This window comes from uncultured Parabacteroides sp. (assembly GCF_947855115.1).
GTDB lineage: Bacteria > Bacteroidota > Bacteroidia > Bacteroidales > Tannerellaceae > Parabacteroides.
In genome coordinates, this window is the sequence record NZ_CANTZW010000034.1 from 1 (window position 1) to 44,309 (window position 44,309).

At 40.3% G+C, this 44,309-nt stretch carries 26 protein-coding genes and 1 pseudogene; 5 read left to right on the top strand and 22 right to left on the bottom strand.

Translation table 11 applies throughout. The features are described 5' to 3' along the window. Nucleotides 1–118 precede the first annotated feature (118 nt). Complete coding sequence (locus Q0110_RS16040) at nt 119–289, bottom strand: hypothetical protein (RefSeq protein WP_297908717.1); 171 nt, start codon at nt 287–289, stop codon at nt 119–121. A gap of 268 nt (nt 290–557) precedes the next feature. Here Q0110_RS16040 and Q0110_RS16045 point away from each other — a divergent pair, with 268 nt between their 5' ends. Together Q0110_RS16045 and Q0110_RS16050 are read left to right on the top strand one after the other, a co-directional pair. Next, nucleotides 558–1,850: a DUF1080 domain-containing protein gene (locus Q0110_RS16045; RefSeq protein ID WP_297908720.1), complete on the top strand. Its 1,293-nt coding sequence runs from the start codon at nt 558–560 to the stop codon at nt 1,848–1,850. 102 nt (nt 1,851–1,952) lie between these two features. Next, complete coding sequence (locus Q0110_RS16050) at nt 1,953–4,769, top strand: NPCBM/NEW2 domain-containing protein (protein ID WP_297908722.1); 2,817 nt, start codon at nt 1,953–1,955, stop codon at nt 4,767–4,769. A gap of 60 nt (nt 4,770–4,829) precedes the next feature. Here Q0110_RS16050 and Q0110_RS16055 read toward each other — a convergent pair whose 3' ends face one another. The 19 genes from Q0110_RS16055 to Q0110_RS16145 all read right to left on the bottom strand — a co-directional run bounded on the left by Q0110_RS16055 (nt 4,830) and on the right by Q0110_RS16145 (nt 36,736). After that, a complete protein-coding gene (locus Q0110_RS16055) occupies nt 4,830–5,213 on the bottom strand; it encodes a hypothetical protein (protein WP_297908725.1) in 384 nt (127 codons plus the stop codon). A 121-nt stretch (nt 5,214–5,334) separates the two neighbouring features. Continuing rightward, entirely contained in the window at nt 5,335–6,513 is a 1,179-nt protein-coding gene (locus Q0110_RS16060) for a glycoside hydrolase family 172 protein (RefSeq protein WP_297908729.1), read from the bottom strand. A gap of 283 nt (nt 6,514–6,796) precedes the next feature. Next, nucleotides 6,797–7,507 carry a LytTR family DNA-binding domain-containing protein gene (locus tag Q0110_RS16065; RefSeq protein ID WP_297908732.1) on the bottom strand — a complete coding sequence of 237 codons (711 nt, stop codon included), beginning with the start codon at nt 7,505–7,507 and terminating at the stop codon, nt 6,797–6,799. Beyond that, nucleotides 7,504–8,574: a histidine kinase gene (locus tag Q0110_RS16070; protein ID WP_297908735.1), complete on the bottom strand. Its 1,071-nt coding sequence runs from the start codon at nt 8,572–8,574 to the stop codon at nt 7,504–7,506. Before Q0110_RS16070 ends, Q0110_RS16065 begins: the two co-directional genes overlap by 4 nt. Next, complete coding sequence (locus Q0110_RS16075; RefSeq protein ID WP_297908739.1) at nt 8,574–9,599, bottom strand: histidine kinase; 1,026 nt, start codon at nt 9,597–9,599, stop codon at nt 8,574–8,576. Before Q0110_RS16075 ends, Q0110_RS16070 begins: the two co-directional genes overlap by 1 nt. A 171-nt stretch (nt 9,600–9,770) precedes the next feature. Beyond that, on the bottom strand, nt 9,771–10,376 hold the full coding sequence (locus Q0110_RS16080) for a porin family protein (RefSeq protein ID WP_297908744.1): 606 nt from the start codon (nt 10,374–10,376) through the stop codon (nt 9,771–9,773). A gap of 43 nt (nt 10,377–10,419) precedes the next feature. Continuing rightward, on the bottom strand, nt 10,420–11,286 hold the full coding sequence (locus tag Q0110_RS16085) for a CPBP family intramembrane glutamic endopeptidase (protein ID WP_297908747.1): 867 nt from the start codon (nt 11,284–11,286) through the stop codon (nt 10,420–10,422). Nucleotides 11,287–11,655: 369 nt separating this feature from the next. After that, entirely contained in the window at nt 11,656–13,071 is a 1,416-nt protein-coding gene (locus Q0110_RS16090) for a glycoside hydrolase family 140 protein (RefSeq protein WP_297908750.1), read from the bottom strand. Between the two features lie 14 nt (nt 13,072–13,085). Further along, nucleotides 13,086–14,429 carry a glycosyl hydrolase family 28-related protein gene (locus Q0110_RS16095; RefSeq protein WP_297908753.1) on the bottom strand — a complete coding sequence of 448 codons (1,344 nt, stop codon included), beginning with the start codon at nt 14,427–14,429 and terminating at the stop codon, nt 13,086–13,088. A 112-nt stretch (nt 14,430–14,541) separates the two neighbouring features. Further along, the gene (locus tag Q0110_RS16100) at nt 14,542–16,131 is read right to left on the bottom strand and encodes a RagB/SusD family nutrient uptake outer membrane protein (RefSeq protein ID WP_297908757.1); all 1,590 of its coding nucleotides are present in this window, start codon (nt 16,129–16,131) and stop codon (nt 14,542–14,544) included. A gap of 12 nt (nt 16,132–16,143) precedes the next feature. Beyond that, nucleotides 16,144–19,320, bottom strand: a complete 3,177-nt coding sequence (locus Q0110_RS16105; RefSeq protein WP_297908760.1) for a TonB-dependent receptor — start codon at nt 19,318–19,320, stop codon at nt 16,144–16,146. A 283-nt stretch (nt 19,321–19,603) separates the two neighbouring features. Continuing rightward, nucleotides 19,604–20,587 carry a FecR domain-containing protein gene (locus tag Q0110_RS16110; RefSeq protein ID WP_297908763.1) on the bottom strand — a complete coding sequence of 328 codons (984 nt, stop codon included), beginning with the start codon at nt 20,585–20,587 and terminating at the stop codon, nt 19,604–19,606. Nucleotides 20,588–20,678: 91 nt separating this feature from the next. Next, nucleotides 20,679–21,251 carry a sigma-70 family RNA polymerase sigma factor gene (locus Q0110_RS16115; protein WP_297908766.1) on the bottom strand — a complete coding sequence of 191 codons (573 nt, stop codon included), beginning with the start codon at nt 21,249–21,251 and terminating at the stop codon, nt 20,679–20,681. Between the two features lie 120 nt (nt 21,252–21,371). After that, complete coding sequence (locus Q0110_RS16120) at nt 21,372–24,506, bottom strand: glycosyl hydrolase (protein ID WP_297908769.1); 3,135 nt, start codon at nt 24,504–24,506, stop codon at nt 21,372–21,374. Next, nucleotides 24,503–26,875 carry an alpha-L-rhamnosidase gene (locus Q0110_RS16125; protein WP_297908771.1) on the bottom strand — a complete coding sequence of 791 codons (2,373 nt, stop codon included), beginning with the start codon at nt 26,873–26,875 and terminating at the stop codon, nt 24,503–24,505. The genes Q0110_RS16120 and Q0110_RS16125 overlap by 4 nt, the downstream gene beginning before the upstream one ends. Nucleotides 26,876–26,892: 17 nt before the next feature. Then, the gene (locus Q0110_RS16130; RefSeq protein WP_297908773.1) at nt 26,893–30,465 is read right to left on the bottom strand and encodes a glycosyl hydrolase; all 3,573 of its coding nucleotides are present in this window, start codon (nt 30,463–30,465) and stop codon (nt 26,893–26,895) included. 118 nt (nt 30,466–30,583) lie between these two features. Beyond that, entirely contained in the window at nt 30,584–32,104 is a 1,521-nt protein-coding gene (locus tag Q0110_RS16135) for a RagB/SusD family nutrient uptake outer membrane protein (RefSeq protein ID WP_297908775.1), read from the bottom strand. A 24-nt stretch (nt 32,105–32,128) separates the two neighbouring features. Then, entirely contained in the window at nt 32,129–35,494 is a 3,366-nt protein-coding gene (locus Q0110_RS16140) for a TonB-dependent receptor (protein ID WP_297908777.1), read from the bottom strand. Nucleotides 35,495–35,671: 177 nt separating this feature from the next. Further along, a complete protein-coding gene (locus tag Q0110_RS16145; RefSeq protein ID WP_297908780.1) occupies nt 35,672–36,736 on the bottom strand; it encodes a FecR domain-containing protein in 1,065 nt (354 codons plus the stop codon). Nucleotides 36,737–36,882: 146 nt separating this feature from the next. Here Q0110_RS16145 and Q0110_RS16150 point away from each other — a divergent pair, with 146 nt between their 5' ends. Beyond that, on the top strand, nt 36,883–37,437 hold the full coding sequence (locus Q0110_RS16150; protein WP_297908782.1) for an RNA polymerase sigma-70 factor: 555 nt from the start codon (nt 36,883–36,885) through the stop codon (nt 37,435–37,437). Nucleotides 37,438–37,568: 131 nt separating this feature from the next. On the opposite strand, the gene Q0110_RS16155 is transcribed toward Q0110_RS16150, so the two are convergent. Beyond that, nucleotides 37,569–39,038, bottom strand: coding sequence for a glycoside hydrolase family 30 protein (locus tag Q0110_RS16155; RefSeq protein ID WP_297908783.1), 1,470 nt, complete (start codon nt 39,036–39,038; stop codon nt 37,569–37,571). 27 nt (nt 39,039–39,065) lie between these two features. After that, a pseudogene (locus tag Q0110_RS16160) lies at nt 39,066–39,173 on the bottom strand (RagB/SusD family nutrient uptake outer membrane protein); the annotation flags it as partial. 456 nt (nt 39,174–39,629) lie between these two features. Between Q0110_RS16160 and Q0110_RS16165 the strand changes: the two are divergent. Together Q0110_RS16165 and Q0110_RS16170 are read left to right on the top strand one after the other, a co-directional pair. Next, on the top strand, nt 39,630–42,446 hold the full coding sequence (locus tag Q0110_RS16165; RefSeq protein ID WP_297908786.1) for an outer membrane beta-barrel protein: 2,817 nt from the start codon (nt 39,630–39,632) through the stop codon (nt 42,444–42,446). A 263-nt stretch (nt 42,447–42,709) separates the two neighbouring features. Beyond that, nucleotides 42,710–44,269 (top strand): HAMP domain-containing sensor histidine kinase, encoded by a 1,560-nt coding sequence (locus Q0110_RS16170; RefSeq protein ID WP_297908789.1) that lies wholly within the window; start codon nt 42,710–42,712, stop codon nt 44,267–44,269. Nucleotides 44,270–44,309: the final 40 nt, after the last annotated feature.

The window sequence follows — 44,309 nt, forward strand, 5'->3', positions numbered from 1 at the left end:
GTTCTCTCTCGAATGCGGGTGCAAAAGTAGTGCTATAAAACATAAACTCCAAACATTTCCGGATTTATTTTTCAAGTTTTTTTTTCGGGACTTGACTGGTTATATTAATGTACGTGAGTCAAGTCATACCGCCCGATCCCCGTTCCGCCGGAGATACCGGGTATAGGAACATGGCGTACCGTACCCCTACATGAGGGTAGAGGCAATTTACCGGGAGACGGTTCGACGGCTTTCCCGGCAATGCGAACACGAATGGCACGACACGAATAAACACTTGAATATAAGCCATTTGTAAACAGCGTCACGTTTTACGGGAAACACGTACGTGTTTTTATCGAAAGACGTACGTGTTTTCCCAAAAAGTCGTACGTGTTTTTTCCCAGTCACGAGGAAGAAAACAAGGGCGAATTCCATTACACCATATGGCAGGTTGTCCTCCGAAGAGGTTTTTCCCGCTGAGAGACGCGTTTTTCCCACGACGACGGATAGAGATATCGAAGATATTTACGTAAATTTGCCATTCAGTTACAATTTATCAATCTAAATTCTTTATTTACATGGAATCTGTAATGAAAAAAACAGCCGCCACAAGCTTGTTAGCCTCTTGTGCGGTATCGCTGGCTTTATTTTCCTCTTGCGCCAGCCAAGAACAAAACACACTTACTCCAGAGGAAATCGCTGACGGATGGGTTCTTCTTTTTGATGGAAAGACATTAGACGGTTGGAAAGATTACAACGGAACTACATTGACACAGCCTTGGCACGTAGTGGATGGTTGTATCCAAGCCAAAGGAGACGGCAGCGACGCAAGTGGCTATATCGTAACCGATAAAGAGTATGAGAACTTCGAGCTTTCCTGGGACTGGAAATTGTCCAAGGGGGGTAACAGTGGTATGTTATACCATGTGGTAGAACGTCCTCAATTCGCCGTACCTTACGTAACCGGTCCGGAGTATCAACTGATCGACGAGCCGAACTTCCCGGAGCCATTGGAAGAGTGGCAGAAATTAGGCGTGGATTACGCCATGCATTTGCCGGATAAATCCAAGATGAAGGTGAATCCCCAGGGCGAATGGAACAACTCTAAGATCGTATTCGATAACGGACATGTGGAACATTGGTTGAACGGACAAAAGATATTAGAGTTCGAGGCATGGACAGACGATTGGCACGCAAAGAAAAATAGCGGCAAATGGGCCAACGCACCGGAATACGGATTGGCGAAAAAAGGTGTGCTTTGCTTGCAAGATCATGGTTATCCCGCATCATTCCGCAACATAAAGATCAAGGAGCTTCCCCGCAAGGCCGGTAAGGAAGTGAATTTGTTCAACGGCGTGGATTTGACCGGATGGGAACCTTACGGAACGGAGAAGTGGTACGTGAAGGACGGTTTATTGGTTTGCGAAAGTGGTCCCGACAAACAATACGGCTATCTCGCTACCCGTGATTATTACGATGATTTCGACCTGACCGTAGAGTTTAAGCAAGAGGCTGACGGAAACTCCGGTGTATTCATCCGCTCTTTCGTAGAGGAAGGCGTGAAAGTAAACGGCTGGCAGGTAGAAGTGGCTCCGAAGGGTCACGATACAGGTGGTATCTATGAGTCGTACGGACGCGGCTGGTTGGTTCAGATCCCGGACGAGAAAGAGAATATCTTGAAAGAAGGCGATTGGAACACGATGCGTATCAAGGTCCAAGGAGATAACGTACAGACTTGGTTGAACGGACAGGAAATGGTAAACTTGAATGATGAGAAGATCGGAGCGGGCAAAGGCCGTATCGCCCTTCAGATTCATGATGGTGGTGGCATCAAGGTTCTTTGGCGTAATCTAAAACTTACGACATTATAATTAAGACGAAGTTATAAACCCAGAGTAAGGTGTTTCAAAAGAAGTCTCTTTGAAACACCTTATTTTTATCATTGATAACACGCTCTTTTATCACTGTATCTTATGAATAAACTTATCTTCACAGTTATCCTCTCAGGATTTACCAATCTCTATGCCATGGCCCAAAAAGAGATCCGGCTTATGGACATGGACCTAAGTAAATCCTATCAAACTTACGGGGGTGCCGTCAAAGGGAAATCAGTAACCAACGAGCCCGCCTCCATACAAGGAAACATATATGATGACGCAATCGGCGTACAAGCCAAGAGTCATATCAAGATCGATTTGCACAAGAATGCGTCACGCTTTTATGCACAGGTCGGGATCGCCGACTCACATATCGATTATACGGATAAAAGCCTTACGGTCATTCCTTTTGTCGACGGCACAAAAATGTATTTCGATACCCGGAAAAACGCCAAGACTTTCGTTGGTTTAGAAGGTAAAGACGGAAAAGTACATCCTGGCTCGGTCCTATTTATCTTGAAAGGGGACGACAAGGAGCTTTATAACAGTGGTATCGTCAAGCTTGGCGATGCCCCGAAGACAATCGACATCCCCCTAAACGGCATAAAAATATTGGATCTTATCGTAGAGCCAACCGATGATGGTCCCAGCGGAGATCATGCCTTATGGATCACGCCTCAAATTGAGTATATGGAGATCATCCCCTCGACCATCTCCACGAACTATCAAGGGGAAGGCCCGAAAGTATCATCCGGTACGGAGAAAAAATTACTCGAAAAAATCAAGCAATTACCTCAACAAGGGCTTCCTTTGGAAAACACCTCTTTCGACTGGCTTTTACAACCTTCACGATCAAAAGCCGGCATATACGCGACTCCCGATGGCAAAGGTATCTTACTGGCAAACGGGATGGTAGCACGTATGTTCCGTGTCTTACCCAATCTTTCCACCCTCGATATCTTTAACCGGATGACCGGGGAAAGCATGCTTCGCGCCGTAAGTAGCGAAGGTAGTTTGACTATTGACGGGAAACGTTGGGAACTTGGCGGTTTGGCCGGCCAACCCGAACGCGGATACTTCCAAATGGAATGGGTCGACCAGATGACCACCCGCCCCGGCTCCTTCCTCGTTGAAGATTTTCGTATAGAGGAGTTGCAGGAGGATATCAAATGGGCCAGAAGCAGATGGGCGCTGAATAAAGAGGTGCCCACAGGGAAAAGACTGACTTTCGTATTGAGAGGAGAGAATGAGACGGAAGGTATCACCGTAGAACTTCATTACGATTTATACGACCACATCCCGGTTATCCGGAAAAGCATGGAAGTTATCAACAATACCCCACAGTCCATAGATATCGATGCCTTTCAACTGGAATACCTGGCATTCGCCGAACCGGAGTCTCCCGGCGGTGAAGATCCCTCCAAATTCAGGCTTCCGAACATACATATAGAAAGCGATTACGCTTGTGGCGGGGAGTTCACCGAGCGGGAAACCGATATCACGGAAAAATGGGTAGCCGATCCGGAATACACCTCCCAACGCAATTATCCTTTGCTCACGCCTTGCCTATTAGATGTATCACCCAAGCTAGGCCCCGATTATACCTTGGCGACAGGTCAGAAGTTCAAATCTTTCAGTGTATACGAGATGCCGTTCGACAGCGATGATCGGGAACGAAAAGGTCTGTTTAAACGACGTTTGCATTATACGGTAGCTCCATGGGCTACGGAGAATCCGATCTTCATGCACCTTACCTCTTCCGATCCGGATGTTATCCGTACCGCTATCGATCAATGCGCTACCGTGGGATACGAGATGGTTATCATCAGTTTCGGGTCCGGATTGAACGCCGAAGATATCTCTGAAGAAAATATCGCCAAATACAAATCCTTGGTGGATTACGCCTGCGTCAAAGGTATCGAGTTAGGATGCTACTCTCTCCTATCAAGCCGTTGGATCAGCGACGAGGTGGATGTCATCAATCCCAAGACGGGCAAACGAGGAGGCATGCGCTTCGGTAGCGCCCCTTGTCTGTGCAGCGACTGGGGATATGAGTATTTCCATCATATACGAACCTTTTTCGAGCGTACAGGCATGCGTTGCTTTGAGCACGACGGTTCCTATCCCGGCGACGTATGCGCATCCACCCGCCATACCTATCATAAAGGGCTGGAAGATTCTCAATGGAACCAGTTCCATAAGATAACCGATCTCTATCGTTGGATGTGCGAGAATGGTATTTATATCAATGTACCCGATTTCTATTTCTTGAACGGGTCTACCAAGACAGGCATTGGCTACCGTGAAGCCAACTGGTCGCTTCCCCGGGACCGGCAAATCATCCATGCCCGCCAATTGAATTATGATGGTACATGGGAGCGAATGGCTTCGGCTTGCTGGAGCTTTGTTCCTCTCGTGGAATACCAAGGAGGAGGAGAAGCCGCTACCTTGGAGCCCCTACACGAGCACTTGTTCGAATACAAAACGCATATGGTACAAAACTACGGAGCAGGTGTACAAGCTTGCTATCGAGGACCACGTCTGTACGATACCCCGGAAACCCAAGCTGCCGTAACCGAGGTTATTCAATGGTATAAGAAATACCGCGATATACTCAATAGCGATATTATTCATCTACGCCGGCCGGACGCACGAGATTGGGACGGGTTCATACACGTCAATCCCCACAAAAAGGAAAAAGGTTTGGCCATGTTCTTCAATCCGACCCATCAAGAGATCACCCGTACGATCCGTGTTCCACTCTATTATACCGGATTAACGCAAACGGCCCGTATCCGGGAAAAAGAGCGAAAGCCCGTCACCTACAAATTGAATCGTGACTATACGGTGGAGCTTACGGTTAAAATCCCTGCCAACGGATATACTTGGTATGTGGTTGAAGCAGCCGATTAAAACTAAAATGGCCGGGATAATCGCTACCCCGGCCATTTTATCTATTTTATAGACTTCTCTTTATCTACGTCCGCTCCCTTGATGTTTTCTGCCGTGTTTATTCCCTTTAGGCTGCTGTTTCTCCAGATATTGTTTGTATTGCTCCTCTGTCAATATCTTTTTCATCTGGGCATTCTTATCCTCACGCATAGCCAACATCTTTTTCCGTTGCTTCTCACGCTCAGCCTTCATCGCCTCACGTTCTTTCCGAGCCTTTTCCATATACTCTTTTTGAAGCTTACGGAACTCCACCGCTTGTTTTTCGTCTAACTTCAAGTCGGCGATCATCTTCTCGCAACGTGCGGACGGATCCATCTTACGCTTGTCCATACGCCTGTTCTCACGAGCGAACACAGAAGTTGAACTCAACAATACAACCAAACACAATCCTATTACCTTTTTCATAAACTACTACTTATTACTTTTATTATAAATTACCTGTTTATGAAGCGCTTCGAAAGAATAGACACCGATAAATAGGAAAGGTTTAACCGGGAATAGCATTTAACATTTTACCACAGGCCATTTACCATCTCGGAATCTCCAGATCATCCTTACTGGGCAAAGCCGGGAATTTGGCGTGCGGCTCCGTTTGATACCAGAAAGTAGTCGATGAGATATCCGACTTCTGGTTATTATACCTACCGTCGTGCCTCCAACCTAAATCCTGAATCGTAACCTTCAGATCCTTTTCAAAACGAACCGGATCCAAGATATGCCAGCGATACAGGCCGAACGCCGTAACAGCCCGGTATAGGCCATCCGGACGGATCACTTGGTGCATTCCCGCATAAGGAGTGGTGAATTCTTGATATTGATGTGTTTTCTGATTCTCGAAGTTATACGAACCGCAGAAATAATCCTCCGTACCCGTTCCACAGATTGTCGGGTATTCCTTATCGCCATCCATATAGAACTTGATCTCTCCTTCACCCCACCAGCAGTTATCATTGACACGCCAAGCCAAATATGTTCCGACATATTGTCCTTTTCCCTTGATTCCATCCACCAGTGTATGAAGAGAACCTTGGGTGGGGTTGGAGCGCCGGAACTGCGCATGGAAATATCCCTCATCCTCCGGCACTTCCGTCAAGGTATAATTAATCTGGTAATACAAACGCATCTCTTCCACATTATTGATATTCTCCAACGTTATGCGTGCCTTCTTACGGAACGGCATCTTCCAGTAGCAGTTGAAAGCGCTCCCGGGATTTACACAAACCGCTAACGAGGAAAGTTGGGCATACTCATTAAACGCGCTGGCGAAAAAATCGCCTACCGGACATTCTACCGAAGGCTCTTTCTCGTCGTCCCAATACATACGGAGTATCGAGAACCGCCAATTGCCGGTCGGAGTCATCCATATCTGCTGGATAGCCCCCGGGCCTTCGATCTCCGCGATGGTAACGGTCTCGCCCGGCTTCACGATAATGAAAGGATTTACTTTCCATCCTTTTCCCAAATCTTTCGCTGGGCCGGCCGCATTCGCCTTATTCCGGATATCCTTATCTCTCACGGGATCAGCCATCGCTCCCTTCCCTTTCTCGCCCGTAAAATTCTCCGGGCTGATCGAACGGGTCCGCGCATTCGACAAACGAGAAAGATTTCCCATATTCATATCCAACCCATTAAAAGGATACTGCTGGGCATTCGCCCAGAAACTTAACACCAAAAAGGCTAACAACAAAACATTGATCTTCTTCATAACGACTTTTAATAAATATAAAATTCACAAAAGGAAATAACCTCTTCAATAAATATAAATAAGTATTTTCTGCCATAGAGGTAACGATTTGGCCATAGTGCTTATTCCTGCATTTTATGTTACATCCCCCCCTAAATAACCCACTGCGAAAATACAGAAATTCCACCATATTCACAACACCTATTTTTTCTCTAATCGTGAATATCGATAGTCCGGCATCGCTCTTGTGCTATGCCGAATAAGCTATATATGAATTGCCGGAGGATAGGCCGGTAAAAAAATATTACTTTCCTTTTCCCATAAGTATTTGGAAAAACTCATCACGATACATATTCCCGATCGCGATTTCGTGTCTGCCGATAAACACATCATTATTATCGAACGAATCAATCTTATTCCTATTGATAATATAAGATCGGTTTATTCGCAAAAAGGTACTTTGAGGAAGTATCTCATGGATGTTCTTTACCGTCATACGGGTAATAATACGCTGATTTTCCAATTGGATAACCACATAATCTTTCAAACCTTCGATAAACAGTATGTCCTTCAGGCCGACTTTGAAGAAACGCCTGTCGGATTTGACAAAGATGAATTCGTCCTCTACATGCTCCACTTTCTTTTCTTCCACATCCGTCAGGAGCGAATGGTAAGTAATGGCTTTATCCACCGCTTTACGGAATTTCGCGACATCGATCGGCTTTACCAGATAATCAATCGCATCTACCTCATAGCTGTCCAACGCATACTCGGAATAAGCGGTAGTGAAGATAATCAGTGTATGCTTAGGTATGTTCCGGGCAAATTCGATACCGTTAATGCCAGACATCTGAATATCTAGAAAGACCAAGTCAACAACCGTTGTACTAATAAATTCGGATGCGGCTTCCGCGCTATTGAAGGTATCCAAAAGTTCTAGTCGTGAAATCTGACCCACTAATTTTTTTATTCCTTTGCGAGCGATAGGCTCATCATCTACTATAATACACTTCATAACTTCAGTTGTAATGCAACAGTATATACACTGTCCGTTTTTGTTTGTTCTAAACTATAATTCACGCCGAATAACAAGTCGAGTCGCCGCTTGATATTCGCCAATCCCAAACCGCCCTTTTCTTCCCGTCCAACCATGTTTTCCGAAACGGAATTTCTACAAATAAAAGTAAGTTTATCCGCTTGCGGGCAAAAGGAAATATCTACAAAAGAACCGGTTTTGCTATTCGCATTATGCTTCACGGCATTTTCAACAAAGGGGATAAACAGCAGCGGGGCCACTTCTATCTTGTCCGTATCCCCCTTGGTGGCTATGGTATATTCAAACTGATCTCGTCTTGTTTTCTCAAGTTCAAGAAAATGCCGCAAAAAACGAATATCGTCATTCAACCAGACTTTTTCCCGTAGGCTGCCACCCAGTTGGTATTGGAGCAGTTCATCGAGATTTAGCAATATCCCGGTTGCCATTTCCGGTTCATCCTCGATCAAGATATTCGCATTGTTGAGCATATTAAAGAGAAAATGAGGGTTAATCTGGCTTTTCAGGTATTTCAGTTCCGACACAGATGTCGCCGCTTTCAAGTCTCTTATGCGACGGTTATTCGCCATCCATTGTTTCAGCAACAAAAGAGCCGCAATCCCCCCTATAAAAAGAAACATAGCCAATAAAGAAGATGTGATACTCAGGATGATTGCCGCTACCGATGGCTCATGATGGATAACGGCTATATCATAGAATTGGTATTGTAGCCATATCATGACGAATCCCATACTTACTGTAAAAGTAATAACCGACAGGATATATAAGCCGACCTTATTCTTTGCCAAAAAGTGAGGAAACAGCACATAAGCATTGAAGTAAACAAGTACATTGAGAAAAAGATAATACCCGAGCCAACCATAAGTACGATTTGCCGAAAGGTTTACTTTATCCGGCGCATCGAAGAAATTTCCCATGGATATAACCAGAATAAAGACTTGCATAAGAAGATGCCTGTAAATACGGTATTTATCATCAATGAGAAAGGATGACAGCCTATCTTTTGTTACGGGAATTTCCTCTCTCATCACAGGTTGATTTTAAGTTCGGCGATTCCCGCTCCGGAAACAAGCTCATACCTCCCGGGAAATTGTAAATCCAGCCGTCTTTTGAACGAAGTAGTTTTATCGTCGGAAAGGCTATTTTCTCCGTTACACTCACATCTGAAAGACAGAGAACTATTTTCATATACAACATTTATTTTCAAAAATGTACTGGTTTCTGTCATATCCTGAATAAGAGAGATAAACAGTAAAGGTGGAATAAACAGATTACCCAGATTCCCGGAGGTTTGTATTTCGTATCTGAATCCGTCTTTATTCAGGTGCTCGATATGAAGAAAGTTGTTCAAGTGGGCCATCTCCGAGGTCAGTAAAACATCATTGCGATTACAATCATATAGCTGATAACGGAGCATCTTTCCAAGTTCCATCAATACCTCATTTGCTTTTCTCGCATCAGTCAGTATGAACGCAGACGCTTTCCTTAATGTTTTAGACAAGAACGAAGGCGTAGCCTGTCCTTTCAGCTTGTTTATCTCCGATTGAAGATACTCGTATTCCATCAAGCTCAATTGTTCTTCCTGATTTTTCCATTGGCGAAACAACATAATGGCTGATACCCCCCAAAAACAAATCAGCAAGAGCATACACGAGGAAAGGTTATCGACTAATATCAACGGACTAGTATAAGAGCTAATCCTGTGTGGCAATCCCCATGCGTTACGCACAAAGTACTCTTGCACAATGGACAGAGTCGGTAATAAATAAGCAGTTGTGAATATCAGGGTGGAATAGAGCGCATATCTCCCTTTCAGCAAAAAACTCGGAATCAGATAATGATAATTCACGAGCATAGCTATCGCGTAACAGATACAGGAAGAAAGGCAAAGCAGGTAAATACGGTTTCCTAACTGGGTAGCGCAATCCGTATAGGCAACAAACACGATATTGGAGATAATTACCACCCCGATGACTACAAAAAATACATATCTCCCAAAACGGTATTTCCCGTCAATCAAGAAACCGGACAAGATGGAATTTTTATCTGCCATTTCTACTTTGTTTCCGCAAAACTACATTAAAAAATCAAGCTTGTACACTATATTGAAGATAGAATTCTTCAATCCTTATTGATTTATATCACAGATGTATAAATTATACTCGCAAAAAGCCTTTGATTGACTCTCAAAGGCTTTCTTACTAATAAATGGAATAAGGGTAAATTAGAATCGGTATCCTACTCCTAAGCTGATTGTTTGAGTATCGACCCCTTCGGTTTTATTTTTGGAGCTTAAATCAAATCCTAATTTATAACTCGCATTGATGCTCAATCCGTTGCGAAACTCATAACCGGCAATCGTACCACCCCCTATATACCAATGGCTTAATTCCAATTTGTTGGCATTTACATCCCAATCCGGCAGTTTTTCCGTCTCGGTGTCGATGCTGAATCCATAACCGATGTTCGGTCCCACTCCGATAAACACTTTACCTTTACCGACATTGAACTGTCCGAGAGCATACACCGGGATTTCCATCGAAGCATATTTGAACTTTGTCTTCTCGCCTGCCGCAGTAACCTTGCTTTCGGTATAGCTGAATAACAGTTCCGGTTGTAAGGCAAAATACTCTCCGAACCCGATTTTTACGAAGCCGCCAACCGAAGCGCCAGGCTTAAAGGAAGAGTTTCCGTTTTGCATGTTCGACACTTCCACATTGGTCAGGTTACCGTTGAGTTTTATTCCGAAAGAGGTATTTGTCTGTGCATCAACAGTGAATGCGAAAGTTAAACCGAAAATAATGATTGCCGTTAAAATAATTCTTTTCATGATTTTGAAATTTTAATTGATTGGTGGATATTCTGTTTGTTTTTTAATGACTTATCGTTTTTGAGAAAAAAAGTCTCTTTTCTTTCAGCACCACGATTGTTGCCAAGATGAGCAGGATTCCTGTTTGGATAATCTTCGTGTCGGGATGCGGGGCGAACAGTTCATTAAATAGCCCGGATGTGATATGGAATACAATGGCTACGATGATGTTTCGTCCGGTTTTATAGTATAGCCAATTCATAAGTATCACAAAAGGAATAATGCTGATTAAGAAATTCAAACCATATATCCAGCCTTCGCATACCAGATTACTTTGATAATAATCACGGATGAATGACAGCGGTATATGCCATACTCCCCAGATAATTCCGAATATAATTGAGGTATTGAATAGGTTAAATTTACCGCACAGGCTATCTGTCCCGTAAGTATGCCAAGCCAGTTCTTCTATCAGGGGCGCAAGTATCAATAAGAACCATACCGGAAATATTCCCGATGTGAAAGTAAATTGCCCTGTAATGATAAATTGTCCGGGGCTATATCCGAATGGTAAGGAGATCGTTTGCGCCAATATTATGCTGGCAGGCATGATCAAACAGGCCAGAATCGCATAGACTGGTTTTATATCCCTAAAATTGAAGAAACGTTTTGTAATGTCTTTCCTCAGCCCTTTATCTTTGCCTGCCATCCCGAACACTACGCCCAACGGGGTAAATAATCCGATACAAGCCAGTATGCTGGCAATTCGGAGGTTTTTATCCTCAAAAGGCGTAATCCAACTGACACATCCCGCCATAGCCCAAAATATCCAAGGAATAAGGGTACATAGGGTAAAAAACAAAAACGGATTTTTGTATCGTTGGATTGCCCTCTCCAACTGTTGATTCTTTAAGATGTCTTTTGCGTTCATATACTTGATATTTTTCATTTGTTTCTGAAGCAAAAGTACCGGGTATTCGAGATCGCATTTTGAAATTGAGACAGAAAGGCGAGTTTCGGAGACGGAAGGGGATGGTTTTGCGAAGTTTGTATCACTTCCTTATAATGGCGATTAATATCTACACAAATTTTACCGGATCTAAGATTGACTTTTACCACTAAGATTCTTTTACCTGCGAATCTTTCTATTACACGTTGTCTTATCTTTGCGTATGACTGGTATCTACCGTTCAAAAGAAAAGCCAAACAAAGAACATTAACCGCATATTATCAATCGGACTGTCTTCGTTTGGCTAATTCTCGCATCTATCCGCTTTGTTATTTAAAGTTTATATATCATCTACTTATCATCCGTCTCTAGAATCAAAATCCAATCATTCCCTCTCTCCCCTGCTTCTCCGGGCGGGTTAAATGTACGAATGCCCTTATTCTCAACCGGGCCAATCAAGGTTCTTGTACCATTCCTCGGATTGAACCAATAAGCTTTACCTAAAGACCGTAATTTACTCATTTGTATTCTTACATCCTGTCCCTGACTCAAATAAACCAAAATAAAAGTCTTATCTTTCGCTAAAACAGGAGTGATATAGCTTGCGTCATTGTAATTAATCCCAAATAAGACGGATAAATCCGGACGGAAACGGTCTAACGGATACTTCGTAAACAAGGCCTTTACATAGCGCATACACCTAGCCCCCGGCCTGTCCAGAGCACCATTCCAAAATGTAAGACACGGTACATGATATTTACCCCTAGGCTTATACATCTGCCAGATAGCATTGTTTCCATATGTATATCCGGCAGCACCAGACAAATAAGTCCAATAAGCCTGCATACGGACATCATAGTCGTCGTAAATCCCGTCCGCAAAATAGGCTGTATCCTTGATCAGACCATTATCATCTATTATATCCTCTTTTTTCTTTCCGAATTTAGAGTAATCATAATACTCCCAAAAACGGACCGGGATATCCTCGTAGGAAGGCTCCGCATTCACAAAGGGTTTGATCGGGTTCAACTGGGTATACATACCTGAAAAACGATATACCGGATCCATCCGGCGATAATGCCCGCTTTGGAGAATATTGAAAGACAGCCAAGGCTCATTGTGAAACCAATAATGCGAGGAGATCTCCCCCGTCGGATGATAAGACATCAGTTGTGTTCCTCCGTTTCCTTCCCGGATTCCTCTCGCCATAGATTGCCAAATATCGAACTCCTTGTCCGTAACCACATTTCTATCACCACCAAGAATCCATATCACGGCATCACTTTTATATCGGGCTCCCAGTATTTTCCCATATGTATAAGCATTATCAGGATTAAACAAGGCTGGATTTCCATCTTTCTCTACCACATTACTCCCCCAAGTAGGAAGAAGTCCAATATACAAACCTCGTTTACCAGCCTCCCGAACCACGAAATCCACCAATTCAAAGTATCCTTCCGTGATTTGAGTAGGATCTTTGTCTATCAAAGGCAAATGCCCATACGCATTCGGTCTATCCAAACCATCCAGTTCAGATAAGATAACTGCCTGTATAACCGTAAAACCTTTTTCTTTCCGGTCATCCAGATAATGGACGATCTCCTCCTTATCCAATACATGAAATAACTCCCAAGCCGTATCACCCAACCATAAAAAAGCATTACCATCTTTTTTATAAATAATAGGATCGTTCGGACGAACAAGCAAATCTTGAGCAAAACAATCCAAGACACAAAAAACAAGACAAAACAAAATATATTTTCGCATACCAATCTTTTTGATTAAAAATTAACATTATCTATCTCTACAGACATCACATTGTCAAAACAAGAAGCCGGTTTCCATTTCCCATTCTCACAATCTAACCGAATATTCCGTAGAACCACATGATTTAAATTTCGGAGATAAAGCCCCCAACAAGGAAGCAGACGATAATCCGTCAGCGGTCTCGAGGTAACACGCCCAACCATTTTCTGAACCTTACCTCCAACATACGATAAGGATATATCAGAGAGCCGGATATCCTTAAAACTACTATTTCCCCAGTTTTCCACTGAGGCGGCTGCTTTCATCAGGCGTGTACCTCTTATATGTTCCAGACAGATTCGTTCACCACGGTTCCCTTCGTTTAACGTGACCAAAAACGGATTATCCAGTCGGTCAAAAGAACAATTCGAAATTGATACATCCCTCACATCTCCAAACGCAGGAAACCATGCGCCCGGCTGAAGTAATATTCCAGAAAGCATATTTCTACGTTTTCGCTCACCGGAAGTCCGATGCGGATATTTACCCGGGCCACAGAATTCGCAACCAGCGATTTTTAAGTTAACAGCGGGCATTATTAATCTTATCCCGTTACACGATGAATTCATATAGCAATTCTCTATCACCATGTCTTCCCATAGCCCACCTGCTATAGCGTCATCCCCCGTATAGAAGCGACAATCCCGGATACAGATATCTTTTCCTCCACGAATATGGATCCCGTCCCATCCTTCCTCTACTAAGAGATTATTAAAAGAGACCCTCTCGATATCATAGCTCATAAAAGCATAATTCGATGCCCTCCGAAATTTAACGCCCGATACTGTAATCCCTTTCGATCTCGATAAAAAAAGAATATGAGGACCTCTCATTCCTTCCTCACCTTCTTCATCCCGGATATGAGCTCCATCAATCACCCCATCTCCGGTAATTGAGATATCCTCGACTCGATCTCCCAAGAACAATGCTTTGTTCCAATTCCGAGGTTTCACTTTATAATAAGCCTCATCCATATTAAAGTCGGATATAGAACGATATTTCCTTAGATCATCTATCCCCCTCACAACAGAATTTCTTTCCAAGAACAAGTTTACTTTACTTTTCAGCAGAATACTTCCTGTTAAAAACGTACCTTCCGGGATGACAACAGTTCCTCCCCCTGCCAAAAAACAGGCCTCTATAGCCCTATTGATAAATAGGGTATTATCTGTCACCCCATCCCCTTTAGCTCCAAAACTCACAACATTATAAATATCTCCATCATTTGAGGCCCAACTTATCTGTACAAAAAGTATCAGCGATATAAAGAGGCTCTCCCGAAAGGATCCCACTTTCGATACATCTAGCATCTTCATCATTTAATGATTTATAACCATAACATAAAGAGATAAAAAAAGAATAGGATCAGTAATCCCAAGACAACTACCCTATTCTTTTTCCAATCCAAACAAACTTCTCGACAGGTTATACCTACTCGTTCTCGTAACCTATGCTTTGTTCCATATTCGGGTTATTTTCCATTTCGACCTTTGGTATCGGGAAATACAAATCTTTCTCATCATAATGCGGATTACCGACACGTGTCTTTCCATACCAACGACTAATTTCCTCATCTAAGACTTTCCAGCGGCAAACATCCTGCCAATGCTGTACACCTTCGCCACAAAGTTCCATGAAACGTTCTTCACGAATCGCATCCCTCAAGGCATCTCCACTAGCCGTTATATCATGGGAACTATCCCCTCTATAAGCCCTTCTTCTCACCAGATTCATATAATTTCGGGCATTTCCCTCATCTCCCGTAGCTTGACAAGCTTCCGCATACATTAAATACACATCAGCTAAACGCATCAAGTACATATTAATGCCAACCCCCAAATTCAACTCGTTTACCGTACTTTTCAACGGATTATATTTCCGCATGCTCCAACCTTGAATATCGGCCTCCGTATCCTTATATTTCAACACTTGAGTTTGCTGCCCGTTCATGATAACAGGAGTTCCCGGACGTAAAGCAGCAATATCCAAACGAGGATCTCCATTAAAACGTTCGATATTCGCATCGTGGAAAAAAATATTACCCCAGCCGGCAGCCTCGACATCTCCATTTGCATTTTGAAAACATAAGGCAGCCACTAATCCATATTGAGAGCCTTCTCCATACCAGTAATATCCAGAAGTATCTCCATTCCGGAAATTAATCTCTAGGATAGATTCCCTATTAAATTTCTCTTGATCCTCATTAAACATCTTCTCATATTCATCGAAAGGAAGTAATTCTTTTCCAGAAGAATCAATTACCTCTTTCAATGCTGCCTTCGCCGCATCGTAATTGCCCATATACAAATTCGCCTGCCCAATATAGCTTGCGACAGCAACAGAAGTTGGGCGAGGATAATCTGCTCTCTCTTCCCATGCAGCTGGCAACAGAGGCTTAGCAGCCTCATAATCTTTTAAGATCTGATCGTATACCTCAGCTACCGTACTACGCTCTATATTCAGCATCTCCGGAGTCGAGGCAACCTGTAGACGGATAGGAACGCCTTTTTTATCGCCATCCCCGTTACAAGGATACCCCTCTCCAAAAAACGCTACTAATTGTTGATGCGCCCATCCTCTCCAAAATAGAGCCTCTCCTTTCATTTGTGAAAGTCTCATCAAGTCCGCATCCGTAAACTTCTCCTTACTGATCCTCTCTAATTGTTCTAATACAGTATTCGCACAAGAGACCATTTTATAATAACCGATCCATAGTGTCCCAATGTAAGCATTATCGGAAGTCACTTGGTTGGTAGCTAATTGGTTCCAGTTAGCATCACCTGTCCAAGCCATATCCACCGTATGATCCACGCAGAAAGTCCCTTTCGCCATTACTCTTTTCCCATACAAAGGTACGGCAACCATATTTGCGTAAATCGATGTCACAATTGTCTCCATATCTGCCATGGTCTTAGGGTAAACACTTGGAGATAATGCACTTGGATTTGACAAATCCAGAAAACTATCCGAACAACTATTAAAAGTTAGCGCAGCTGCCAATAATATAACTAATTTCTTCATCTTCCTATTATTTTAGAGGGTTAAACTTAAACCGCCCATAATGGTGCGAGTGGATGGGGCACGTTTCACAGAATACATATTTCGTTCCAAATATCCACCACCCAATTCGGGATCCCCTTGAAACTTAGTGATAATAAATAGGTTATCACAGTTAATATAGAATTTCAATCCTTCGATCTTCAAATGAGAAAGTAACGATTTCGGTAAATTATAGCCAAAATGCAAATTCTTCAGTTTAAAGAAAGAACCATCCTCCACAAAATAAGAGGAGACATTCTTGAAATTTCCATTCGGATCTTCTTTCGTTACCCGAGGATGTGGAGTATCCCGGTTTGTCGGGCTCCATGCCTCGTATACCTTATAAGTCGTATTATAGTCGCCATAGAAACTTCTCTCATAAAGCTTAGCGCTATTGAAGACATCAACACCTGCGTTTCCTAACCACCCCATGCTTAAGTCAAAACCTCTCCACGACAAATTTATATTCAGTCCATACATCAAATCCGGCCAAGGATTACCAATATACGTCTTATCCTCATTTGTCACCTTACCGTCTCCATTTAAATCTTTATATCTCAAGTCTCCCGGAGCAGTACCCGCTTGTTGGTACAATCCATCCGGAGATTGCGCATTTAAGGCATCAATCTCTGCTTGGTCTTGAATGATACCCTCTACTACATATCCATACATCTGTCCCATCGGTTGCCCATTTTCCGTACGATAAATAGAACTATTTAAAGCAGCATCGCTTCCAGCCCAAATAATCGGATTCACTTGGTCACTTAACTTAATCACTTTGTTTTTATTGGTAGACAAAGTAAATGCCACGTCATACCGGAAATCTTTGTAAGAATCCCTCCACTGGACCATCCACTCGAAACCTCGGTTGCTTATCTTTCCAATATTAGCCTTGTAAGAAGACGTCTCACTAAAAGGCTCCGAAGAAGGGCCGGCCGAAGGAGGCACACCTACGGAATACAGCATATCGGAGGTTTTCTTATCATAATACTCAATAGTCGTATTCAATCGGTTATTCAGAAAACTGGCATCAATACCCACATTCCATTGAGCCACATCTTCCCATTTAATCGTGGCATTCGCAACATTCGAATACCAGAATCCTCGCTCCGTATTTTGTCCGTCATATGAATAATACAGATAATTATTCGTGAAAGAAGGCTCATATAAAAATTGGGGTATCGTATTATTACCGATTTTACCATAACTACCTCTCAATTTCAATTGAGACATCCATGTTATATTGTCTTTTACAAAACTTTCTTTTCCGATATTCCAACCGACAGAAGCCGAAGGGAACACTCCAAATCGGTTATCCGGGCCAAAATTATCATAACCATCCCGGCGGATACTAGCCTCAAGCAAATAACGATCATCATACGCATAATTTACACGAGCAAACTGGGATAAGCTACGACTTTGTGTCTTCGTTCCAGACACATCTTTATCTCCCGTACCTAAACTAATATCATCCGAGGGCTGAACCAAGAAACCATTTTTCCAACCTCCGGCAGAAGAAGCCGTCGCACGATAAGCTTCGTAACCTACCATACCTTTTACATAATGCTTTCCTCCGAAAGTATGGTCATAAGTCAATGTATACAACATACGTAAATCATAACCGGAACCATAATCTTTCGAGTAATAATCCTGCTGGGACAAAGATCCCAAATTCCATGACTCCAAAAACAAATTATTCGCATGAGAGTCAAAATTAGCGGAGAAATTCGCCTGGAACTTTAAATCATTGATAATCTCCCAGTCCAAAATAGCGTTCGCCCGAGCCCAGAACCTACGCTCATTCTCATGATGCGACATTAGTGTAGCCACATGGTTAGGTCCTTCATAGTAGCCTCCTGCCGGATGTTTACCCCAACCACCTCCTGATTCGTTGGTATTGTCATAAGGGACCATTGTAGGAACTTGACGGTAATAAACATAGTCATTATCCGTCTGCCCGTACAAATGAGGGTCTGTATTATTAAAGCCAACGGTCAGTATCTCGGAAAACTTCACACGTTTACTTATATTTGTCTGGCTGGCCACACGGAAATTACCCGCATCCTCAAAAGAATAACGTTCAATAAACTGATTTTTATAGAACTCAGCAGACATATTGAATGTAGTTTTCTCATTACCTCCTGTCATCTGTAAAAAATAGTTTTGCCTAAAAGCATTACGCCAAACCAGATCCTCCCAATCCGTATCCGGTAGCGAAGAAGGATTATCCCAGCCAGAGTTAGGGTTGTTCGGGAAACCTGCCGCCAACTTCCGGTCAATAAAATCTGCGGTATGCAGCATATCTGGCAAGTCAATTGGAGTTTCTATTCCAAAATTTACTCTTGCGTTAATAGAGAGTTTCCCAATCTTTCCCTTTTTAGTGGTAACGAGAATTACACCTCCTGCTCCCCGAGCACCGTAAATAGCAGTCGAGGCTGCATCTTTCAAGATCTCAATAGATTCTATATCGTTAAAATTAGGAGCGCTACCTGGTACCCCATCCACGATCCATAACGGATCTGCACCATTGATAGAAGCCGCTCCACGAATGATAATATTTCCATTAGAGACATTAACACCAGCCACACGTCCTTGAATAACATGAGACACATCCATATTTAAGTCATTGAAATCATCGGTTTTGATAGAAGCGACCGATCCCGTTACATTCGACTTCTTCTGTACACCATAACCCACAACGACTACTTCATCTAGTTTCTGAGTATCTTCTTTCAGGTTTATCACTAAACTTGAATTCCCGTTCACCGCAACATCTTGAGTATTAAACCCTATATACGAGACCTGCAAAATACTCGCCTCATCTATGTTTAACGAGAAATTTCCGGATATATCCGTTACCGTTCCATTCGTAGTACCCTTCTCCACGACATTTGCACCAATTACCGGATCACCGTTACTATCCACAACAGTACCGGATACCAGCTTCGCATTACCTGCAGCTTTTAAAGTAACGATAATAGAATGACCTGCTATCGTATATTGTAAGTCTCTTTGATGTAAAACATCGTCTAGTACACGTTTAATTGGCTGATTCGTCACATTTAAGGTTATCTCTTTCTTTCCTTCTACTATAGCATCCCGATAAGAGAATATATAAGTAGTCTGTTTCTCTATGGCCTCAAAAAACTGTTTTAATGTAGCATTCTTCATAGAAAGAGTAATACTTTCCGTCTGAGCTAATACCAAAATAGGATTAAAAAACAGAAATAGAGCCAAAAATATTATATAACTACAATGATTTTTTCTACTTTTGAACATATATTACTTTTTTAAATTGATACAATCCGTTTTATGGCCTAATCGCCATTCTCGTAAATGGAGTATTGATGGGGAACCGGAAAATCTCGACCATTTTTCGGTTCCGTTTTTTACTATGAAGAATCTTGTCTCATAAAGAACTAATTTAAGGTTATACATTTTTATTTTCACTCACTCAAGGATGTATAAAGATATCGTCTCCTCGTACATCATATGTAAAGTCATAATGCTTCTCCAAAAGATCCATTACTTCTACGATATACTCACTATCAAAATATCCGGTGAATAAGTCATCCACTAAAGAAGAGTCTTTCAAATGGATATTTACACCATACCTACGCTCTAGTTTAGTCAAGACATCGCTCAACTTCGCTGACCGAAAAACCAAGTCCCCTCTTAACCATGCTGTTTCAAACCGATTGTCTGTTTTCTCCACAGTTATAACGCCCGATTCTTTATTAAACAGTGCTTTTTCATTCGGTTTTAGATAAACGACACGGGAAGGGTCTGAACAAGTCTGTAGCTTAATCTGCCCCGATATTAAAGCCATCTCCATTACATTCTCACACTCATATGAATACACGTTAAAACTTGTTCCTAGCACTTCTATATTCAAATATTTCGTATGTACCACAAAAGGTTTATTCTCATTCCGAGTCACCTCAAAATAAGCTTCTCCTTCTAAATTAACCTGCCGAAGTTCCCTACCAAAGTCATGAGTGTAACTTAATCTTGATTCCGCATTTAATTTTACTTGTGTTCCATCAGGTAAAGTCACCCCCGATTTCTCCCCTTTATCTACACGAACCACTAAATTACCAGTACTATCATTCCGATCAACAGGATTGAAGTATAAATAACCAGACAACATGCTCAATAAAGGTATTAATAGTATCGCAGCGACACGAGCCAGTTTTCTAAACATCATGACAAATCGTTCTTTTCTCGTTCGGTTCTGAATCTCGCTGAACATATCTCGTACAACTCTCTCATTCACCTCCTCCGTGAATCGCCATTTTTCCCATAAACGAGATAGAGACAACGATAATTCATCATCATCGGATAAATTAACCAGAAGCCGTAGTGTTTCCAACTCCTCCGCAGAAATTGTGTGATCTACGTACTTTGAGAGCAAATAATATGTATATGATTCCTGCATAATATCCTTTTTATAAGGTATACACATGAATCGTGAATTTATAACATGCTTTTTTATATGTTATAAAACATAATAATATGATTTTTTGATTTTATCCGATAAAGAAAAGAGAGAACAACAAGGCATACCGGCCCAATTCCTTTCTCAAGACATGTAAGGCTTGCGATAACTGGTTACGGATAGACTGTTCCGAGATTAAAGTCTTAGCGGCTATTTCTGCCACAGTTATACCTTGTTCTTTGTTTAACTCAAATAGTTCCCGTTGACGGGGTGTCAACTTTCGTTTCGCTATTTCCAATCTATGGTTAAATTCCTCAAAAGATAATTTACGTTCAATCGCAGTTTCTTCTCCATCTTCAGACTCATTCAACATGACATCATCTAGAAAAATCGGACTATTCGCCAGTCTACGAAACTCATTCAGCAATTGATTCTTGGCCATAGTGAACAGAAAAGCCTCAAAAGACATATCTAAATCAATATGTTCTCTCCGTACCCATACTTTAATAAAAGTTTCTTGTACAATATCCTTTGCTAAAGCTTCAGAATGAGTCAAGTGTAATGCGAACGCATATAGACGTGAAGCATATGACTCATACAGCTTCGTAAAGTCTCTGTATGAACCGCCTCGTAATCGTTCTAGGTATATCCGTTCTACATCCATCTCCTCTAGCACATGTTGACTGAACAAATATAAAATAAAAAAATAAGAAGAGGTTATTTCCTCTTAAAAAGAAATAACCTCTATCTATTACGGATGGAGTTTAGCCTCATTTTTACTGATCTATAGATATCCAATTTTCACTTGCTTGAAAAACTTGATTTTTACTGGTTCCAAAAGCCCTGAAGTTCGTAAATATTTTTCAGAATCCGGAGCATCGAACTTTATGATATTCGTTTTAGTTCTTCTCTCTTGTTTAGGCAATTTACTATCTCCGATAAGGCGATTAGGCCATAAGTTGACAATCTCTATTGATAAAGTATTTTGGCCTTCTTTTACATAAGGAGTGATATCAACCTCAAAAGGAGCCGACCAAGAAACTGGGAAGGCATGATCATTAACTTTAATCACAGCTAGATCTTGAACATTCCCTAAGTCTAATTTCATCTTTTTATCCCTTAACTGTTCAGCCTTTAAATAAAATCCATTTTCATAAATTGCTTTCCCTGAAAAATAGCGGATCTCCGGATCTTCAAAATCTGTCCATGAGCATAATTCATTGAAAATGACAGGTTCACTTTTACCCCAACAAGAATCAAAGCGTACAACCCAATTCCCCATTATAACATATTCCTCTATTTTCTCACTACTTTCTATAGATAAAACATTTCCATTATTCCAATAAATTTTATAATTCCCGGGATCATATATGTTAGCGACAATATCATCTTTTTGGGTTTCAAACTCAATTGGAGGATATTGGCCAACCTCTAAATCATCTGGGAATATCACAGAACTATAACGCTCTACTTTCACGATATGATTATTCGTATTCTCCGCATTCCTAAATACTACAAAAACAGAGCCTTCCGGATTAAAATGCAAAGGAATAACCGTAGTTCCGTTCTCTTCATAATAATTTAAAATAGGCCTTATGTCTCCAGTTTGTGGATTCCATAATTCAGGAACTTTTCCTGTTACCCTAAATCTACAATTCACAAATTCATAACGATCTGGCAAAGAAGGCATATACCGATAGAAATAATCATTAATGCCATTTACAGCATACCGATTTGTAACAAAATAAATATCTTGTTCCTCTGTTCTTCGATGAATATAATCCAATAATGTTCCCGATCGATGGCTTGTATATGATAAATCAGGCTTCACCGACATAGACATTAGCACATTATTTATATCTTGCCCCCAAATTACACGCCCTTTACCATAGGTTTGTTCCGTTCTATTTACTCCATCTAGCCATCCCCACATACGATTCCGAATTTCATACAACTCTTTATCACCCTCCGGATAATTGGTTAGGCCACTCGTTCTAAGAGGAGGCTCACCAATCACAGTCATACCTTGTAATACCAACTGTTCTATTTTTCTTAAGACTTCCAAATCTATTGTCTTGTGAGGAGGTAATATTAATACTTGATACGACATTCCATCCGGTAAGCGTATCTTCCCTTCAGAAAAAGAAAGCCTATTTAAAATCACATCTTTTGAGCATTTATCCCAGTCATACCCCAAATTTAGATCGTCTACCTCCTCTTTCAGAAAAACCATATTAGGAACATCATCTCCTGTATAATAAAGAACATCTGCCACAAATAATCCTTGTTGAAGCAAATAAGAACACCGATCTATATAATCTACAAAATCTCCAGCCTGCTCCCACCAAGTTACATTTGGATTTAAATGTGTTCCCGCAAAATATTCATTCCCGGGCACGCCATACTCTTTTGGAGAGGAAACAAACGCATGCCAAACTAAACGATTAACTCCTGAACAAAAGATTCGATCTAGAACACCCTTTAAATCTTTAGGGGATCGTTCCCATTGAGGACCAATACTCGTTGGTCCTTCAGCTTCCACAAATCTCTTTCCATTCGTATGCGCTACACAAGCACTTTGTCTAACTGATAGTCTCGCTCCTTCAGACGCAACATGAGAAATAGATCGTGCCCAATATTCACCATGAGGTATATCGCTAATACTCATTATCTGTAACGCATCAACAGGAGTATAACAAGGACCTCCCGATTCCGGGTCAATCATCATTCCATGTTTATGAGCCAACTCTTTGAATAACATATAATGATTCTCATAGATACAATCACTCACAGTTCTTCGAAGGTCTTGTAAAAAACGATTAGAGAGCTCTGGACTCTCTACAATGCGACCAGTCATAACCGGAAGATAAGGAAATATGTCATATCCTCGATACTTCTTAAATTCTTCGGGGAAACGATTTGTCCAATTCACGACTCCCATCTCCCAGCTATCCGTTTGAAGAAAACGAACACTATTACCGGCCTCTTTCGCCGTATAAATCAATGGTTCTATGACAGTTTTACTGAATACATCAAAAGCTTCCGCACTTAAGTGATCTACCGATAGACCTTCCCACCCATCACTTGTTGTCGAAGTACGCACCCCCGTACAAGTCCAACCATACCGTATAATAGTCCAATTACCTTCTGGAGCATTCCAGCTTAGAGTTTCTCCATCAAAAAAATCTGTCAAATCCAGAATCTCACTTTTCTTTATCACTTCTGCATTTGAGTCAAAAAGGAATCCCTCCCTCAATTTATCTAGTGGGAATATTTCTTGAAAACCAAGCCCTGAGTTAAATGATTTAGCAGACCAATAAGGAATTGCCTCATCCTTCATAGGTGTACCTTCTGGCAATTGTTTCACTGCTTGAACACAGACATCACGATACAAAAGATTTGATTCTGGAAGTGCTAATTTCATATGAAGTATCTTTCCACCACTGATATTACACTCAGAATATGTTAACTTTTTCAATGCATATTCCGGGGTTATGGAGGGTCCTCCCGGATTCCAACCACTTTGTACATTGACACATAAGCTTATCCCCAGTCGATCAGCCTCTCGTACCGCATGTTTATATAACCCCATCCAATCAGGAGACATAAATACTGGTCCATGTGCTGTTTTCGTAGCGATCTCATAACTAGAGCTTCCCGCATAGATTAATGTAGCGGAACCATATCCCTTAGCTTTCATTTCTTCAAGATCTCTTGTTATAGACTCTTTGGTCGCCATACTATTTATCCACCACCAATAACAAGACATCCGAGCTTCCCCTGGTGGGGATTTAAACTTCTCCATAAGTGTATTATCATCTATCCTCAGAATAGGAGCCAATCTAAAATCCGACTGTCCCATCATATCTTGTATACATAACAATCCTAATATTATCAAATAATTAATTTTCATATTCATAGATCTATCAGATTTTGTCCAGAATGAAGAATTAGGGTTTGTTTATTCCAGATGAAACGACCAGGCAAACCTTCCGGCAATACAATTTTACCTTTAATACTTTTATTCTCCCTTTCTAATATTATAGAAATATTTCCTAATGGATGAGGTATTTTTCCCTCTACTCTATTCAAATAACCTAAATGGGGCTCTATTTTTACAGAACGGAAACCTGCTTCTGCCGGCTCCACTCCACAAATTGTCGCTAGAAAATCAAAAACGGGGCTCGCACTCCAAGCATGGCAATCCGAACGGCTAGGTTCCGGATTCTCCGCAAAAGTAGTCAATCCCATACCTAACATATCTTGCCAAGGTTTCAACATAGATACATATTGATCAGCCAAGCCTACTTTTTTTAGAGCTCGAAACAAATAAAAACGATAATAGAAAGTTGCCTGAATTAAAGAAGAAGTCGTATCTAAGCGTGTCAATAGATCTTGCTGAAGTTTAGCAGGAATAGCATCAGACAATATTCCCATTATGTTAGCATGTTGGCTATAACTTGTTTTCAATATATCATCACATAATAATTGTTTTTTTTCAACCCAGCAATGCTTCCATGTATTTTCACATAAAGAAATCCGTAATGAGTCATATTGAGCGGCCAATTCTTTCTCATCAAAATGATTCAGTAACTCCACGGCATCTTTTAATGTATAAGCTAATTGTAAAGTAAGGATAGAGGAGCCGCCAGTCATTCCTCCCGGAGGGACCCCACCTGTCGGTTTATTTTTGCTCCATGGCCACTGAGTTGGCCAATCCACAAAATTCCAATGAGGAATAGCTCCTAGCATCCCTGTTTCCTTATCCACTTTATCTGTAAACCACTCCAGTATTGTTTTCACCCCTGAAATACAGTTTTTCACAAAAGCAGGATCATCACGATACATCCAATAATCATGTACCATATTAATCCAGTATAAAGAGAATGGTGGAATATATTGAGGAACACGGCTCGGATAACGACTTGTCGTAATTCCTTCATAAGAACGAGAATAATCGTACATCTTAATTGCTTTTCGCATTAAACGATCATCCCCATCTACGTAAAGAGAAATAAGAGCTTGAATACGTGTATCGCCCACATATTGCAACTGCTCATAATATGGGCAATCGAAATAAGTTTCATGCGCACATAGACGTGCCGTACGCCAACCAGTGTCCCAAATTTGTTTCATAAAATCCTGATCGCAATCAAAAGAAGCATTTTCTTTAAATGGATATCCTGTATACATACCATACAAATCATGGAGAACTAAAGCCTCATCCTTAGTCTCAATATCCAGTTTAATATACCGATAAGTTCTGAACCATAAAGGACGAAAAAGACGATTCGAGCCTCCATCCGGATAAAATTTATCCACAAACCCTATGACATCCCGTCCATCAATCTCATTTCTGTTTGCTTTTTCTCCGTCCTTAAACATAGCTTCACTATAAGTAAACTTAACTAGGCTATTCTTCCCCCCCGAAACAATCAATTCAGGATAAGCCGTTGTCAAAAAATCCTGATCAATCAAAAGAGATACCTTCTTATTTGCTGGGACTTTAAGCTCCGCTTTACCTTTTAAGAAATCAGACGGTAAATCAATACCTTCTGCCCTACGTATTCGGTTCATGCGTAATAAAGATTCTTCCATAAATGGAATATCTCTTTTGCATAGTATCCAATCATATCCAGAACCTATTCCATAAGGTTGTCCACGACCTATCGTACGAACCTCTCTCCAGTCGGTATCATTATAATCCAAATTCTCCCAGCCCCATGGATATAATGATGCATTCAAAATATCACAACATCCAACATCTTGTAAATACTCTATAGATGGAGAATAAGCAAGATCATGATAAACTCTCCAAGATTTATCCGTGTTTGCTTGTGCCTCCAAAGAAGAGTTTCCTTGTACAATCAAACCAGTCTTCAGAGTCATCTGTGCTCCCGGAGTATAGTTTCCAAAGTTCCAAACTAATACAGCTAATACATTTTTCCCGGGTCTTAACAATGACGCAATATCTACCGTATCAAAATACCAGTGATAAATGTCCCCCCTTGCCGGTCCCCAACAAACCGGCTTCCCATTTACGAATAAACGATATCTATTATCTGCGGATATATTTATAATAAAAGAATCTGGTTGATTATCTAATGTCAGTGTTTTCCTAAAGTGATAAACACCGTAATCATATAAAGAACTTTCCGGACAAGTAATCCATTCTGCTTCCCAACGTTCTTTTAACAATACAAGAGATGGTTCCGCACTATATTGATTTTGTCCTTTCATAAACACAGAACAACATAACAAAATCAGTGAAAATATAAAATATTTCATTGTACAATCCTTTCAAATTAATTAAAAATCAACAAAGATATTGGACCTATAAGTCCGGCTTTAGGATCTCCACGATAGGGTGTTGGCTGAGTTTGATAATGATTTGCTAATGTACTATAAACCAATACCTCAATTTCATTTGTACCTTCCTTCAGAAATTGGCCTATCTCCACTTTATATGGAGGACTCATTAAAATCCCTGCAGAATGACCATTAACCTTTATCTCACAAGTAGCTACCACGTCCTCTAAATCCAATAAAACTTTTTTATTGAGGTATTTCTTTGGTAAACGAACATTTTGTTTATAAATCATACCTCCAGAATAGCAGCGTAGAGCTCCCGTTTTTGCCCAATTTCCTCTCAAAAGCAGGCCTGTTCCTGTTTTCAATTTTACAGGTTCTGCCAATACCGCTGTCCCTTGATAACCTATGTGAGCAGTAATTGAAAAAGCGATAGTTCCTATTCTTTGTTTTGTCTCCGGAAAAATCACCTTGTATCGATTAATGCCATCTAAACTCATCTCATTCAAAAGATGTATAGTAGAATCCGGAAGTGCCTTTCCATCAACCCACACTTTCAAATCTTTACCCCTAATCGCAAAATCCATTTCCTGTAATCCCGGAACTGATTGAAAACGATAATTCCATCTATTATACTTTCCTTGGTACGGATCAAAAAATAAGTGTTCCGCTTTAGCCCAACACATCGATATTTCATCCGAATAGGCAGATGGTTTTATTGGTTTTACGACTTTCTCTGGTAACAGAACTACGGCACCTCGAGGACGGTCATCATGGTAAGCTCCAGTTTGGGATTTATATTCTATTTTACAAGTATTCGCATACTCAACAAGCAAAGAATGCCATCCCTTCGCCAAATCTACTTTTTCATGAACAAATACACCGTCTATTAAAATAACATCCGCAAATGTTCCAATCTGCTCCACCCGATAAGTGCCACTATCCTTTACATACACATAAGTCCTAAACCTTTGCAATCCTCCTTGATCTAAAATAAAAAAGCCATCACTAATCTTACCTTTCAGCCCATGATATCCTTGAGCACCCGGATTATCCCATACTCCATACTGCCAAGAAAACGAAACGGTTTTCCAATTAGGGAATGAATCTGAATAAGTCTCATATTGAGGTCCATATCCATAAATTCCTTCTTCCCAACCCTCATCCTTAAAATCTTTTTCCATCCAAGACTTAGGAGCTTGTTTCTCTGCCATAAAACGAAAAATACGAGCTTCAGCTTCAATATATTCATTGGATGCGGGTAGACGAAAATCACCCCATTTATTATTTAATGTCGGCAGCAAATTGACAGTCCATTCTCCATCTAACAAAATTTCATAGTCAAGGGATTCATTCTTTTCCAAAATATTTTCTAGAATGGGTTTACCCGGTGAGAACACAATTAAATATGAATTGGTATATTCTTTATTCAATTTTAACCAAGTACCTTTTTCATTCTGGCGAAGAACGGGATAGGGGCGTATCGTTCCATTTTGAGCATCCCACAATTCCACTTTGCCTGTACTACGGAAAAAACACTTAGAGTTCTTATCTACATTCATTACCATATAAATATCTCGATCACCAACTTTTCGATGCAACACTTTACCTCCATTTTCATTAGGAATAAAATCTGGTGTAATCAACAGAGGGATACATTTCTCAATTGAACCATCAGAAATATACCACCCAATTCCATTTGCCGCATTCTTTTGTATTTGCCCCATTTTACCTGAACGAGCCTCCATCGCAGTCAAACCAAATATCTCTTTTACTATTTCATCAACCTTCTTATCTTGTTCACCTATTCTACTACTAGCAGAGGGTAACTCCCCGGTTGCCAGAATAATGCCACCAGCCCTATAATAATCCCTAAGTTTTTGCAAAGAAGAATAATGCATAGCTTTCATTCCTGCAATAATCATTACTTTATACTTCTCATTCATTATATGTAACGAGCTCTTGTCAAAAGAGGCTTGCCTTAAAGAACGAAAATCAATAAAGTCATAATCCAATCCGGCAGCACTTAATTTCATAGCCAAATTAAATGTTGTATCAGCTGTCATATCTGGATATGCTTGCATGGATTCGGTCGGATACATGAGGGCTATATCACAAACATGTTCTCCTTGACTCAACAGATAACTCATTCTTTCCGTATATTTCAACCAAGTTTTCATATGAGGCCAATAAGGCATACGAAAATGGAAACAAGGTGGAGCCCATTCCCACCAACCACCATGAGTTGAATAATACAAACCATGCATACAAACTAAATTACCACCAGCCATAAAATGATGATCTATTTGCTGAGTCAACCATGCACCGGAACTCCCCCAACCCATACTATGAAAAGCTTCTAACCAAGTTCTTGGACGGTTATATAAATGCGCTATAGAACTCGAAACTTTCGTCTCCAAAAAACTGGATCCCATAGATGGAGCATCATTTCCCGGAGCAGTAAACCAACTGATCGCACGAAAATAATCAACATAAGACAATGGATTTCGTCCACGTCCTAAATTATCGCAACCATATATTAGCCCTCTCTTGGCATGCCATTCATAAATTGGTCGGTAATAACGTTCTTCAGACAAATCCATTAAAACCTCCGCATAATCTAATCGAATCTTGGGAGTAACCGGACCTATATATTCTTTCAACGCTGGTAGATATGGAGTTATGTCATATCCTTTTCGTCTTTGAAACTCCGACTGAAAATCATCAGACCAAGACATCATACTGATTGGATATGATAATTCATCCTGAAAAAAGTAATTCATGCCAGCCTTTTCCACAGAATCCATCTTATTTTCAAAACGATTAAAATAGACATCAACCAAAGTCTTCCCATAATCCGGATGAAGGACATATTTATTCTTTGCTTTAATAACATAAACATTCACATCCTCTCTTATAGGAGATTTCCAAATAATCTGTCTATTCTTAATGCTAGTTTCGAGATTAATCTTACCGGGCCAAGCGACAACAGCCACTAAATCCTCCGGAACATCATATTGGAAAACCTCCTCCTTTTTTACAGGAAATACATTTATCTCTAACTCTCCTTTATACCCTTTAAAGATATCCATAGTATCCAATTCATCCGGATAATAGCCGTTTCCAATCCAACCAACCGTATAATCATCTAGTCCAATCCCTAATCCACGTTGAGCGCATTCTCCCGAAAACCATTTCCAAATATTCCACCACTCTTCTGAGAATACAGAAGGTTCACCGGGCTCAGTCCGTCCATACAGTCCATACCCACCTTTATTAAACAAGGTATCCACTTTCGGATCTGTATGTATATAACTAACCGCAAAGCCGTCTGTCGCAGAAGAAGAAAGGATATCCAATTGCTCTTTTAACCGCTCTTTATCCAAACGGTCTCCATTCCACCAATAGAAAGGAACATTCCCATATCCTTTAGGGGGATTCTGAAAGCCAGATAAGACATCAATATCTCCTCCCCGCTCTGGATATCCCTTATACTTCTGAGATTGCGCAAAATTTACGGAAGGTATAAGAAATGACAAACACAACAGCAAGAAAAATCGTTGTTTCATAAATTCTAAATAATTAGTAGCCCCTAGAGACCTTTCAGTTAACAAATAATGGTAAAGATAGTATTCCTATTCGTTCCGGAGAACAAAGCGCCTCCGGAACAAACTCATTTCTTAGCAATCAATATCCAGGGTTTTGTTCAAGCAAAGAATTAATTTGAAGTTCACGATAAGGTATCGGGAACACTAATTTCTCTTTTGTTACCTGATAAGTTCTTTCTGTCAAATACGGATATAAAGATTTCATACGTGTTCCATATTCAGACATCACTTCTATAGCCTTTCCCGTACGGAGTAAATCCTGCCACCTATGACCTTCAAAAGCTAATTCATGCCGACGCTCTTTTGCAACAATATCAGCATTCACCATAGACAAAGCCTTCAATCCTGCTCGTTGGCGAACTTGATTTACGAATGTTACAGCTTCTCCCGCCTTACCTTGTTGTACCAAACATTCCGCTAGTAAAAGAAGAGCATCCGAATACCGATAAACAGGCCAATTATCATCCGTATTTTTCACTTTTGAATGAGCATGATGATATTTGTTGATAAAATAATAAGATATAGGATAGTTCTTAATTCCTGGATCTCCTACATTAAAAACCTTATCATATACAAAACGTCCATACTCATCATTATGCCCTGCTATTACAGAAATTGAAGGATCTACACGCAAGTCCCCCTCTTCATAAGAATCAACCATCTCCTGTGTGGGTATATTCCAGCCAGCATCGCTAAGCGTATTACTTCCGGGAACACCTGTTATAATCTCAGCCTCACTCGTTCTCGGTATAAAATAATACAACCAGTTGCTTTCCTGTCCTTGATCCCCCTGTTGAAACTGCACTTCAAAAATAGATTCCTTGCTATTCTTATTCGAAGGTTCAAAAACTGAGGCATAATTTGTTTGTAATTCATATCCCATCTTCAGTATTTCCCTTAATTGGGCTTCTGCTCCAACATAATCCCGAGAAGGCATTGTCATCAATACATAGGCCAATAACATACGTGCAGAACCTTGTGTAGCAGAACCATCTTGTGGAAAACTAACAACTGGAAGTTTAGCAACGGCATCATTTACATCACTCAAAATTATCTTGTAAACCTCTTCCTCAGAAGAACGAGCCAAAAACGCATCATTAACCCCAGTTACCTCATGTAAATATAAAGGAACTCCTCCAAAATACTGAACTAATTGAAAATAATAATACCCCCTCAAAAATTTCGCTTGCCCTATTATATGATTTTTAAATTCTTCTGAAAATTCCATTCCCTCTATACGATCCAATATAGAGTTTACCCTAGAAATGCCAGAAAAACAGTTGTAATACATATCATCAGTTACAATATTCTGCTCATCATTTGTAAAATCTGCAACTTCCTCATATTGACGTTGTGCTCTATCCGCTTCAAAGCGGATATAATGAGTATTATCAGCACGCATTTCAGACATTAATGTTCCATAAACGCCATGAACATCACGTAATTTTTGATATGCTCCATTAATAGCTTGCGTAAAATGCTCTTCCGTCTTGAAAAAAGTAGATTCACTTCCTGTATGCTGAGGTGCCAAATCTAAAAAATCACTAGAACAAGAGCTTAAAAACAAAGTAGTTATACATATACTTATTAACTTATTCATAATTCATTTATTTTATACAGGTTCTTAGAAAGTTATATTACACCCAATACTAAATGTTCTAGGTACTGGATAAGCCGTACGATCTACGCCTAATCCTCTCCAATCCATTCCATTTTGACTAACTTCTGGGCTAAGACCCGGATATTTTGTAAAAACAGCAAGTTGTTGGGCAGTCAAATACACACGAAGTTTCGATATGTAATGATTAGGAGTAAATGGAATCGTATATCCCAAGGTAATATTTTTGATCGCCAAATATGAAGCATCATACACTTGTCCACTATGCCCTAAACGGAATAACTCTGTTGTCCCTGATTTTGTACGTGGAACAATACCGTTTCCTGGATTCTCCGGAGAACGCCATCTGTCTTGCACATACTTACGGACATTGAACACACCATCCAGATTTTCTGTATTCTCATAATTAGCATTCATTATATCTCCACCAATCTGACCTTGAAGTAATATACTCAAATCAAAATTCTTATATTGGAATTCATTAGTCATACCAAAAATGGCATCAGGAGTAGGATTTCCTATAATCGTCCTGTCATCAGCATCAATTTTTTTATCATTATTTACATCTACCATCCGAGCGGTTCCAATCTCTGATGTAGCATGTTTAGGCTGGGAATTTAATTCTTGTTCCGTCATGTATACCCCATCATAAATATACCCAAACAAGGCACCAATCGGTTGTCCAACTTCTAATCGATTAAAATCACCATAAGTCTCATATCCTCCAATAGGAGCATTTTCCGTACCCAATTTTAAGATTTTATTCCTGTTAAAAGAAACATTAAAATTAGTAGTCCATTTAAATTCATTCACAAGATTACGAGATGTAACAGTTATCTCATGCCCCCATATCTTGAAATCCCCCATATTGGATTGTATATCCCAAAAACCTGTAGCCGCAGGAATATCCGTCTGATACAACATTCCATCCGTACGTTTCAAATAATAATCATACATCACAAAAATACGATCATTCAAGAAACCAAGATCAATACCTAAATCTAACTGTTTTGTCTCTTCCCAAGTTAATTCATTATTCCTTAAGCTTTCCAAAGCTTTACCCGGTGCTAAAGCTCCCCCTAAAACATAATTTGCCTTAGTAACCCGAGCTAGATAATTATAATTATCAATATTATAATTACCAGTCAAACCATAACTCGCACGGACCTTCAAATAATTCAATATTTGAGACATTGGCTGCATAAATGCTTCGTCAGAGGCAATCCATCCCGCAGAGACTGAAGGAAAATTCGCATATTTATTTCCTGATCCAAAACGAGAACAACCATCACGACGGAATGTTACTTGCAACAAATATCTATCCTTAAAACTGTAGTTAGCCCTTCCAATGAAAGAAGCCATCGCCCATTGTTGCATCGTACTAGTTCCATTTTTAGTAGCCGCCGCATCAATCCAAGAGATATCATCATCTGGAAAATCTGTTCCTGACAAATCTGAACCTTCCCACGTATATTTTTGCGCAGTATAGCCAATCAACGCATCTATACTATGATCTTTAATTGTCTTATTATACATCAACATATTTTCAACCGTCCAGTTATAATAGAAGCCCGTATTAAAATTAGCCGTTGCCTTTTGAGGGGGCGCAATATTAAAAGCGCCTCCAGCAGTGGATGGAGTAAAATCTCGTAAATTATTCGATCCAATATCTACCCCAGCTTGAAGTTTATATTTGATACCATTCCAAATATCCAACTCCATAAACATATTACTCAGGACCGTTATCGTTTTCCTCTGATCAATCTTTTCATCTAATACCCGTCGCCAGTTTGGTTGTGGAAACATATTAGGCGCATCCAAAGCCAAAACATAATCTCCATTTGTATCATAAGGACTTAGCAACGGAGAAGCTAATGTAGCCGCACTCAGTAAATTACGTTGTCCATCAATCGTTTGATTTTTTGCCAATTGTAATGTCGGTGCTATGTTCAAGCCTAATTTCAAACGATCATTCACTTGATAATCGTTATTTGCACGAAGAGAGAAACGCTCAAAATTAGTATTATACAAAACACCATCTTGACGAAAGTAACCTAAGACAATCGCAGAATTGAATTTATCCTTACTTGCCGAAATACTTAAGCTATAATTTTGAACAGGAGCCGAATGAGTTAATTCTTTATACCAGTTCGTACCCTCCCCATATTGCTCTGGATGTTGATAAGCCTCTGGGACACCTCCCGTATAGCCCTCATATTTAGCCTTGTCCTCATAAAACTCTTTTTGGAATTGAGCAAATTCGCGTGCGTTCATTACATCTGGTTCTTTTAATCCCCGGACTGATTGTATTCCATACGAAGCATTTAAACTTACTTCCGTCCGACCTTGTTTTCCTCGTTTCGTGGTAATCAAGACAACTCCGTTTGCGGCCCTCGAACCATACAGAGAAGTTGCCGCAGCATCTTTCAATATAGAGAAAGATTCTATTTCATCCGGATTGATATTATTTAACCCGGTTGATATCGGTAATCCATCCACCACAAACAAAGGTTCATTACCACCATTTATAGAGGCAGCTCCACGAATACGGAATGCCATACCTTGACCTGGCATTCCTGAAACTTGATTGATTTGCACACCTGCAACTTGCCCTTGCAATTTTTGCCCGAGCTGCCCGACTGGTATACTTGATAATTCGTCCGCATTAACCTTAGAAACAGATCCTGTCAAGTCTCTTTTCTTTTGTGTACCATAGCTCACGACAACCACTTCATCCAACGATTGCATATCCTCAGATAACGTAGCGTTCACAACTGAATTATTCCCTACTGATATATCTTTAGAGACATACCCAATATATGAAAACACCAATATAGCTCCAGAAGGAACATCAATACTATAGTTTCCACCAATATCTGTAATTGTCCCATTTGTAGTTCCTTTTTCAATAACGTTCACACCGATTATAGCTTCACCTCTGCTATCTGTTACTTTACCTGTCACCTTTCGACTATCTTGAGCTTTACTCTTGGAGTCTGCAACTGTAAGTATAATGTCTTTATCAACCACCTTGTAAAGAATGTTTGTATCTTTAAAAATTTGATTTAAGACAGAAAAAAGGTCTTGTTCCTTAACATTCACCGATATCCTACGATTGACATCAACTAGTTTACTATTATAAAAGAAATGAAAATCAGTTTGCTTCTCCAAAGTTTCCAAAACATCAGAAACAGTAGTCTCTGATAAATCTAAAGATAATACATTTCTTTGGGCTTGTGACTGATTGGCAAATACAAATCCAATAGATAAACAAAGCAACAAACAGGTTAACTTCATGGTTCTTGCGACTTTGTGAACCAACCTTTGGGTAGGAATATACCTTCCCTGTTGGTAATAATAATTTTTTACCATACTTTTGTAACTGATTTAAGATTAAAAAATAAATTCTTTAGTACTGTTTAAAGACTTACTATCGATGATTTCATACGGAAAGATGCTGGTAACATCTCTCCGTATGTTTTTTAATAGAGTCTGAAGGTTCTATTCTCTCATAAGCAATACATTTAAGGTTCAACTTCTATTTTAACTTCACTCATTTTTTTTCTTTCTCAATATAACCATTGTACTTTGGGAACCTTGGCTGTCATCTGTCATAGCATATTTGATTTCATAGTCTATTCGTGAAGAAATCTTCAAATAATCCAAAACTTGAGATAACTGTTTATTCTCAAATATTCCATTAAAGTAATAACTATTAATCACTGGATCTTGTATTTCAAATTTGACATTATAAAAATAAGATAATCTCTTTAGTACCTGAGGTAGAGGCATATTTTTAAACATAAGTTTCCCTTCCATCCAAGCTGTCTCATAAATCGTATTTACTTTCGCTATCGAGATCTTTCCTTCATCTACATTGTAAACGGCTTTCTCTGAAGGTTTTAATTCCCATTTATAAGTCTTCCCTATCTTATTTTTCACTTCTACATTCACTGAACCTTTTACTAAAGTTGTCGATATCTGATCTTCACTTTCATATGCTTGCATATTAAATTCTGTCCCCAGTACCCTCACATTATATCGATTACCGAAAGCACTAACAATAAAAGGTTGTTTTTCGTTATGAGTAACTTTAAAATAAGCTTCTCCTGATAAACATACTTTTCTCTCTTTAGAATCGTATGGTACCGGATAGGACAGGCTACTGCCTGAATTTAAATACACGACTGTACCATCTGGTAAATTAAAATGAGTGCGTATCCCCGCATTGGCTTCAAGCGTTATATACTGAGGAGCACCAACACTAGACCCTACCCTTATATATGAAATTAAGCTTGATAGCCCAATGATAGCAATTATACAAGCTGCAACAACAGAGAGTTTCTTCAACCAATATAAACAGGTCCGTTTCACTAATCGTTGCTCCAATTTTTCATAGGCAACCAATGAATTTCGGCTAGCAATTCGTTCCATCGCATTATTCGCATAATATATGCGGGCGGTCTGCAATAAGATTCTCTCATTATCTTCATCTGCTTCCAGCCAAGACTCAATATAAGTTTTTTCCTCGTTGGAAGCTGTGCCCTTTATATATCGCAAAAATGTCATGCCTTCCGGCTCTTGCAAATCAATATGTTTATTTTTCGTCTCCATTTTTATCCGTCTCTATAGCTAAGACAATCCTGCAAGAACGTACCCTTAACTAAAAAGCAATTTTTTTCAACTTTTTCATTTTAACCTTGAATATCCGAGATAAAATATATCTTTGCTTACAGATAAGAAAGGGTGAAAAAAGATTTATGGATGATTCTACATTAATTGAACAAATACAACTAGGAAGTAAAGACGCTTTTAAACAGATGTTTATCAAATTTTATTCGCCGCTATGCGAATATGCGTCCCAATATGTTTCTGATGAGGATGCCGAAGAACTTATTCAGGAGCTAATGCTATTTATATGGGAAAACCGAAATTCCTTATTTGTAGAGATATCCTTGAAGTCCTATCTTTTTATGGCTGTTAAACATCGTTGCCTCAACGCTATCAAAAAGCAATTGTATCATGAACGGGTACATAGCCTGATTTATGATAAAATCAAAGATCAATTTGAAAATCCTGACACCTATTTTGTAAATGAACTTACGGAGAATATCACGAAAGCAATCGATGAATTACCAGAGAATTACCGGGAAACATTTAAACTTAGCCGATTCGGAGAGCAATCCAATTCTCAAATCGCAGAAGCTTTGGGTGTTTCTATTAAAACTGTCGAATACAGGATTACACAATCCTTGAAAATATTGCGAGTCAAGTTGAAGGATTATTTACCGTTTATCTCATTCCTATTCACATAACTCTATTCAAAGACTGATGATGTATTTTTTATATAATCAGATAGATGGTCCAAATATTTTCTTTGTTGGGCTGATAAAAAGCAGGATGCTGCCAAAAGGCAACATCCTACGATAACGGATCCTCTCATACGCTACTTAATTAAAAGTGTATTCACTGAATTGGCTTTTAATACAGGTGAATATACTGAATTGTTAACCTTAAAACTTACCGGTTTATCCGTCGTTCCAGAGTTTCCCACCACAATAACGATGCTATTATCCGGATTCACGAAAGCCAAGACATCTTTATACGCACCCTCCGTCACTAACCTTTTCGCACCCGGTTGCACATAATGACTTACATGTTTCATTATATAATATTCCGGGGTATACGAGAATGACTTACCGTCTTCACTTACCACAACCAAGGAATTCTGCGCCCATCCCCAACGACTGATACCCCCTTGCTTTAAGGATGTATTCCAATAAGTATAGACAGACACGCCATGACTCAAATAATGTTTCATCAAATCCCAAGAATGGGAAGCTCCACTCCAATCGTTCTTTCCATTTCCACATTCTTGCTCCGTTTGCAGGAACTTCAGATGCGGATATTTACGAGCAGCTATCGGCAGGGCATCTTTCCCGGCCCATTGGAACCCGATGGCTTTCACATAACGACTGCAATCCGGATCCTGCATGATGGAGTCGATCATTGCCTCACGGGGGCGCTCCACCGTTCCATACATCATCTCTACCCCTTTCTCTGCCATAGCCGGACCAAGATATTTTCCCATGAAAGTAGCCAATCCACCTAAAGTCCAGCAACAGCTCGGGTAGGGTTGATCTGAGTTAAACTCGTTTTGAGGCATCACTCCAAATATATCAATGCCCTCCTGCCGGTAAGCATCGATAAACTTCGAGAAATAAAGCGCATAAGCTTTGAAATAGGCATCTTCCTGAATGAAAGCGTCCGCACCCTCGAATGCTTGGCGATCCTCGGGAAGCTCGTTATCCACTACCCTAAACATAAAGGTTTCTTCTCCCGTCTGTCTTTTCTTCAACCGCTTAGCTAATGCGGTCGTTGATCGGGAAGCGTAGTGCTTATTCCACTTCATCCACGAAGGAGGACACCAAGGTGAGGCCCAAATCTTGATGTTTGGATTGTAACGCTGGGCTCCTTTGATAAATGGGATCAAAGTTGCCCGGTCGTGATCAATCGAAAAATTCTTCATTTCAAAGTCTCCTTCTGTCTCGTTATACGAGTACCAGTCTATGGCGAAATCGTTCGCCGCTATCGGCATACGGCAAATCGTGAAATTCGCACCTACCCCCGGGGCGAACATCTCTTTCAAGATATCCTCACGTACGGTTTCATCCAACAGAGAAAGGGAAGTCCATCCCAATTCATTGAAACAAGTACCAAACCCGTCAATTGTTTGAGCGGTCTTTGTCAAATCTATAACCACATCCGGCTCTGAAGTTTCAGATACCGCTACTACCTCGGGTTGTGTAACCCATGGAAAATCGAATGTCGTACTTACCCACTCCGCTTGAGGAACCGTCTTGCATGCACAGCAGATACAGCTCAACGCTAGTATTGATAAAAAATGTGTTTTCATAGATATTTATTTAAATTTATTCCTAAATTACCAACCTGCATTCTGTTTCAAATTCGGATTCACATTAATCTCCGTATCAGGGAATGGCAATACCCAATTACGTTCCTTAAAACCTGCATCCGGGAAATCAAAGCATCTTTCATACGCATTATATCACCGACCGTAACAAAAGCACCGTTTACTTTTGTCGTTAAATATAAGTCGTTTTTTATTAAAAGCAATATCTTTTTTCTTTTTTACTTATTGATAATCAATACTTATTGTAACTTTTCATAATACTATTTGTCTATCCTACAGGACACAAGAACAAAACGACTATTTTATTCTTGTGCTTTTAACAAATCAAGATACACTCTTAGTAACTTATTTTCTCTCTTTAAAAAACACTCCTAAAATGATCTCTTTATAAATAGAATGAATATGAAAACATCTTGCCTATTCTTTATTTCTCGATTACCTTTGTACCTCTGCAAACAAAAACAGAAACCTCATGACTGTTAATAATACCAAATCAATAAAAGTTATATTAAACTATTTTGAGTAATCCTTGTCTACCTTTTCGTGAATGTAAACAATGTAATTGATAGAGTTATGAAATTGGGGAAGTACCTTTTGATGTTGTTGATGATCCTTCTTTCATCGGTAGCTCTTGCGCAGCAAAACGGTGTCAATGTTACAGGATCTGTTGTTGAGCAAGGTAGTGATACCCCTATCGAGCAGGCTACGGTGCGCTTGTTAAACGTAAAAGACAGTGCTATGGTACGGGGTGTAGTAAGTGCCCGTAATGGTAGCTTTATTTTGAAAAACGTAAAGAAAGGGAGTTATTTATTACATGTCACGTTTGTCGGGTACGATCCTTTATATCAACCATTGCAAATCACAGGGAAGAAAAATCCGGTAAATGTAGGCAAACTTGAATTGAGCGATGGAGCTATTGAGTTGGGAGAAGCTATAGTTATAGGTAAAGCACCCGAGATTATCGTTCGTAATGATACCGTAGAATACAACGCTGACTCCTATAAAGTAACCGAAGGCTCCGTACTGGAGGATTTATTGAAAAAAATGCCCGGAGTGGAGGTGGATAGCGAAGGTAAGATAACCGTCAATGGAAAAGAGGTGAAAAAGGTAATGGTGGACGGGAAAGAATTCTTCTCCGATGATCCGAAAGTGGCTTCCAAAAATCTCCCAGCCAAGATGATCGATAAACTACAGGTACTCGATAAAAAAAGTGATATGGCGCAAATGACCGGTTTCGATGATGGTGAAGAAGAGACCGTCATCAACCTGACCGTAAAACCAGGTATGAAACAAGGATGGTTTGGAAACGCATATGGTGGGTACGGAAGTGAAGGCCGGTACGAAGGTAACGTCATGGTCAACCGTTTCGTAAACAATGACCAGATCACGCTTATGGGGGGGGCGAATAACACGAATAATATGGGCTTTTCGGATCTAGCCTCAACAATGTTCTCCGGTATGGGAGGTGGTGGAGGCCGGAGAGGTGGTTTCGGAGCAGGAAGCGGTATCACCTCTTCCGGAAACGCCGGGCTAAACTTCAACAAAGAATTCAACCCCACGATCAGTCTTGGGGGAAATACCCGCTATTCGCATTCCGACAATGACGCTCGTAGCAAGAGTAACCGGCAGAACATCCTTCCCGGAGATAGTTCGTCTTACGATAATAGTGAGGCTATGAGCCGTACGAAAAGTAATAATTTTGGTGTAGATTTCCGCTTGGAATGGAAACCTGATACAATGACCCGGCTTATCTTCCGTCCAAGCTTCAGTTTTAGCCAAAGCATGAATAACAATTTCAGCGATGCTACTACTCTGGACAACGAACGAGATACGGTCAACACCAATAAATCCAGTAATTACTCGGAAAGTAACGGATATAACTTAAGTGCCAGCGTCGATTTCAGCCGTAAGCTGAATAGCAAAGGACGTGTATTCAGCGCAACCCTTTCCGGAGGTAATAGCAACTCATACAGCGATGGCATGAACCGCTCCGACATCATTTACTTCAACCAGACAGATGCCCAGAAAAATAATATTATAGACCAGCGTTCTCGTTACGACAACAAAGGCTTCAACTATCGGGTCTATGTATCATGGGTAGAGCCGATCGGACACAACAATTTCATTCAAGCCACTTATAGTATCAGCCAGCGAAAACAAGAAGCCTTGAAGAATGTATACAATCAAGACGCTAACGGCATATATAATGTATTAGACTCTGCCTATAGCCAGAGTTACCGTAACAACTTTATCAGCCAACGGGCTAGCTTGAGCTTCAAGTCTCAACGGGCTAAATTCAACTATACGATCGGATTGAACCTAGACCCGTCTTACTCTAGCAGTGAAAACTTCGTGGGCGATACGACTCTATCCAAGATAGCCCGTAAGGTAATCAATCTCTCCCCGATGGCACAATTCAACTATATGCTCAATAAGCATACGAATCTTCGTATCATGTACAACGGCCGTACCAGCCAACCGAGCATGACTCAATTACAACCGGTAGCGGATATCTCAGACCCAACAAACATCACGATCGGTAACCCGGATTTGAACCCTCGTTACACGAATAATATATTCATCCATTTCCAACAGTTTACTCCGGAGAAACAGCGTGCTTTTATGATCATGGCAAACGGTAGCTATATTATCAATGATATCGTAAGCTATACATCTTATAACCAAGAAAACGGTGTCAAGACTACCACTTATAAAAACGTAAATGGCAATTACAGCGGTAACATCCGCATGATATTGAATACGCCCTTGAAGAATAAGAAATTCTCTGTCAATACCATGACAATGGCTTCGTTCGCCAATAGTAACGGATATATCAATGAGGAAAAGAATACGAACCGGAATTGGGTATTGTCCGAACGCGGTGGTATTGACTTCCGTTCCTCATACCTGGATCTAGGTATAAACGGGAACATACGTTACAACGCAACTAGTAACTCTCTGCAAAAGGAGAACAACCAGAATACCTTTAACTACGGAGCAGGAGGTTACACGACTATCTACCTACCTCTCAACTTCAAGATCGAGAGCGACGTAAACTGGTCTACCAATTCCGGTTATGGCGACGGGTTCAAGCAGAACGAGATCTTATGGAACGCCTCAGCCTCCAAATCTTTCTTGAAGAACAACCAAGGGACACTCCGTTTCAAGATCTACGATATCCTGCAACAACGCAGTAATATCTCCCGTTCCATCACCGCCAGCTATATACAAGACTCGGAATACAATACGTTGGGTAGTTATTTCATGATACATTTTATTTACCGGTTCAGTATCTTCAACGGTGGAGCTAGCGCTAGTGATGTAAAAGCGCCGGGCAGAGGAGGACGGGGCAGAGGACCGATGGGGCCACCTCCCAGACATCGATTCTAATAGGTAAAATGAAAAATTCGGAAGGCCGGACACAACAAAAAATACCCTAGAGTTGTTTTCATATAAGATAATATATAAAAAACTTAGGATAAAATAACGCTAACTAGCGCATTAACAATGGAATTTCAACATTTAACGAGCATGTATCTTTTATACCCACAAAGTATTATTAACATTTCAAACCGATTATTTTTACTTTTTTTGTGTAAATATTAAACTAAAACATGCGTTATTTGCTGCAACATTAAGAGAAAGATATTGATATGAGGAAGTCGACAATTTGGTTGCTTGCAGTAGTTATGGCTTTTGCCTTTGCCGGGTTGTTATACCTACAGGTAAACTATGTGAGCATTATACTTAAGACACGCAGCGAACAGTTCAACGAGACTGTCAAAAGAAGCTTGCGCCAAGTATCTAAGAATTTGGAATTGGACGAGACCCGTAAATACCTCGAGGATGATATCAATCGGGATGAGACAAATTTTATGTATCAAAATGCCCCGGATGCCCAAAGCCTAGGACAAGTGATCAACCACGAGAAATACCAATTACAGATCAAAGACTCTAACGGGACCGTTCAGCAAATAGAGATGCAAAGTTTTAGCGCCCATAAATTCGAACCGCTCTCTTCTTTGTCAAAACGGCAGTCTGCCAACAGTATCATAAACACCTCTAAAGATTTGCAGAAAACACTGAAAAGACGTTACCAATATCAAGGTGGACTGATCGAAGAGGTGATTTACAATATTTTATACACGGCGAACTTGAAACCGATCGAGGAGCGTGTAGATTTTAAAAAGCTGAACAATTACTTAAAAACAGAATTTATTAACAACGGTTTGAACTTGCCATTCGTGTTTTCTGTTATTAACAAAGATGGAAATGTTGTATATCAGAGCGGAGAATTCCAAAAGCAACCGATTGCCTCGGACGTGATCACCCAAGTGCTTTTCCCGAACGATCCCCCATCGAAGCTAAACTACCTGAGAGTTTACTTTCCGACAAAAGGGGATTACATCTCAAGCTCTATCACCTTCATCGTTCCATCGGTTATATTTTCATTGATCCTGTTGATAACCTTCATCTTCACGATTTATATCGTATTCCGTCAGAAGAAGTTATCCGAGATGAAAAACGATTTTATCAACAACATGACGCACGAGTTGAAGACTCCGGTTTCCACGATCTCACTCGCCGCCCAGATGTTGAAGGATTCGGATATAACGAAAAGCCCGGACGTATTCAAGCATATATCCGGCGTAATCAACGATGAGACGAAGCGATTGAGCTTCTTGGTTGAGAAAGTGCTACAGATGTCTTTGTTTGAGCGACAGAAAGCGGCGCTTAAATTGAAAGAAATTGACGCGAATGATTTAGTAGCGAACGTGGCTAACACCTTCGTCCTTAAAGTCGAGAAGTACGGTGGTACGATGGACATAGACTTGCAAGCTACGGAATCGGATATATACGTGGATGAAATGCATATCACCAATGTATTGTTCAACTTAATGGATAATGCGGTTAAATATCGCCGTCCGGAAGTTCCGCTTACATTGATGGCACGCACGTGGAACGAAAACGGAAAGCTGTTGATCTCCGTGGAAGATAATGGTATCGGTATCAAGAAAGAATATCTGAAAAAGGTATTCGACCGTTTCTTCCGCGTACCGACAGGCAACGTACACGACGTGAAAGGGTTCGGTCTCGGACTCGCTTACGTTCGTAAAATCATTGAAGACCACAAAGGCACGATCCGTGCCGAAAGTGGCGCAGGAAATATTGGAACAAAATTTATTATTACTTTACCTCTTATAAAAAGTTAGTTATGGAAGAAAAACTAAAGATCTTCTTTTGCGAAGACGA

Coding starts and splice junctions, on each gene's coding strand:
- Q0110_RS16040 (WP_297908717.1), bottom strand. CDS start 289: ATGGCTTATATTCAAGTGTTTATTCGTGTCGTGCCATTCGTGTTCGCA.
- Q0110_RS16045 (WP_297908720.1), top strand. CDS start 558: ATGGAATCTGTAATGAAAAAAACAGCCGCCACAAGCTTGTTAGCCTCT.
- Q0110_RS16050 (WP_297908722.1), top strand. CDS start 1,953: ATGAATAAACTTATCTTCACAGTTATCCTCTCAGGATTTACCAATCTC.
- Q0110_RS16055 (WP_297908725.1), bottom strand. CDS start 5,213: ATGAAAAAGGTAATAGGATTGTGTTTGGTTGTATTGTTGAGTTCAACT.
- Q0110_RS16060 (WP_297908729.1), bottom strand. CDS start 6,513: ATGAAGAAGATCAATGTTTTGTTGTTAGCCTTTTTGGTGTTAAGTTTC.
- Q0110_RS16065 (WP_297908732.1), bottom strand. CDS start 7,507: ATGAAGTGTATTATAGTAGATGATGAGCCTATCGCTCGCAAAGGAATA.
- Q0110_RS16070 (WP_297908735.1), bottom strand. CDS start 8,574: ATGAGAGAGGAAATTCCCGTAACAAAAGATAGGCTGTCATCCTTTCTC.
- Q0110_RS16075 (WP_297908739.1), bottom strand. CDS start 9,599: ATGGCAGATAAAAATTCCATCTTGTCCGGTTTCTTGATTGACGGGAAA.
- Q0110_RS16080 (WP_297908744.1), bottom strand. CDS start 10,376: ATGAAAAGAATTATTTTAACGGCAATCATTATTTTCGGTTTAACTTTC.
- Q0110_RS16085 (WP_297908747.1), bottom strand. CDS start 11,286: ATGAACGCAAAAGACATCTTAAAGAATCAACAGTTGGAGAGGGCAATC.
- Q0110_RS16090 (WP_297908750.1), bottom strand. CDS start 13,071: ATGCGAAAATATATTTTGTTTTGTCTTGTTTTTTGTGTCTTGGATTGT.
- Q0110_RS16095 (WP_297908753.1), bottom strand. CDS start 14,429: ATGATGAAGATGCTAGATGTATCGAAAGTGGGATCCTTTCGGGAGAGC.
- Q0110_RS16100 (WP_297908757.1), bottom strand. CDS start 16,131: ATGAAGAAATTAGTTATATTATTGGCAGCTGCGCTAACTTTTAATAGT.
- Q0110_RS16105 (WP_297908760.1), bottom strand. CDS start 19,320: ATGAAGAATGCTACATTAAAACAGTTTTTTGAGGCCATAGAGAAACAG.
- Q0110_RS16110 (WP_297908763.1), bottom strand. CDS start 20,587: ATGCAGGAATCATATACATATTATTTGCTCTCAAAGTACGTAGATCAC.
- Q0110_RS16115 (WP_297908766.1), bottom strand. CDS start 21,251: ATGGATGTAGAACGGATATACCTAGAACGATTACGAGGCGGTTCATAC.
- Q0110_RS16120 (WP_297908769.1), bottom strand. CDS start 24,506: ATGAATATGAAAATTAATTATTTGATAATATTAGGATTGTTATGTATA.
- Q0110_RS16125 (WP_297908771.1), bottom strand. CDS start 26,875: ATGAAATATTTTATATTTTCACTGATTTTGTTATGTTGTTCTGTGTTT.
- Q0110_RS16130 (WP_297908773.1), bottom strand. CDS start 30,465: ATGAAACAACGATTTTTCTTGCTGTTGTGTTTGTCATTTCTTATACCT.
- Q0110_RS16135 (WP_297908775.1), bottom strand. CDS start 32,104: ATGAATAAGTTAATAAGTATATGTATAACTACTTTGTTTTTAAGCTCT.
- Q0110_RS16140 (WP_297908777.1), bottom strand. CDS start 35,494: ATGGTAAAAAATTATTATTACCAACAGGGAAGGTATATTCCTACCCAA.
- Q0110_RS16145 (WP_297908780.1), bottom strand. CDS start 36,736: ATGGAGACGAAAAATAAACATATTGATTTGCAAGAGCCGGAAGGCATG.
- Q0110_RS16150 (WP_297908782.1), top strand. CDS start 36,883: ATGGATGATTCTACATTAATTGAACAAATACAACTAGGAAGTAAAGAC.
- Q0110_RS16155 (WP_297908783.1), bottom strand. CDS start 39,038: ATGAAAACACATTTTTTATCAATACTAGCGTTGAGCTGTATCTGCTGT.
- Q0110_RS16165 (WP_297908786.1), top strand. CDS start 39,630: ATGAAATTGGGGAAGTACCTTTTGATGTTGTTGATGATCCTTCTTTCA.
- Q0110_RS16170 (WP_297908789.1), top strand. CDS start 42,710: ATGAGGAAGTCGACAATTTGGTTGCTTGCAGTAGTTATGGCTTTTGCC.